A 57,671-nucleotide genomic window follows, 5' to 3' on the forward strand; every position below is an offset into this window, starting at 1 on the left:
ACTTTTCAAATATTTGTTAATGGGATTAACAATCGGTTCAACCCAAGCGGGCAGATGGTTGCTAAGGAGATGAATATCTGCTATTAAGCTCCATTCCACGATCTTCTCTAAAGCAGGCAATGGCTGCAGGCTCCGGTCAATGAACGAACGAGCTTGTTGGACTTGTATATTAGGAGCCTGAACCTTTATCCATGACCAGAACTGCTCCTCTGATAGGCTGCCTGTCCATAACTGCTCGCTAACCTGTCTTTTATAGGCTTCATACAAAGTGTCTTCGGATACAGCGGCTTCTCCCGCTATCAGCTGCCAGAAGAGCGGCGACAAATTAGTCGCAAGCACGCCCCCGATATCGAGCACAAGCTGGGGTCTTGTCATCCGCTCACCTCCCCGGTATGCTTTTCTCCAGTCCGTACATGAACAGCACGCTCTTGCCTTGCCCACGCCCATACGAGAAATGCTGCAGCAGCACCCAGCAATGAACCAAACAGGAAGCCGCTGTTCAAGCCCCAGCTTTCGTTCAACCAGCCCGCTAAGAAAGGTCCTGAGAACATCCCGATCGCATAAAGCGCTTGGTATAGCCCCATAGCCGTTGCTCGTCCAGGGAGGGCTACGTCACGAATCGCTAGCCCCAGCAGAAGGGGCATATGCAGCCCTTGCGCAAAGCCGTTTATCGCTTGCGTTGCAACAAGCATGCCGAACGATTGCGCAAATACCATCGCTAACGTACAAAGTGTGCTTAGAACAAAGCCGGCTCCGATTGTTCCCCAATAACCGAATCGAGGCGTGAACCATCTTGCTGTAAAGAGTGAAGCGAATGCATGAGGAAGCATAAAAGCAAAAACAAGCACCGTTAATCCGATTCCGCCGGCGCCCATCTCTTGCGCCTTAAGCGGTGTAAAGCCAAACATCGTAATAAAGAGCACGCCATGCGCGAGAATCGACAGCAGCGAAACTTGCAGCAGCGTTTTTGTTCGTACGACATTTTTTATCATGGCAAATGACATTCCTGGCTGATCGCGCTGTCCCATACGAGGCTCCTTAAGCAAGAAAGCCAGCAGCAAGCCGATACCCGCTATAATGGCGCCTATGCTGAACGGGGCATTTTGGTTAAACCCTTCGGTCAGCCACCCGCTAAGCAGCATGCCGATCATTTGTCCGGATACTGTCATTACGCTAATATTTCCCATGGCACGTCCAGTCTGACCGGCGCCGAAATAGCCTGCATAGAGCACCGTGAATGCGACCCATGTCGAGGCGCAAACGCCTGCCATCAACCTGCCTGCAAGCGGCCATATCCATAGTCCGGGTATAAGAAACAACAAGCAGCTAATGGCTGCAGTCAGCATGCCCAGCAAAATGAACGGCTTGCGCTTTCCCCATCTATCCGATAATATGCCAAGCGGAAAGCGCACAAACATTTGCACGAATCCGTAGCTACCAAGAACGATGCCGATAAATTGAAGAGACAGCCCCCGGCCACTTAAAAATGGAGATAAAGTAGGGACGTATACGTACATTGAAGTCCAGTATAAAATGGTAATAGTCGTAAAAAGGAGTCTTTGTGAAACAGATATTGAATTCATATAGGCAGCTACCCCTTTCACATTCACTTTATCGCATGGCTACTTCAATTGTCACTATTTAGTTTCCTTGGTAAATGGGAACTTTCCCCACCTAAAGCCGTATAAGCAATGGACTTTTAAATTGCTCAAATTCAAGGCAATCAATTTATTGTAGAGGTGATCATGGATGAAAACAGAAGCACGTCAGACAAACAGATGGGTTCGGGAAATTCGAGAATGGGTCGTATCACTTGCTGTTGCGGTCATCGTTGCGTTGCTCTTCCAGACGTATGTATATGCGCAATCCGAGGTTCAAAACGTTTCGATGCAAAATACACTTGTTGCTGGTCAACGGTTAATCGAGGATAAATGGTCGTATCTTTTTCATGAGCCGCGGCATGGCGATATTGTCATTATTAACGGCCCGGAGAGCGATGTCCGGCTCGTCAAACGAGTTATTGCTCTGCCTGGCGATGTCATCGATATAAATAATGGAGAAGTATTTTTGAATGGAGAACGATTAGAAGAGCCTTATGTTAAAGGACAGACGTTTGAGGGCGTAGTTGAAGTGCCTTTTACACTTGGCGCTGAACAGTTTTTCGTGATGGGAGACAACCGCGAGCATAGCTTAGACAGCCGTGCGCTCGGGCCGATTGCAAAACCGAGCATAGAGGGAAGAGCGGTATTTCGGATTTGGCCGATCCCTAAGTTCGGAACATTGAGCGAATAGAAGGAGCTGAAAGAGAAGCATGCCGTTTACTTTATCGCATCCTTTATATGCCGCCCCGCTGAAAAAAGCAATTCCTTCCTTAAGCGTGACTGGTCTTGTACTTGGTAGTATGGCGCCAGATATTGAATACTTTATTGCGATGCAGCCTCTCCGGACAATTGGTCATTCCTTAGAGGGCTTCTTTTTAATAACGTTACCTACCTGTATCGCTTTTGCTTATGCTTTTCATCGGGTAATTAAGCCTGTTCTACCTCATTTTCTTCCATCTATTGCAGAAATTGACCGGTTTGCCTATCATTCTATTCGCCCGTGGCGTTTAACGACAGGAGCGGAGTGGTTCCTTTTTTGTGTATCGTTATTAATTGGCTTTGCTTCGCATGTGTTTATGGATAATTGGACGCATAGCAGCGGCTGGTTCGTGCAAAGGATTCCGTTTCTTCATAAAATAATTGCTGGCGATTACGTCTATCATATCCTCCAGCTTTCATTATCTGTTCTTGGAGCTGCTGTTCCCGCTCTATATTTCATTTATCGATGGTATGACTGGTATAGGAATAGCAAAAATAACGCATCCGACTGGATGGTTCTTCGACCCTTCAAGCAGCAGTGGCTGCTTCTCATTTTCTTTTCATTGTTGTTTCTTTTCGGCAAATTGATTTTGTCGGGTTCTTTTTTTTCGTTAAGTATTTGGGTTGTCGCACCTATTACAGCTTCAATACTAGGCTTGTACATAGCAACAATGCTGGATTTCACTATGCATTCAAATCAATCAGCGAGAGGCGTATGGTTTACCCTTGCTTTGTTAGGCATTATCGCGATTTATAAGTTATTAACGTACAAGGCGGAATTTTCAGTATGGCTTTGGATTATATTCATTTGGGCATTGTCGATTGTTATACTGCTAAGCTCGATTTATTGCCATCCGAATAAGCAATCGAACTAAAATACACCTTATTAATAATTTATATAGTTAAATAACAGCGACATTAAATTATTTAAGTTATGACTCTCAAACGTAATAATTTTGTAAGAAATGGTTACAAATTCGTTTAGAAATGGTCGTTATGATAAACCATAGATTCAACAATAAAAAGCATCAGCGAGGCGTGAAAGGAATTGTCCATTAGAGTAAAGCTGTACATGTCGTACTTGGCGATGGTGTTCGTACCGATCATATTAATGATTGCGTTTATGCTATTCATTTTTTATGCGGGCGGGAATAAGGATGTGCGCCAATATTTCCACAAGGAAGACAACGAGTCTTACCTACAAGCGCTCGTATTCGGCGAATTGTCTTATGTGCTGCGCAACGATGCAGGGGAGCTGGAGAAAAAGGAATATGTGACAGGGATTCAAGACAAGCTTGGAGAGCTATGGGCTGGATTGGTAATCTCGCGTGATGGGAAGATCACTTCGGTTGCTCCGTTCTTGCGGGAGGTCTCGCCAAATGAGGATTGGCAGAGCCTGCTTGAACAACCGCCGTCAATGGTTACCTTCAATTCATTCCATTTTGAAACCAGCTCGATGGACTTCACGTATCCCGATGGCGGTGAAGGCAGAGCCGTCCTGCTGAGACGAAACGACAGGGTGCCTATTTATTGGCGGCCGGTCAGTACAGCAATCAGCTTGGCGTTTATAGGCTTAACAAGCCTGCTGCTTACTTATTTCGTTTCGCGAAGCATCATTCGTCCAATTCAAACGCTTAAGGCGGCCGCGCTTCAAATCAAGGATGGCGATTTGTCGCATAAGGTCGTAGCTACGACGAAGGGGGAAATCGGTCAGCTTAGCATCGCTTTCGAGGATATGAGGGTGAGGCTGAAGCAATCCATCGACCAAAGCTTACAGTACGAGGAAAACCGGAAAATGCTGCTCTCCCACATTTCACACGATTTGAAAACACCGATTTCAGCAATAAAAGGGTATGTGGAAGGCATTATGGATGGAATCGCCAATACGGAAGAGAAACGCAACCGTTATATGCAAACCATTTACCGCAAGGCGGCGGATATGGATCAGTTAATTGATGAGTTGTTCCTCTTCTCTAAGCTTGATCTGCAAAAGGTCGCTTTTGATTTTAAAACCATTGATATTACACGGTATATGGAGCATTTATTGGACGAGCAGCGGTTCGATTTGGAGAAATCAGGTGTTAGGCTGCATTATAAGCAACTTGACGGTCAGCCTGTTATGATTGCGGCCGATCCGGATAAGCTGAGCCGTGCATTAACGAACATTTTGAACAATTGCGTAAAGTACATGGGTCAGCACACAGACCTCAACGCAAAAGACATTGTCGTATGGATAAGGGAGCTGGAACAGTTTGCTTTAGTTAAGATCGAGGATACAGGACCAGGTATCGACGAGGAAGCGCTCCCGTATATTTTTGATGGTTTCTACCGCGCGGAACAATCCCGTAATTCGGAAACCGGCGGCAGTGGTCTAGGACTTGCTATTGTTAAACAAATCATTGAAGGGCACGGCGGTGACGTTTGGGCGGAGAATACGGAGCAGGGCGGTGCCCGGTTCTGTATCAAGCTTCCTAAAGCGGCATCGGTCAAAACGGTGGGTGATCATGAAGAACATACTAATCATTGAAGACGAGAAAGCCATTGCCGAGCTGGAGCGCGATTATTTGGAAAGTTACGGATTCTCCGTGCACATTGAGAGTCGAGGAGATGTCGGCCTGCAGAAAGCGCTGGAAGGCCAATTCGACCTTATTATTTTGGATGTGATGCTGCCTAAAATGGACGGCTTCGAAATATGTCGTCAGATTAGACAATCGATCAATATCCCCGTGCTAATGGTGACCGCAAAGAAGGAAGACATCGACAAAATCAGAGGGCTGGGCCTCGGAGCCGACGATTACATGACGAAACCATTTAGTCCGAGTGAGCTCGTGGCGCGGGTGAAAGCACATTTAGCCAGATACGAGCGGTTGACAGCGGATAAAGGAGAACGTGGCGACCATATCCGGATCCGCGGCTTGTTTATCGATAAGCCGTCCCGCCGAGTGATGATTCATGAAGAGGAAGCGATGCTTACGGCGAAGGAATATGAGCTTTTGCTGCTGCTCTCCTCACATCCGAATCGGGTTTTTGAGAAGGAAGAGCTGTTCGAGCGTATTTGGGGGCTTGATTCGAATGGCGATGCTGCTACAGTAACGGTACACATTCGGAGGCTGCGGGAGAAGATTGAGCATGACCCTTCTAATCCGCAGTATATCGAGACGATATGGGGCGTTGGTTACCGTTTTAAAGTATAGATAAAAGATGAGGAGTGGACCTATTTGAAAAGCATTATTCGTTTCTCGCTTAACAACAAATTTGCTTTGTGGATTTTGACGCTGTTAGTATTGTTTGCCGGTATGTATTCAGGTCTGAATATGAAAATGGAGACGATTCCGGATATAACCGTCCCGATCGTTAGTGTAACGACGGTATATCCAGGAGCTGCTCCGGAAGAGATTATGGACAAAATTACGAAGCCGATTGAGCAGCGGACCCGCAATTTGAACGGCGTTCAGGTCGTTAGTTCAACGTCTTATGAGAATGCTTCATCGGTCGTTATTGAATATTCGTATGAGACAGATATGGATAAAGCGGCAACGGAAGTGAAAAATGCTCTTTCGGAATTGTCATTTCCTGATGGCGTACAAGATCCGTCGGTATCCCGTATCAGTTTAAATGCGTTTCCGGTTTTGTCGCTAAGCCTGTCTAATGACAGCTTGAATTTAGAACAACTGACAAAGGAAGTACAGGACAATGTGCTGCCGCGTCTGCAAGGGTTGGATGGCGTAGCCAGCATTCAAATATCCGGTCAAAATGTGATGGAAGGCGAGCTCGCATTCAAGCAGGATAATCTGAAGCAGATCGGCCTGACCGAAGATATGGTGAAAGGGATAATCCAAGCATCGGCTTTATCCGTGCCGCTAGGCATTTATGAATTTGGCGATTCCGAGAAAGCCATCGTTGTTGACGGCAATATTGCGACCGAGGATGATTTGAAAAATCTCGTTATCATGCCTGGCGTAAAGCTTAGCGATGTGGCGGATTTAAGTATTGTCGGCAAAGCTGAATCGGTATCCCGCACGAACGGTAAAAACGCGATTGGCTTGAATGTAGTGAAGGCAGCAGATGCGAATACTGTAGATGTCGTTAATCTGGTCAAAGAAGAAACCAAAGAGCTTGAAACAAAGCATGAAGGCTTGACCTTCACCACTACATTCGATCAAGGGAAACCAATCGAAGAATCTGTAAATACGATGCTAAGCAAAGCGATTATTGGCGCCCTGTTCGCTGTCATCATTATTATGATATTCTTGCGCGATATTCGTTCTACTATCATTGCTGTTGTTTCGATTCCGCTGTCCATACTTATTGCGCTTCTTATTTTGAGCCGGATGGACATTACGCTGAACATTATGACGCTCGGTGCGATGACCGTTGCAATCGGGCGGGTTATCGATGATTCGATCGTTGTTATCGAGAATGTGTACCGCCGAATGGCGCTTACGACAGAAAAGCTGAAAGGAAAAGAATTAATTCTCGATGCTACCCGCGAGATGTTTGTTCCGATTTTGGCTTCGACAATCGTAACGATTGCTGTATTTGTACCGCTTGGACTCGTGACCGGCATGGTCGGTGAAATTTTCCTTCCGTTCGCGTTAACGATCGTGTTCGCTCTTCTGGCATCATTGGTCGTTGCCATTACCGTTGTCCCTATGCTGGCTCATATGATGTTCCGTAAGGACATGAAGCCTGGCAAGGCACACCACGATAAGCCAGGACGGATGGCTGAATGGTATAAAGGTGTGCTGCGATGGTCGTTGAACCATAAAATGATTACATTCGGTTTAGCCGTTATCCTGTTGGTCGGAAGCTTATTCCTCTATCCATTTATAGGTTCAAGCTTCCTGGCGAATGATGAAGAGAAAATGATGGTCGTCTCCTATAATCCGGCACCGGGTGAAACGCGTGAACAGGTTGAGCAGATGGCTCTTGAGGCAGAGAAGGCGCTGCTTGACCGTAATGGAATTACCGTCGTCCAATATGCGGTAGGCGGACAAAATATGTTTAGTCCCGGCGCATCCAAGCAGGCGTTGTTTAACCTCACCTATGAAGATGACTTTGAGGATTTCACGGCTGAAAAAGAAAAAATCGTCCCGCTGTTGCAAGAGCTTGGCGGCAAAGGGGAATGGAAAGAACAGAATTTCGGTGGCGGGGGGCTTGGCGGCTCAGGTATATCGATGCTCGTATACGGGACGGATATGAAGTCGCTTCAGCCAGTCGTTGATGAACTAATGACCAAGATGAAAGAAAACAAAGATCTGGACAACATTGATTCCAGCTTGTCTCAAACCTATGATCAATACCGCCTTGTTGCGAATCAAGAGAAACTAAGACAAAACGGACTGACTGCCGGTCAAATTGCGATGGCACTAAGCCCTGTACGCGAGCGGCCTGTACTTACGACGATCGAGAAGGACGGCGAGCAATTCAACGTTTATGTGAAGGTTGAAGAAAAAACGTTCAAAGAAAAAGCCGATCTCGAAAACGTGAAGCTGACTTCCCAGCTTGGCACTGAAGTAGCGCTCAAGGACGTCGTTACGATCGAAGAGGGAGAATCACCTAATACGATTACGAGACGGGATGACCGTATCTATGCAGAAGTGACGGCTGATGTAACGGCATCTGACGTTGGTAAAGTATCCACAAATCTGCAAAAATTGATTGACGAGACCGAGCTTCCAGCCGGCGTTGATGTCGACATGGGCGGAGTGACCGAGCAAATCACTGAGACATTCACGCAGCTCGCACTTGCCATGTTAGCAGCAATAGCAGTGGTGTATCTTGTGCTGGTTATTACATTCGGTGGCGCGCTCACGCCTTTCGCGATTTTATTCTCGCTGCCATTTACAATTATCGGAGCAATGGTAGGATTATTCGTCGCAGGGGAAACGCTTAGCGTAACCGCTATGATCGGTGCCCTTATGCTGATCGGGATCGTGGTCACGAATGCGATCGTGCTCATTGACCGCGTTATCCAGAAGGAGAAAGAAGGCTTATCGGTTCGCGAGTCGCTGCTTGAAGCGGCGGGCACACGACTTCGTCCGATTTTGATGACGGCTATTGCTACAGTTGGAGCTTTGCTCCCGCTTGCATTCGGATTCGAATCCGGCGGTCTCATCTCGAAAGGGATGGCGGTGACGGTAATCGGCGGCTTAACAAGCTCTACGCTGCTTACGCTCATTATCGTACCGATCGTCTACGAATTCCTAAACCGCAAGAAGAAAACTCAGGTTGTTGAATAAGTGATTCAATAGTTAAATAGTTGAAGAAGAAGCTGTCCAAAGGTTCAAATTGACCAGGACAGCTTCTTTTTTCGATTGATTGGTTTTGCACCTATTACTATTGTATATTTAGAGAAGAGTGTGCTCATAAGAATGACTGAACACTGATGTTCAATTGTCCGTTAGCATAGCAGGCAGGACAGGCTCCTGTTTAATACGTTAAACTCTCAAAATTAATAGTGAAACATGGTGATCGTATGGATGAACAATTGGAAAAAGCTAAACAGCTGTTTTTTTCTTATCAAGGCCATTTTTTTCAAATGAACCGTGGAGGCGACTCCGAAGAATACAAGTCCTATTGTGTTGCCAAAGAAGTAGAAGCCGAATGGTACAAAGAAATGATTGATCAGGTCGCGGGCGAATTATCAATTATGAACTGGAATGCGGTATCCCGGATGGAAGCCATAGTTAAATATTATAAGGACAGCATGATTCTTGAAAAGGTTATTTCGTTCGTGTCCCAGCATATTAAGGGGTCTGATAGTATTGTTAAACTTATGTATGCTGAAAAAATAATTGAAATCATCAGATCTCTTAAAAACGTCCTTTCGGACGAGGTGTTGCACAAAGCTTTAAAAGTTACGCTGGGGACACTTGAAGATATTATTTCAAAGCCTTTGGTCATAGACCCGGGACATGAATTAAAGTTATTCGACTTAAAGGACAAGAAATCATTAAATAACAGAGCCAGAAAAAATATAGACGTGCTTCACGAATTGCTTGGGTGACATATATTTTGGAGCATCATAAAATCCTAAGCGAATAGGACGATACTTATTGGGTGACCCTATTACCATCTCAAAAGAGTAGACAGGCGGTGGTAAAATGTTACGTCATATCGTTATGAAGGCTGTATTCGTTCTGCTCAGCCTGGCTCATTCAGAAGTGATCCAGGCAGAAGGTACCGTCCAGTACGCGGAACCCAACTATGCAAAGTGGGGCAAGCTGGCGATGGAGGAAACGTCAAAGGCTTATCGTAATGCTTCCATCGTAGATTACAAATATGAAGGCAGGACGGTTATTTCCGAAGGTGAGGCCGAGGAGCGGTTCGTGCTTTGGATCGTCAAGGATACAAGAGAATTCGGAGTTCGTGTAAGCATAAGGGTCAAGACAGGCACAGATGAGCTCATAAACGTTCGAATGAAAGAGCTTAATCCAAATAATTGAAACAATCTGTGCGTCTGCACCGTAATAGAAGTAAACGACGAAATTATACGCTTCATGATGAAGCGGGAGGAGCTTATCTATGCTAATTACAACAACGCCCACCATTGAAGGCCGTCCAATTCAAGAGTATGCAGGGGTAGTTACCGGTGAGGCTATTATGGGAGCTAACGTGGTTCGCGACTTTTTTGCATCGATTACCGATATCGTTGGCGGACGTTCAGGCGCATACGAGAGTAAGCTAAAGGAAGCGCGCGACATCGCTATTGAAGAGATGAAAAATCAGGCGGCCAGGCTCGGAGCAAATGCAGTGGTTGCTATCGATATCGATTATGAGGTTGTGCGTGAAGGTATGTTAATGGTTGCCGTAAGCGGCACTGCTGTCCGCATCTAGTTTATCCGATTTTTCCGGAAAAGTGAGGGTGCTTCGTTCGTCATGAGCAATGTTTCATGAGAACGAGGTTTGCCTCACTTTTTTGTGTCATTTTATAAGCGCGATGTGGACAAATGCTTTGTCTACGAGATACAATGCATTCAAACGACAAATAAGCGAACAAAGCTTGAAGGGATGGATAAGATGTATCCGGAAATATCTACAACCGAGCTGGAAAGCCAGCTTAAAAATGGGAAATCAATCAATCTTGTCGATGTGCGAGAACCAGACGAATGGCAAGCCGGCCATATTAAAGAGGCACGCAGTATTCCGTTGTCCGAGCTTCAAGAACGAATCGATGAGCTCAAACAGGGAGACCAAGAAATTGTACTGGTATGCCGCAGCGGCGGACGCAGCGGTAAAGCATGCGACTTCCTGTACGCTCAAGGCTATAAAGTTGTTAATGTAACCGGCGGCATGCTCCAATGGCCGGGCGAAGTCGTTTACGGCGATTAAATTCTCTTTTCATTAAAATAATAAGCCCCTGTTTGGGGCTTATTTTAATGTCGATAAACCATGCTCATGACCAATAGAATGGAGGGAAGCGATGATAGGCCTGAGAACAAGACTTAAGGGAAACGCGCGAGGCTGTCTTGCTTACGAGCCACTTTTTCTTATTCCATACAGTATGTACAGTACTTATGCGACGATCTATATGTTTGAACTGGGGATCAGTGAAACGGCGATCGGTTGGATTACGACACTCGGACTTCTCGTGCAGGTGTTCTCTTCTTTTATTAGCGGCTTTCTGACCGATCGGCTGGGACGAAAGCTGGCTCTGTTGTACTTTGATATATTAAGTTGGACAGTAGGAACGCTGCTTTGGGCGATTTCTAATAACATTTGGTTTTTTATTATTGCGGTTGTTGTAAACGGTTTCCAAAAAGTGCCCGCGACAGCGTTCTATTGTTTGCTTGTTGAGGACACAGCGCCAAAGGATCGAACATACGTATTTACGGTGCTCCAGCTTATCGGGATGCTAGGCGGCTTGTTTGCGCCTTTCGGCGGTTTGCTCGTCAGTCATTACGGATTAATTCCAGGTGTCCGAATTATGTATGTGATCGCATGCGTTTGTATGACGCTTCAGTTTGTTGGCCGCCATTTTGCCACCAGGGAGACGGATATAGGGCTTCGAAAAATGAGGGAAACCCGAAATGTCGGGTTTATGACCGGGATGCGCGAGTACAAGGGTGTCATCCGTGACATGGCCGCAAACCGGCGGCTTCTTTTGATTTTCGGTGTTTATATCCTGTTTCAATTTCAATTAACGTTGAAAGGTACATATCTCTCGCTCTTTTTCGTAGATTACATGCAGCTGGACAGCAGGCTAGTGTCCATTTTTCCTGCAGTCACCTCCGTGTTTATGCTGCTCGCCATGTGGCTTTTGATGCCCAGGTTCGGCGATAACCGTCTTCATTCCATCATGATTTGGGGATTCTTGATCTCGCTGGGTTCGAACCTGCTGTTAATTTTTCCGCTTCCAGGCACGATGTTTTGGCTTGTAGCCAGTACGATTCTGGCGGCTGTTGGGACGATTATGACCTATCCATATTTAGAGGCCGCGGTGGCCAATGCAATCGACGACGAGAACCGGGCTGGTGTATTTGCCATTTTGTCGGTCCTGGTTCTGCTAGTCATTTCGCCTTCGGGTATAATCGGGGGATGGGCTTATACATTAGATCCGACGCTGCCATTCCTGCTGATTATCTTATCGTTTGCCGCCAGCATGGCGCTGCTTGCCTTATATAAGAGGGAAGATGCAGCATATTAGGCTTCATTGAATAATTAAATAAGTCACTTGAACTGCTGCATAAACCGTCAACTCCCCGGGTTCGATTGGAGTAACTGCAGTATCGGCAAGGAAGGACGCTTTAAAGGGGATGGGCTCCACAGTACGAGGTAGTTCCTGGACTTTGCTAGGGACTGCGAATATGGAAACTCCTAGTGTATTCGCGATCGTTACGGCTTTTTGCTGAGCGTTCCGAATGGCAAGCGCTAATGCCTGATTTTCGTATCTTTCCCGTTGAAGGATCGAAAACCGAATGGAAGAGACAGTATTGGCACCATGAGAAACAGCGGTATCAACTACAATTCCTGTCTGATCCACTCTATCGATGGTAACTTGCAGAAGATGGGTCACTTGATAGCCCTTAAAGATTTGTTTTCCATCTATATAATCGTATAGGATTTCAATGCGAAAATCGTTCGTTTGTATATGTTCACGGGGGATATTTATTTGGAGCAGGGAATTGATGATGTTCGTTACGGTTTCCGCGTTTTCAGATTGAACCGATTGCAAGACAGACCCTTCGGTTACGGCACCAAGTACGACCAACGCTCTTTCCGGAGCAGCTGCCACTGTTCCTTCGCCTAGCACTTCGATAGTGGGCAAGCATTTATGTTGAATTGGAGAAACCATATTGTAAATGGGATTACCGTACATCGTCGGACTCCTTTCGTATAAAAGAGGTGTAATATACTGTATGGGAAGTTCGGCTTCAAAATTCTTGTTTCTATTACATAACCAAAGCGAAAATATGTCTGAATATTGAAAGTATCTGGTCTGTTTTCTGGTAGTTTGCCGTCTCGATAAGGACTACAATGAACGAGAAAGGGAGTGTGATGATGCCCTTTCTTACAACGTATCCAAGGAGGCAGCAGTTCAATGAGTGAGAAACAGGTAGAAACGATTTCGGAATCGGTTACATATATAAAAAATGAGGGTGGTCCTGCCTTAGGCTATTCGGAATCTTCAGGCGTTAGCATCATCAATGCTGACGGATTTGCTTTTAAGGACCTCAATAAAGACGGGAAGCTGGACAAATACGAGGACTGGCGTTTGTCTCCTGAAGAACGTGCAAAAGATCTGGCCTCTAAGATGTCCATTGAACAAATCGCCGGTCTGATGCTCTACAGCGGACATCAGGCTGTACCGGCTTCGGACGGATTTTTTTCCGCTTCGTATAACGGCAAGCCCTATTCGGAAAGCGGCGCGAAGCCGTACGATCTCTCGGATCAGCAGATCGAGTTTCTGACGAGAGATCATCTGCGGCATGTGCTGCTCACATCCGTCGAAAGTCCAGAGATAGCGGCTCATTGGAACAATAACGTCCAAGCTCTAGCGGAAGGAATCGGTCTTGGCATCCCGGCCAATAACAGCAGTGATCCGCGCCATAGCTCCGATGCTAGCAAAGAATACAATGCAGGTGCGGGAGGCGCAATCTCAATGTGGCCGGAAACACTTGGACTGGCCGCAGCATTTGATCCTGCGCTGGTACAAAAATTCGGCGAGATTGCCGCTAAAGAATACCGGGCGCTTGGCATAGCAACCGCGCTGTCTCCGCAGATCGATATTGCGACTGACCCGCGCTGGGCGCGCTTTGATGGCACATTCGGAGAAGATCCGAAGCTGTCGGCTGACTTAGCTCAAGCCTATATCGACGGGTTTCAGACTTCAACCAAAGAACGGGCGATCGTAGACGGTTGGGGATACGACAGCGTAAATGCGATGGTGAAGCACTGGCCTGGAGGCGGTTCCGGCGAAGGCGGCAGGGACGCCCATTTTGGGTACGGCAAATATGCGGTATATCCGGGTAACAACTTCGAGGAGCATCTGATTCCTTTTCTGGAGGGAGCCTTCCAATTAAAGGGCGGAACGGAGAAGGCTTCTGCCATTATGCCGTACTATACAATTTCTTATAATCAAGATCAGGTAAACGGCGAGAATGTCGGTAACTCCTACAATGCTCACATTATAGGTGACCTTCTTCGCCATAAATACGGTTACGACGGTGTCGTATGTACGGACTGGGCGATAACGGATGACGAGGGTCCTGATATTAGCCGTTTGTTTCCCGGGGGCCGCTCATGGGGAGTTGAGCAAGGCTATACCGTTGCGGAACGTCATTACAAGGCGCTTATGGCCGGAGTCGACCAATTCGGCGGAAATAACGATGCTGGACCGGTTCTTGAGGCGTATCGCATAGGCGTCGCCGAGCACGGCGAAGCCTACATGCGCGGGCGTTTCGAGCAATCGGCCGTACGACTCTTGAAGAACATGTTCCGTGTCGGGTTATTCGAAAACCCGTACTGCGAGGCAGAAGAAACCGCCCGTATTATCGGTCATGCCGATTATATGACTGCAGGCTACGAAGCGCAGCTTAAATCGGTCGTATTATTAAAAAACAAAGGTCAAGTTCTTCCTCTGCAGAAAATGAAAACGGTCTATATCCCGAAAAGACACAGACAGGCGGGAACGAGCTGGTTTGGCTTCCCGACCCCCGCGTATGATGGTTATCCCGTTAGCCTGGATGTGGTCCGGAAGTACTTCAACATCACGGATGACCCCGAAACCGCGGATTTCGCGCTGGTGTTCATAACAGGGGCCGATTCCGGAAGCGGATACAGCAAGGCGGATGCGGAAGCCGGCGGAAATGGCTACGTTCCGATCAGCCTGCAATATGGTCCATATACCGCAGAGCACGCCAGAGAGACGAGCATAGCCGGCGATGAACGAGATGTGTTGAACCGCACCTACAAAGGCAAAACGATATCGGCTGTGAATGTTTCGGACCTGGAGGCGGTGTTGAAGGCAAAAGAAGTCATGAAGGGCAAGCCGGTTATCGTATCCCTTCAACTATCGAAGCCTTCGATCGTGGCTGAGTTTGAAGCGGCGGCCGATGCGATCGTTGCTGCATTCGGCGTTCAGGATCAAGCGGTTTTGGATATTATAACCGGTGAAGCAGAGCCTTCAGCACTGCTGCCTATGCAGATGCCCGCGAATATGAAGACCGTTGAAGAGCAATTCGAAGACGTTCCGCACGATATGGAAGTACATGTCGATTCCGAGGGGAATGCCTACGATTTTGCCTATGGTTTAAACTGGAGCGGTGTTATAAGCGACGGGCGGACCGAACGCTACGGCAATAGAAAATAGACTGAAGCAGACAAGCCGGGGAGCACTCCCCGGCTAATTCGTGGTATAATGCTCTTTACTCATTTGATAGGCAAAAGGGGAGTTAATAGAATTTGAAATTATTCAATCGTTTTGTCTATAATTCGCTTCGTTTTAAGCTTGTCACAGGACTAATGCTCATTATGCTGCCGATGGTTTCCTTTCTGATCTACAACAACTTTTATTCAATGGATGTCGTCCGTAACCAAGTGGCTCAATCCAACAGCAACATGCTAAATCTTTACATGGGATTAATCGATACAACGTTAGTGGATATCGACAATTACCTGCTCAAATTCGCCGCGGAAGAAACCGGCTTATATATCCTCGACCGTCCTCCCGAGGTCGATGTCGACTTGTACAATCTGGAACGTATATGGCTTTTTACGGAGTTAAGAGATAATGCTACTTATTATAAAGCATTGGATTTTTTCTTCGTCTATTCGCCATTGAATAAGGATCTGGTGTTTGCGCCTAAGTCAACGGGCTCCGCTTATTCCGATAATGATTCCATCAAGGATTCAATTACCCATTTCCTGCAAGATGAACAAACGATGAAAAACTATCAGTACGACCGGTGGTCTGTACTTCATGTTAACGAGCAGGCTTATCTTCTCCATACGATTAAAGCAGGCAACTTGTATATTGGTGCAGGAGTTAATGCCGATGATGTCATGGGACCGCTCGATCTTCTCGATCTCGGTACCGAAGGCAGGTCGCTGCTTGTTGAAGGAAGCCATACGCCGCTTCAGGACGAGGCTTTTTTTAAAGAAAATGAAATTGATCTGACTTATACGCCTCATTCGTACCGGCTAACCGGCGTCGATGACAAATATCTGGTGATAGGAGAGAAATCAGGCAAGGGTGATTTCGGTTTAGTCGCGGTGGTTCCCGATCAGAACATATTGGAGAAGCTGCCTTATCTGCAAAGGATCATCCTGCTTCTGGCAACTGGATCCGTCTTGATATTGCTTGTTGCCGTCTATTTCCTGCGTAAGGTGGTACTGCTGCCGATCAACCGGATCGTCGTGGCCATGCGCAAAATCAAAGAGGGCTATTTGGAAGCAAGAATACCGGACAAACCGGCTTCCAACGAGTTCGAGCTGATGAACGGAACGTTTAACAGTATGATAAGCGACATCCAACAATTAAAAATCGACGTTTACGAGGAGCAGCTGATCAACCAGAAGGCGGAGCTTAAGCAGCTGCAGCTGCAGATCAACCCGCACTTTTTTCTGAATAGCTTGAACGTCGTCTATTACTTGGCGCAAGAGAAAAGGTACGAATTGATACAGGAACTGTCCTTCTCCTTGATTCGCTATTTCCGGTTCATGTTTCGCAGCCATACGGATTACGTGCTTCTGCAGGATGAGCTCAGTCATACCGAAAGCTATTTGAAAATCCAGAAGTTTCGATTTCCGGATAGCTTGACATATGCCGTTTCCGTTCAGGATGAACTGCTTGACTGTTACATTCCTCCATTAATGATCCAAAGCTTTACCGAAAATACGATCAAGCACGCGATCAACACGGACGAGGCTACCCATATCGATATTGCGATATGGCGAATCGACATGCTTCCTGAAGGAAGGCTGCATATTCAAATCCGCGACACAGGACATGGCTTTTCCGAAGAGGTGCTGCAGCAGCTTCAACAGGAGATCAACCTTACGAATGAAGTAGGGGAGCATATTGGTATTTGGAACGTACGGCGCAGGCTGCGTTTGTTGTATGGGGATAAGGCGAGCATTGCCTTTTCTAACGATAACGGTGCCGTTGTCGATATGATCATGCCTTTATCGAAAGAAATGAGGTAGAGAAGATGTACCGACTATTAATCGTTGATGATGAAGCGTTTATCGCGAATGGGATTAAATCGAGTGTGGATTGGCAAAAGCTTGGCATCGTGAGTGTAGCCATAGCTAATAACCTTCGGCAAGCGAAGGAGTTGTTTGACAATCAGCCGGTTGACATGATGATTTGCGATATCGAGATGCCGCAAGGAAGCGGATTGGAGCTCTATGAATGGGTGAAGGAGCAGCACCCTCAAACGGAGTGCATCTTCCTGACCTGCCACGCCGACTTTCATTATGCCAAGAAGGCGCTCCAGCTCGGCAGCTTCGAGTATTTGTTGAAACCGGTTCCGCATGATGAGTTAAAGCTCGTCATGACGAAGTTAATTGAGAAAATCAGGAAGGAGCGGGAATCCGCCACCATGGTAACCGAGCGATTCTGGCAGGATGTGCTCAGCCAGGCGATTCCATCTTTTCCGGACAAAATCATGGAGATTATCGAGAAGCAGAAAATTCCGTACACCAGGTCAATGGGATTTCTGCCAGTCGTCATTAGCGTACAGCATTGGGAGAAGTCATTGACCGCCCGTGAGGCGCAAATTATGGAGTATGCGCTGCGCAACGCGTTGGAAGAGGTAGTCATTCAGCGCGGCTCGAACGCACAAATCGTCCGGATCAAACCAGACTACTTACTGATCGTTTTCTCGGAAGACCAGCCATCCTCAGATAGCTGCAGCACCAATCGCAATGATATTAGAAACCGCTGCCGGACGTTTATTGAGGTATGCAATCAATATTTGTATTGCCATCTGTCTTGTTATATCGGCAAACCAGTAAAAGCACATGAAGTGAGGGATATGGTTGATTCGTTGATAGCCTTCAAAAAGAATCAAGTCAATATCGTCGATCGTGTCATCTTCATTGATGAGCAGATAAAGAAAGAATCTCAGATTCCACTGCCTCCAATGAATGTGTGGTCAGAGCTCATCAAGCAAGGGAATAAGAAAAAATTGCTTGATGAGTCGCAGCAATTTCTGGATTCATGGAAGCGAATCGAGTGCTTGGGCGCCAAAGGCCTGCAGCAATTTTATCAAAGCTTTCTGCAAATGGTCCTGCATACGCTTCACCAGCAAGGGCTGCGCGCGGATGAAATTTTCTCGGATCATTTGTCGCCGGAGCGTGTTCTGTCGGCTACACGCAGCGTGAAGGATCTTCAGGATTGGGTAAGAGACGTTCTCGAGAAAGCGCTCGTCCATATTCAAGGGCTGGATTCGAGCGAGACGGTCGTGGAGAAGATCAAGCGGTATATCGCGCTTCATATTGACCAGGAGCTGTCGAGGCAATATATCGCTGACTATATCGGATTAAGCCCGGATTATATCGTTAAATTGTTCAAGAAAGAAACGGGTCTCTCGATATCTGACTATATTTTAAAGGAACGGATCAATCTTGCAAAGGAACTGCTGTCCATGACGGATACTACGATCAGCAATGTCGCGTTGGCAGTAGGCTTCTCTAACTTTTCCTATTTTTCCACGCTGTTTAAAAAAGAAGTATCGGTGACGCCCCAGGATTATCGCAAAGGCTGCCCATCGAAATAAGCGGTGCCGTTAGAGGTGTAGGGATCACCTTTAACGGCATTTTTTACTCTTCTTCGCATGTCGGAAACTCAAAAGTCGTATGTCGGATTCTAAGTAGTTGGTGCATTTACGATGCGTTAGTATTAGACCAAGCAAGAAAATAAATGAAGCCAAAGGTGGTCGAGACCCGTGCAAGCCCATTCAGAGACGCGGATTCAAGAAATGAAGCAGGTCTCAATGAAGAAGAAGAAGATATCGACTTTTGCTGTTGAGCTCAAAAAGGTGAGGAAATACAGAGCGCTTGTGCTAATGGCGTTGCCCGGCTTGCTGTATTTGCTCATCAACAACTATTTGCCGATGTTCGGCATCGTCATCGCGTTTAAGGACATCAATTTTGCGAAGGGTATTTTCGGCAGTGATTGGGTCGGACTCAAAAACTTCGAGTATTTGTTTAAAACGACGGATGCTTACATCATTACAAGGAATACGCTGCTGTACAATATTACTTTCATTCTCTTAAATACGGGGATTGCCATTGCGCTGGCGATTATGCTGAACGAAATCCGCAAACGGTATTTATCGAGAATGTACCAGACATTGATCCTTCTTCCATTTCTGATATCCATGGTTATCGTGGGCTATCTGGTGCTCGGATTCCTGGATGTCGAGAACGGATTTATGAACAAGATCTTGCTTCCCATGTTAGGTCTGGATCCGATTTCCTGGTATAGTGAAACGAAGTATTGGCCTTGGATCTTAACGATCGTGAGCGTATGGAAGGGTGTCGGCAATTTATGCATCATCTACTTGGCTGCGATCATCGGCATCGATAACGAGTATTATGAGGCTGCCACGATTGATGGCGCCAACAGATGGCAGCAAATCCGGAAGATCATGATTCCGCTTATTGCTCCGGTTATTACGATTATGACTTTGCTCGCGATCGGACGGATATTCTACTCCGACTTCGGCTTATTCTATCAAGTGCCGCTTAACACAGGCGTACTTATGCCGGTAACGAACACAATCGATACGTATGTATACCGTGCATTAATTAACCTGGGCGACATCGGGATGTCCTCTGCAGCCGGCTTGTACCAAGCATTTGTCGGATTTATTCTGGTCATCATATCCAATGCCGTCGTGAGAAAATATAACAAAGACAACGCGCTGTTCTAGAAAGGGGGAAATTCTATGCAATCCGGCAAGTTCTATCAATGGATAATTAACATTATCATGCTGGTCTTCACATTTTTCTGCATCATGCCGTTCTGGCTGCTGTTCTCCGCTTCTCTTACCGACGATATGGAAATCGTCCGCAGCGGATATGCCTTTTTTCCTGATAAAATAACTTTCAGCGCGTACGAGCATTTGATGAACAGCTCCTCTGATATCTTCCGTGCTTACGGCATCACAATCTTCGCGACCGTGGTCGGCACGGCAGTAGGACTTGCGCTTACGGCGATGGTAGCTTATCCGCTGTCGCGAGTAGAAATGCCTTTCAAAAATACGCTGGCCTTCTACGTATTTTTTACAATGCTGTTCCACGGAGGGCTTGTACCGACGTACTTGCTGTATACGAATTATTTTGACTTGAAAAATACGATGCTGGCTTTGATTATTCCCGGCTTGCTAATGAACGGTTTTTTCATTATCCTGATGCGGACTTTTTTTGCAACCTCCATCCCGACAGCCATTATCGAATCGGCCTATATCGATGGAGCGAAGGAATGGAAGATTTTCTGCGGCATCGTATTGCCGTTGTCAACACCGGTGCTGGCTACGGTAGGCTTGTTCTACACGATCCTTTACTGGAATGACTGGTTCAACGGCTTGATCTATATTACCGACAGCCAGTACTATAGTCTTCAGAACCTGTTGAACCGAATTTTGCTGGACGTTCAGTTTTTGCAGTCTTCAACGCAAGCAGGCAGCCGGAGCGCTGAAATCGCCGCGAATATTCCGCTTGCATCCATGCGGATGGCGATGGCTGCCATCGGGGTCATTCCGCTGCTGATCGCGTATCCATTCTTCCAAAAGTATTTCGTGAAGGGCCTTACGATCGGAGCTGTTAAAGGGTAGGCTATTTCCGGAGCTTACATCCGGATTAGATAGATAATGATTTATAACTGAAGGGGTAGGATGAAATTGAAAAGAAAAACATTCAAGACGTTTGCACTGCTGTTATTTGCTGTAATGATGCTGATGACGGGCTGCGCATCGAAAGAGAACAATTCCGCGGGCACTTCGGAGGGAAGCGGAAGCGATTCCGGGTTAGATTCCTATGAATTAACGATGGTTTTCCCGGCGGGCGGAGAGCCGAAGGACTTGGTGGCCGTGCAGGACGAGATCAACAAAATTACGAAAGAGAAAATCAACACGACCGTAAAGCTAATTCCGATTGGCTGGGGGGCTTGGTCCCAGCAAACGACTCTGATGCTTTCGGGCAACGAGAAGGTCGACCTGATCGTCAGCGGCCTTGGCACGTACAGCCAGCAAGTATCCAAAGGCCAGCTACTTGAGCTCGACGGGTACCTGGCTGAGCAAGGACAAGGTATTAAGGAGGCGCTTGACATTCTTGATCCGGCTTTCCTGAATGCCACACGAATCGAAGGCAAAGTTTACGGCGTTCCGAGCATCAGGGATTTGGCGGCAGATTACGGCATTTCAATGCGTAAAGATTTGGTCGACAAATATAAAATCGATATTACAGCTATTAAATCGTTGGATGACTTGGATGCCGTTTTCCAAACGATCAAGGAAAATGAGCCAGGCATCATACCGACGGTGAAGTACGGGAATTCCATCATCGATACTTACTCAGGCAGCTACTTTGATAACTTGGGTGACGGCTTCGGCGTGCTTCCGGGTTATGACAACGGTCTTAAAGTCGTGAACATGTATGAGACGCCGGAGTATGCACAGCTGCTGAATACGGTGAGACGATGGTATCAAGCAGGCTATATTGCCAAGGATGCCGCTACAAGCACGGAGACCCAATACAATTTGGTGAAGGCCGGCAAAGCGTTTTCGTTTATCTCTCATATGAAGCCAGGCATTGAAAAACAAGAATCAAGACTGACAGGTACGGAGATGGTGTCGATTCATTTGAGGCCAGCCGCTACTACGACGTTTAATATCACTTCCTTCATGTGGAGTATCGCCAGAAACTCGGAAAACCCGGAAAGAGCAATGATGCTGCTCAATCTGATGTTTACCGATAAAGACATTATCAATTTATTTGACTATGGTGTTGAAAGCAAGCATTACGCGAAGGTGTCCGATAACATGATTGATTTCCCTGAAGGCGTGAATGCGGCGAACTCCGGCTATAACCTGCAGATGGGATGGTTGTTCGGCAACCAATTTCTGTCCCACATTTGGAACGGGGATGATCCGGAGCTTTGGAACAAGCTTGCTGCGTTTAACAAAAACTCCTTAAAGTCAAAAGCGCTCGGCTTTACCTTCAATGCTGATGCGGTCAAAACGGAGATCGCGGCGGTCACGAACGTGTCGAATCAATACAAAATCGCGTTGGAAACGGGAACCGTAGACCCAATGAAGCAATTGCCGGAATTTATTAAAGCATTGAAGGCAGCGGGAATTGACAAGATCATTGCCGAGAAGCAGAAGCAGCTTGACGCTTGGGCGGCATCAGGCAAGTAATTTAGAAATGTTGAAGGGGCGGTGCAGACATGCGGATGGACCGCCCTCTAAATACCTGATAAAAGGCGGGAGTGTTAATGGAAATCGTAACGAAAAAAATTCCTGATTCCAATGCTGTTGGTGAGCTGGATCCGAGGGTATATGAAATATTAAGTCAAAATAAACGCAATTTCGATGAAGGCGGCATGCTTTTCATGCCGGAGTCAGAATCTGCCCCAGTGAGCTTTCCTATTGAGCGGCTCAGGGCTCTCATGGGTTGGGCGAACACGGATGTCACCCGTACGGATATCCAAACTGTGTACAAGGAAATTATCGGAACAAATGGCAGCATTCACGTACGTATCTATTCACCGTCTTCAGAAGGAATACACCCTTGCATCTTGTTTTTCCACGGCGGCGGCTTCATAGGAGGAAGTCTGGAAACGGTCGAAAATCCGTGCAAAGCTTTGGCGGAAAAAGCGAATGCCGTTGTAGTCTCCGTCGACTATCGCTTAGCTCCGGAGCATGCCTTTCCCGCAGGGCTTACCGACTGCTTCGATGCCGTGGAATGGGTGTTCCTTCATGCCGCTGAGATCGGCATAAATCCTGGGCAAATTACCGTTTGCGGCGATAGCGCGGGAGGAAATCTGGCGACGGTATGCGCGATGATGGACAGGGACCGCGGTACCGGCATGATCAATTTTCAAGCGCTCATTTATCCGACGGTCAACATGGCGGGCATCCAAACCGAGGATTTTGAATGGAGTATCGATCAATACACCATTAATAACCATCGGGAGCTCATCATTCCTGCCGTTGAAGGGTTAAAGCAGGGAGGCAGTTTCTTTCACGACATGTATTTACAAAAGCAAACGGACCCGGGGCATCATTATGTTTCGCCTTTGCTTGCCGACGATTTAACGGGATTACCAGAGGCACTTGTCATCGTCGCAGAGTACGACTACCTACGCCTGGAAGGTGAAGCGTACGCACGCAAGCTGTCTCGGTCGGGCGTTCAAACCAAGCTCATCTGTTATAGCGGCATGGATCACGCATTCATCGATAAAATTGGATTGTATCCGCAAGCGGAGGATTGTATGGTAGAAATCGCAGAGGCAATCAAGAGGCGATTCTCTTAATCAGAAAATGAGGGGCGAGGTTGAACGATGATCGGAATTTGGCATAGCATAGTTACTTTGGGGCAACAGAAATCGAAATATATTTTTGTGATTGAAGAAAATGATGGATATTCCTTAACGGTATCAGCCGAGCCGATGCCTTTGCCAATTGAGATTACCGAGCTCTCGGTTGAGGATAAACGTTTGAAAGCGGCAGGATGTTCAATGTTCATGCCGGGTGAGACAATCTCCATTGATTTGACATTCGGGGAAAGCGTTTTCGCAGGTACGCTGAAGCTTCCGTACGCCGGTGAAATCACCTTGAATGGCGCAAGTGGAAGAGGACCTTCGCTATCGGAGGATTTAATCGAGGAAGTTGCTCCCTATCGGAAATCAAACGTACAGGGTCGCTCCGACGATGACATTAAGGGGGAAGTCGAGCAGCTGCTGGAGCGGATGTCACTGGTTGATAAAATCGGTCAGATGAGCCAATGTCTCGCGTCCGCTTTCTCGTTTGGAGGGGATGTGGACTCCGAACCGCCGGAGAAGCTGGTTGCCGATGGCAAAGTCGGGTCCATCCTGGGCGCGTTCGATATCAGGCGCGTATTCGAGCTGCAGAAAATCGCGGTAGAGCAATCTCCGCTGCGTATCCCGCTTCTTTTCAACGCGGACGTTATTCACGGCCATCAAACGATTTTTCCGGTCCCGTTGGCATGGTCCTGCAGCTGGGATATGGAGGAAATTAAACGGGCCTGCGCCATTGCTGCCAAGGAAGCTGCCGCTTCAGGCATTACTTATAATCATGCGCCGATGGTCGACATTACCCGGGATGCGAGATGGGGACGCGTTGTCGAGGGAGCAGGCGAAGATCCGTACCTCGGAAGCGAGATTGCGAAGGCGCAGGTCGAAGGGTTCCAAGGCGGAAGCCTCTTTGATCCGGAGACGATCATTGCTTGCTTGAAGCACTTTATTGCTTATGGAGCAGCGGAGGCGGGCCGGGACTATAACACGGTTGATATCTCCGAAGGGACCCTGCGCAATGTCTATCTGCCACCTTTCCGAGCGGGGCTTGAAGCAGGAGCGGGTTCCGTTATGAACGCTTTTAACATTTACCAAGGCGTTCCCGTGGCGGGCAATTCTTATTTGCTAAGGAACCTATTACGGGATGAGCTTGGATTTGAAGGCATGCTTATTTCCGATTACGGGGCTATCGATGAGATCGCCATACACGGCGCAGCCAAGGATGGAAAAGAGGCGGCAAAGCTTGCGCTCGACGCCACGATGGATATTGAAATGGTGACCCGGCAATTTTACGATCATCTCCCGTCACTCATCGAGGAAGGCGCCGTGCAGGAAGCGCAGCTTGATGCTGCGGTGCGACGGATTTTAACCTACAAATTCAAAATTGGACTTATGGATGATCCTTTCCGTTATGTAAGACCAGAGAAAGAGATTGAGTTTCATTTCAGCGCGGAGCATTTGGAGGCAAGCCGGGAGCTTGCCCGCAAGTCGATTGTGCTGCTGAAGAATGATGGCGTGCTTCCGATAAAGCAAGACCGGAAAATAGCGGTCATTGGTCCTTTTGCAAGCAGCAAGGATTTACTCGGCCCATGGCAGTTTTCCCGGTACGGCAATGAAACCGTCACTTTAGCGAACGGGCTGCGGGATAAAGGCGTCGAGCTGCTACTCGCGGAAGGCTGTAAAGTAACGGAGGAAATCGCAGGCGGATTTAAGAAAGCGATCGAACAGGCCAAGCAAGCCGATGTAGTCATACTGGCGTTGGGCGAAAATAGCGACATGTCCGGGGAAGCCGCCAGTCGGATGGATATTGGGCTGCCAGAGGTACAGCTTCGATTGGCGGAAATGGTCGTCGGGCTCGGTAAACCGACCGTGCTGGTGCTGACGGGCAGCAGGCCGCTCGTGCTGGATTGGTTCGATAAACATGTAGATGCCATCGTCGAAACCTGGTTCCTCGGTTCGCAAGCGGGGCATGCCATTGCAGATGTGCTCCTTGGCGATTATAATCCATCCGGGAAATTGACAATGAGTTTTCCATACAAGGTTGGGCAGGCGCCTGTCTATTATAATCATTTTATGACGGGCAGGCCGGTGACCGAGGAAAATCGCACTCAGAAGTTTATATCCAAATATTTAGACGGACCTAATGAGCCGCTGTATCCTTTCGGTTACGGTCTCAGTTATACGACATTTACCTATTCAGAAATACGGTTGGATAAGGTTCACTTATCAGGATCGGATGCGATCAACCTTACTCTTTCCATTACGAATACGGGAACCGTTCCGGGAGAAGAAATCGTTCAGCTTTATATCCAGGATCTGTATGGAAGCTCCGTCCGTCCCGTGAAAGAACTAAAAGGGTTTCGCAAGGTGCGGTTGAACGCCGAAGAGAGCAAGGAAGTCCGCTTTACGATTACGGAAGCCGATTTGAAATACTACTTGGCTGACGGGAGCTATAAGGCGGAGCCCGGAGAATTCAAAGTGTATGTCGGTCCGAATTCCAGGGATGTGCAGGAATCCAAATTTGAGCTGGTAAAATAAAGGAGGTTATTAATCAATGACTACGACGATGAATAGAGACATTTCACAATTACTCAATCAGAATCCGGTGGAGGATGCGATGGACGGAGATGCGGCCGAAATGGGGATGGCCATGTTCATGAGCATGCCGGCACGCGGGTTGGTTTGGATCAGTAAAGGGGAGATTACCGAGCAGAAACTGGATGAGATTCTTGCAGATCTGAACAAAGAAAAAAATAACGAATAAGACCTTCATGTCCGGTGAGATTACCGGAGGCCGTCAGTGAGCGGAATGCTCCGTGCTGACGGCCTTTTGCATAATGAGAGGAGAAAGTCACGTGGATATATCAAACGTACCTGACCATAAGGAATCGGCCTTCGGGAGCAATGGCAACCGATTAATCGTGTTCGTAATGGTGCTTGGGGTTTTTGTCGCGATTTTGAACGAAACACTGCTCAACGTGGCGCTGACGCCGATTATGAACGATCTCGGCATATCGCCGACTACCGCCCAGTGGTTGACTACCGGCTATTTGCTCGTCATTGCTGTGCTTATACCGGCTACCGCCTTATTAATACAACGTTTTACGACAAGGGGGTTGTTTCTATCTGCTATGGGAATGTTTGCAGCCGGCACTCTCGTGGCGGCGATTGCCCCCGGTTTTGCCGTTCTATTTGCCGGAAGGTTAATTCAAGCGGCGGGAACAGGGATTCTATTTCCATTGCTGACAAATGTCGTATTGGCTATTGTTCCTTTTCATAAAAGAGGAGCTGCCATGGGTACGATCGGGATCGTCATAACATTTGCGCCGGCGATCGGCCCAACGTTATCCGGACTGATTGTAGCAAACTACAGCTGGCGGGTGTTGTTTTACAGCGTGATGCCGATTGCTGCTTTCGTTATGGTCTTTGCGTACATACGGTTGAAAAATGTGACGGAATCGGGCAACCGCAAGGCCGATCCGCTGTCGATGCTCCTATCCACGCTTGGTTTTGGCGGGATCGTGTACGGCTTCAGCAGCGCAGGGGAAGGACACGGAGGATGGTCGGATCCAGGAGTGCTCTGGCCGATTGCAGTGGGAGGTTGTGCGCTCGTTTTCTTCTGCCGCCGGCAGCTGACGATGCGGCAGCCGATGCTGGATTTAAGAACATTTAAATTCGGCATGTTTAGCCTCTCTGTCATGATTATGATGGTTGTCATGATGGCGATGTTTTCGACAATGATGCTGGTTCCGATATTCCTTCAGAATGCGCTGGGCTACACACCGCTGCATGCAGGTTTAGTCATGCTTCCGGGCGGCATCGTAATGGGGATTATGTCGCCGATAACCGGCAGATTGTTTGACCGATACGGGGCCAGATGGCTGGCGGTTACCGGTCTTTCGCTTATGGCGGTCACATTGAGCGGGTTTGGCTTCATGAAGCCTACCATTTCCTATTTGACGATAACCTCCCTAAATACGCTGTTCATGCTAGGCATTTCCATGCTGATGATGCCGGTTATGACGAACGGCTTGAACGGGCTTCCGAGAAGGCTGTATCCGCACGGCACGGCCATTGCCGGTACGCTCCAGCAGGTTGGCGGAGCAATTGGGATGGCGCTGCTGGTAACGGTCATGACGACTGGTTCCAGCCGTTTTGCGGCGAATAATGCGAGCGTTATTTCGGACTCTGATTTGTTTGCGCTGGCGATGACAGCAGGCATGAGGCAGGCTTTTTTGCTGGCATTCGCCCTCGTAGTGCTTGCCTTGCTGACGGCCGTTTTATTTCTGAAGCGCTCGACTCCTCCGGCTGGAGAGGGAGAGAGCAGGACGGTTGCCGTTCATTAATTAGTAGATACGACGGAAAATCAAAATCGGTAGGTCGGAAATCTGAAAGTTAGATTGCGAGTTTTCATCTATTCTACTAAGTGTATACGCTTTCATTAAATTAAATAGGGAGGTCACAGCAATGACGAAGAACAGAAATGCGGCAAAATCGATTCTATTGTTAGCTTTGGCATTTACCATGTTGATCACAGCATGCAGCAATGGAGGCAGCAACGGCAAAAGCAGCACCAATTCCGGGAACGACGGAGCAGCTTCGGAGGGTCAAAGCAGTAACGGCAATGGTGAATTAAAGCCTGTCGAGCTCGTAATGGTATTCCCAGTTGCCGGCGAACCGAAGGATTTCAAGCTGGTTTCGGACGAAATTAATAAAATGACCAAGGAAAAAATCAATGCGACGGTAAAGCTGATTCCGATCGGCTTCGGCGCTTGGTCTCAGCAAAAAACGCTGATGATGTCGGGTAATGAGCAGGTAGACCTGATCTTGAGCGGACTCGGAACCTATAGCCAGGACGTGGCTAAAGGGCAGTTCCTTGAGCTTGACGGCTATTTGGCTGAGCAAGGGCAAGGGGTAACGGAAGCGCTTGATTCTCTTGATCCGGCGTTCTTGCATGCCACAAGAATTGATGGCAAAATATACGCCGTTCCGAGCATCAGGGATTTGGCCGCGGACTATGGAATTACGATGCGCAAGGATTTGGTTGATAAATATAACATCGATACGACCGCGATTAAATCGCTGGACGATCTGGATGCTGTTTTCAAAATCATTAAGGACAATGAGCCGGGCCTCATTCCGACGGTCAAGTACGGAACATCCATTATTGATATTTACGTAGGAAGCTTCTTTGATACCTTGGGTGATGGATTTGGCGTGCTTCCGGGCCATGATAACGGCCTAAAAGTTGTGAACATGTATGAGACACCTGAATATGCAGAGATGCTGAATACAGTCAGAAGATGGAATCAAGCGGGCTACATTGCAAAGGATGCTGCTACGAGCACAGAGACGCAGTACAATTTGGTCAAGTCCGGCAAGGCTTTCTCGTTTATATCCCATATGAAGCCGGGTATTGAGACACAAGAATCAAGAACGACAGGAAAGGAAATGGTGTCGATACATTTCAGACCAGCGGTTACAGCGACGTCCAACATTACATCAATTATGTGGAGTATCGCAAGAAGCTCGAAGGATCCGGAGAGAGCGATGATGCTGCTCAACATGATGTACACCGATAAAGACTTCATTAATCTGCTTGATTACGGGATTGAAAACAAGCATTACGTGAAAGTGTCTGATAATGTCATCGATTACCCGGAAGGCGTTGATGCAACGAATTCCGGCTACAACCTGCAAATGGGATGGATGTTCGGGAACCAGTCCCTATCCCACATTTGGAACGGGGATGACCCGGAGCTTTGGAATCAGCTGGCGGAGTTTAACAAAAACGCAATAAAATCGAAAGCGCTGGGCTTCACCTTTAACGCCGATGCGGTTAAAACGGAAATCGCGGCGGTAACGAACGTGCAGAACCAGTATAAAGTTGCTTTGGAAACGGGAACGGTTGATCCTGTGTCCAAGCTGCCTGAATTCATTAAACAGTTGAAAACAGCGGGGATCGATAAGATCATCTCCGAGAAACAAAAGCAGCTTGACGCGTGGGCGGCTGCGAGCAGTAAGTAAATGTAACACTGAATAACTTATAAACGGTTTCTTCCTTCGTATGATTGGAAGAAACCGTTTTTTATTTTACTGATGTGATTGACAACTTTTCGATCTTAAACGTGGATAGATGTAAATATATGGTGTAGACTAAACAATACTTAAATTAATTCAGAAAGGAAGTGTGTCTCATAACTGAATCATCAGGATTTTCGATGTTTGAGTTGTTACCTACTTTAATGTTCATTTTTAAAGGTGTCTTTATGCTGCTTGGAATTACATGTCTCTACCTGTTCATTAAACTAGCAATTCGAGGAATTCAAGCGCTGGATATTTATCTGGATGAAAAGAGAAATAGACGATTGTGATAATCTGATTAAGGTAGGTGATTTTTCGTGTATGAGCATGGTTATTTCAATCCTGAAAACTACACAGGAAATCATTTGCATGTAGACAATTGGAAAGATGAGTGTACTCCCTTTATTGAGGCAATTGCTTGGGTCAGAGAGGATGGAACAATGGATTTATTTTTTAATGATTTTGCAGATGACAAGGAATATCAATCATTGTTCGGTGATAAAGAGCATCATTATAACGAATTTATGGGAATATTCATTAGCAATGTTAAAACAAATGAAGAAGCGTATGAAAAGTTTTGTAATTGGATTGACGAAGTGTTATATCCATATAGGAAAAAATAGGAGGATTTATGAAGGGGGAAAGCATGCATAACGAATTTGAACTGATGAATATTCAAGCAGAGGTTCTATTTGCTCACGATTCTTTGGGGAGAATAACAAAAGTTAATGAGTTCGAAGGTCATCCAGCCCCCCGGCTTTTTTGGGGAAAAACAAAAAAAGGCAATGTTCTGAGGTTTCGCGGGGATGTTCCAAGTGACATTGCAAATAAAATGATAGAAATAATAAATAATAGCGATGATACAAACATAGTGTTGGCAAAGATTATTAATGAATTAGAACAACAGACAAAAATAAGTAGTATATGGATGGGCCCAGCTTATGTTTTTGAGGATTATAAGGTAGGAGCTAGTCAGGCTGTAAAGGTAACAAATGATAATAGAGAATATTTAGAGCCAGGATTCAAAAAATTATTGACCGAATTAAAGTATCGGGAACCGTGTTATATGGTAATTGAGGATAATAAAGCAGTCTCTGTGTGCTTTAGTGCGAGAAATACGGATAGAGCGGCAGAAGCGGGCATTGAAACATTGGAAGAATATCGCGGCAAAGGATATGCCATAGCAGTTGCATCAGCATGGTTGGCTGCAGTACACGTATCAGGGAAAGTAGCCCTTTACAGCACCTCCTGGGATAATTACGCTTCACAAGCAGTGGCAAAGCGTCTCCAACTTACCCTCTACGGTACAGATATATCTATATACTGAATAAATTCACTACAGAATTTTTAGATGGGTCTAAATTAAAGTAAAATGACAGTTTTTTGGGGGAGGGGATGAGCGATGTCGTCGGATGTACAAAATAATCTTCAACGTATAGTTCGAGAGCTGGGTGTAGATGACATAGTTGCATTACTTAGTGAACGAATATCAGGAGCCGATTTTAATACCCTGCTGCTTGAGGTATTTAGAGAGAAAACTAATAAGTCGTCACCAAGTGCGACCAACCTCTTAGCTTTGCATATCAGTGACTTGATAAAGTCGCAAAAAATAGCAACCGAGAAGATTTTATCCGCTTATCAACAACTCACAGACATGTCAGGGCTCAATATTTTGGAAACGAACCCGGGATGCTCCCCCACTTTCATTTGTTTTGTATGGTAACAGCTGGTATAGATCAAGGTTCTTATCAATTTGAAAAACAATCCTTTTGGGAGCATATTAAGGTATATCAGGATATTTTCCGTTCTTTGTTCAGTTCTGATATCAAGGTTGTGCTTAATGGCCGTCTTGGTTATAAGGACACTGATGGGCTATTACAAAAAATCATGCAGTATGGGGAAAAGCATTCGATTAAAGTAACCCTATCTATAAAGGAGCCTAATAAAGAAAATCGGTATTATAAGGGGCTTCAATTTTCTGTCATTATTTAATATTGTCACTTGTTGACGATTAAACAACGTATAGTTATGATAAACTTGATTGAACAATATGACACGGGAGAGAGCCTTACAGATGGAACTTGGAGATAAAATTAAAAAGCTGCGGAAAGAGCAAAATCGGAGTTTGACAGAGATAGCCGATATTTGCGGGTTTTCTAAAAGCTTATTGTCTAAAATAGAGAACGGTAAGACGATGCCGCCCATTTCAACCCTAATCAAAATCGCCGATGCCTTAGGGACTAAAGTTTCAATACTTTTAGATGATCAACAGCAATCAGGCACGATTTATACAACGGAGGTACAAAGCCAATCGAAATTAGTAAAAACGGAAAAAGGCTACTCCTTTTTTGCTTTTGCCGTCGAAAGAGAAGACAAACTGATGCAGCCGTTTCTTTTTGTTTCAAGGAAAGATGAACATGACAGCAGGCATGTTTTCAGCCACAACGGTGAAGAGTTTATATATATTCTAGAGGGCAAAATGAATTATAAAGTCGGAAACGTGGAATACACATTAAATCCAGGAGATTCACTATACTTCGATTCGATTGAAAAACACAGCTTGAGTCCAATTACGAATGAGGTAAAATATGTGGCTGTGTTTACTCAATCCAAGCCTGGTCCTCAACAGTAAATTGTCAGAGGAATCTAGAACGATCCCCAAGGGAACAAGAGTTGAATAAAAGCTGTCGGCAGTGTTCAGTCGGCAGCTTTGCTGCGTTTTCGGGAGATTAGATCAACTATAATAGTTCTTTACCTGTCGGAAGCCAGAATGTTTGATATCATATTTGATATCATTTGACAAGGGAGAGGATTTCGATGGTAGTTCGTCCATATAGTCCAGAGTTAGAGGAAAGTGTTATGAAGTTAAGTCCTAAGGCATATATGCTTTTTAAACATAACAAAGATTATGAACATCAGAAGATGAGTTGTGTGTTCAACGAAGAAGGAAATTTAATCGCTGTGGGCTACTTACGTCATAGAATTGCTGATGATCATGATGTAATGGAATTTGTGATGGAGGTAAGTGAAAATGCTCACGAGCATATTTTTGAAATAAGAATGGCTTTGTATCCTTCATTAGTTGACATCTGCCACGCTATTCGTAATCCTGAAGCGATAACCAAGTTGGTTGCATGGGATGATTTTGATGGCGACCGTGAATTTTACATACAACAAGGCTTTTCCTCTTATCAAACGTATTATTTCGCTAAGCGGTCGCTTGATAACTTCATTCCTGAAGTCAATACACCAATTAGTGTAGAGGTTTATCATAATCCGTTGGAAACAAAAGAAGAAAGAGTTGCATACACCAAAGTTGAGAACAATATTATCAAGGTGTTCTACATAGAAGCGTCAATATGCTGGAATGGATGATGGGGGGACCAGAACTTCATACCATTTCGGCTTTTGAAGGCAATGAGCTAGTTGGAAGTGTCATGTGTTGGCAAACAGGTGCAATTGAAAGGTTATTCGTAATTCCACGTTGGCGGAATAAAGGACTAGGTGAGATTCTCGTTGCTAAGGCTTTTGAATATCACCTTAAAAATGGAAGAATCAATGTAGAGACGTTGGTAAATGAACAAGATGAGGAAGGTAAGCTTTTATTGGAGTCTATGGGTTACAGCTTTCCTGTGAAGCTTGAACTTTTGGCATTGGACATTCAATCGTGAAAAGGATTAATCCACGTGAGGGCCAGAATTTCTTCCTTAGAGAAAGAATTCTGGCTGAAAGAATTCTGGCTTTTCATTTTAAACCTAGAACTAGCTGCTAGGATGATAAAGCTACCGTGGCTTGTATCGGCGTCTTTTTGAGCTTTTGGCCGAGACAGTACCGGAATCCGAAGCGTTCTCTTCATTCTGATCCGATTCGTCAGTGCTGGAGGAACCGCTTCCGTTGGTGGAAACCGAGGTTTCTTTGATGTTTATGGTTGCGACATTCCCAAATATTATCGTGCCTTCGTTGTTAACAATGATGACCCTTCCAGGCTGGCATCCCATATAAGCTCAGCATCCCTTTCATTCGTCACTATGGAAGCTGCAAAGATAGTATCTGCTGCTCACTCTCTATTCTATGAAGAGAGAGTATTAGAGGTATTGGCTTTTCGTAGTGTTACAAGAGCCTTTTTTGCCGGCGAATATGATCAACTCCGATAGTTACGTTCTGGAAGACACATTAGCCGTTTTATCTAACTACGACCCAGACCGAGGAGTATTTGGGGTCCACCAAAAATTCAATGAAATGCTCTTTGGCAACAAAAGCGCTTAATTTATAACTTACAGGTAATGATCGTTCATTAACGAAAGGGCTGCAGGGTGGCAGCCTTTTCTAACGGGTAGGAGAGCTTCTGTAATGATAGATACTCCAAAGGATGCATTAAGAGTAGTAATTGGTTCTGGGGAATATAACAATAATCCCGAGTGGATTCAAACTCAGGAATCAGAATTAGATTTATTAAAAAGAGATGAATGGGTAAATCGTTTTCTACCAAATACGATTTCGGCAATATTGGCAGAGCATGTCTGGGAACATTTAACCTATCATGAGGGTATTGAAGCCGCAAAGATTTGTTTTGAATTCCTAGAGCCAGGCGGTTATGTACGTTGTGCTGTTCCTGATGGTTTTTTTCAAGATGAAGATTATCAAAAAGGTGTACAAGTAGGTGGACCTGGTCCCGCAGATCACCCCGCAGCCAGCCACCAAATTGTCCTTAACTATAAAACAATAACTTCAATATTTGAATCGGCTGGATTTGAAGTTAATTTGTTGGAATATTGTGATGAATATGGAGCATTTCATTACAAAGAATGGGATGAAATAATGGGTTTTATATATCGTTCCAAACGTTTTGACCAGAGGAATCAGAATGGTAAACTAGGTTTTGTTTCTCTTATCATTGATGCTAAAAAACCACTTTAAATCGGACAAGAGAATATTACTTTATCCTCACCTGTCAGTATTCCTAACATAGTATGTAGGAAGGTGGTGATGATAAATGACCTTTACACTTACAGACTGGATGATCTACACGATGTGGGCCATATTTGGATTAATGATCATTGATTTTATTATTTCCTTTGCCAAATCATTTTGGGAAGGCACTTTCAATACAACTTTTTTGGATTATTTGAAGGATATCCTATTTTATGTCCTGCCCTTGAACGTTATTATATCCATGATTCCAATTGATCCTACGGGTTGGATTCTTGTGAGTGTATATTTCGTTGGCGGGATTTCTGTCATTCTAAAGTATGTATTGGATATCAAAAAAAGATTCCAATAAAAAAGCCTTCCTAGATGGAAGGTTTTTTTATCCCCCCTGAAAAATTGGGATTACATCGAATTATTATGAGGTGGAATGTTTGTTACAACAATCCAAAATCACGTGATATTAGGAGTGTACCATGCAGGGTGATATTGAATTAGCGACAGAAAAAATTGAGCAGCTTAATTTTCGCAATCAAAGAGCTATGATGGAATTGATAAAAAGAAGTTTGAAGTTAAATGATGATGAGTTTACTAAAGAATTGCTCTTAGCTTACGCTCATCAAAACCCTATACATATTTTGGAAGTAGCAGTTGCTCTGCAATACGAAGAAATCATTAAGGCGTTGCCTGATAAATTTACTTAGCCACTAAACACAGCGTGAACCAGTCCTTTTTAAGGGACTGGTTTTTTAATAAATTAAAATTACAATTATTTACATTATGGACGGTCTGTAATCTGGTGAGTGACAGTTTACTTAAGCTGACCAATTTCAAAGAGATTATATGTTATATACTATGATATAAGGAACCTTTAACGATGAAAGGAGAACCATGATGGAAATCCTGAATGATGTACTCGTTGCAAAGGCAGAAATGCTTATCAGAAAACCGGTTGAGGAGGTGTTTGAGGCTTTTATCGACCCTGCGATTACTTCAAAGTTCTGGTTCACAAAAAGCAGCGGAAGATTAGAAACGGGAAAACGTGTCCAGTGGGATTGGGAGATGTACGGTGCTTCTGCAGCCGTTGATGTAATAGAAATCGAGGAAAACAAGCGAATCCTCATCGATTTTGGCACTACGGTCGAGTGGATTTTTACTTCTCGGGCAGAGAACGAAACTTTTGTTGCGATTACTAACACAGGATTTAAAGGAGATGGGGCTGACATTGTAAAGCAAGCCCTAGATTCAACGGAAGGATTTACGATTGTTCTTTGCGGTCTAAAGGCGCTACTTGAGCACGACATTATCTTGAATCTCGTTTCGGATAAGGCTCCTGATGCCCATGTTGAACGTTAGATTGCCATTAATTAAAAATCAAAACGGCACCATTGGACTGCCGTTTTTTTGATTGCATTTCAGAAAGGAATTTCTTTCCTGTTAGCGAATGATTAAAGAAGACGGCAGCGCTTAAAACTCACATTAACGATACTCTTATTTCAAAACAAGGAGTGAATATCTCATATGGATGAAATGACGCAGATGATGAAGCAGCTGACGGAAACCGACGGAGTACCAGGGCACGAACGCGAAGTGCGTACGATCATGCAGGAATATTTGCAGCCTTTAAGCGACGAAATTGTCAAAGATCGGCTTGGAGGTGTGTTGGGTAAAAAAACGGGTCGGGCTGACGGTCCAAAAGTGCTTCTCGCCGGTCATCTGGATGAAATTGGATTTATGGTGACGCAAATTACATCCAAAGGATTTCTCCGCTTTCATCCACTTGGGGGATGGTGGCCTCATAACGTACTGTCCCAGCGTGTTAAAGTAAAAACCCGTAAAGGCGAATATACAGGCATTATCGGTTCGAAAGCTCCGCACGTGTTAAAAAAGGAAGAACGCGAAAAAGTAATGGAACTTAAGGATCTTTATATCGACATCGGTGCGAAGGATGAAGAAGATGCCAAAGAAATGGGCGTCCGTCTCGGCGATTGGATCGTTCCCGTATCCGATTTCACAACTATGCGTGGCGGCGAACTGTGGGTGGGCAAAGCGCTGGATAATCGGGCGGGCTGCGCGCTAGCGGTAGAAGTTCTTAAAAGGCTAAAAAACGCAGATCATCCCAACATCGTATACGCAGGAGCGACCGTCCAGGAAGAAGTGGGCTTGCGCGGTGCCGGGACGGTTGCGAATCTGGTGGAGCCGGATATTGCTTTCGCACTTGATGTAGGTATTGCGTACGATACTCCCGGAAACGAATCACAGCACATGACCTGCAACGTCGGAGACGGACCGTTGGTGCTGCTGTTTGATGCCACTATGGTACCTCACGCCGGATTACGTGATTTCGTGATGGATACCGCTGAAGAGATCGGCATCAAGGTGCAGGTGGACGCCTTGTCTGGGGGCGGTACGGATGCTGGCAAATTTCATACGAGCGGGGTCGGCTGTCCTTCCCTTGTAGTCGGTTTTGCCACCCGATATATTCATAGCCATAATGCTATTATGTCAAAAAGCGACTTCGATCAAGCCGCTGCACTGCTGACAGCTGTTATCAACAAGCTCGATCGGGACAAAGTAAATGAATTGATCGGATAATTACAGCAAATATCCGAATGCTGTCCTCTCAAATTCGATAAGCCGGAATCTCTGCTAAAGAAATTCCGGTTTTGATTTGATTGGAGCTGCGGTTATCGAATATTAACTTTATGTTTGGGGGTAATAAGAATGGCAATGCCAACACATATTGTAGCGGTAGGTGGAATCGTAGAAAATGAACAAGGAAATATTCTGTTAGTGAAGACACATGATGGCGGGTGGGTCTTCCCTGGTGGACAGGTGGAAGTCGGAGAAAATCTAATGGATGCATTAAGTAGAGAAATAAAAGAGGAAAGCGGAATAGACGCAGTTGTTTCCTACTTGATTGGTGTATATTCAAATACAGGAGTTTATAAATGGCATGACGGTGTTACTGATGTCCCTACTAAAGTAATGTTAGATTATGTGTGCAAGCCCGTCGGTGGAGAATTGTGTACTTCGGAAGAAACATCCGAAAGTCGCTGGGTAGCAAAGGATAAGGTGCTTAATATGGTTACAGCGCAAGCTATTCGTACCCGCTATCAAGCTTACTTGGATTTTGATGGAAATATAAATTATATGGCATATGAAACTAGTCCTAAGTTTGAACTAAAACTGAAAAGGACTGTATAGAAAGGGGAACCTTAAGACATATGATGTACGAAAAAATTTTTTTTCTTACCGGTAAACCTCGTATGGGTAAAACAACTTTGATTAAAAAGATTATAAATGAAATTGGTCCTGATAATTGCGGGGGCTTTTATACAGAGGAAATACGAGATGCCAGAGACCGAACCGGTTTTAAATGTGTAACCCTTGCAGGAGAAAGTCAAGTAATTGCTAACGTAGAGAGTAACAGTTCTCTTAAAATTGGTAGATATGGTATCGACATAAGTAACTTCGAAAACGTGGCTTTAAAGTCTATACAGGACTCTTTAAAGTCGAAAAAAGTAACAGTTATCGATGAAATCGGATTTATGCAAATGCTTTCCATTCCTTTTCAACAAATGATTTATAAAGTAGTTTCGGAAAATCATCACATTGTACTAGGTACAATTCCTTTAGATAGCCATCCAGAAATAGACAAAATTAAAAGGCTTCCTGGGGTGAAAATCATCAATGTCAACGAAGAAAACCGTGATTTTATAGCTGAGGTTGTAGTAAAAGATATTTTGAAGGCTGCCGACGGCAACGAATCGGCGACCTTCTTCTGAAAAGATAGCTTGATACAAAAAGATTGAAATTGCATTTTCAATCTTTTTTAGTAAACCATAACGGATCGTCGCAGTCGACATCACCATTGTAGTTTATAAGTATCTCATCCCCTGCTTTTATGTCTGTATAGGCATAGAAGTCAAATGTGTGATTGTCAAAGTTGATGTCATAGGTGGCATTAGGCTGATACGAATGGTTAAACAAACTGCCATATCCTAAGAGGATGGCTGTGTGATTAGCACCATACTCGAACACATAATCTGAAAGTATTGTTTTCTCTATATAATCATGGTCCTCATTAGGATAAGGAATGACAGGTGCTTCATGTATAAGTTCACCTTTTTGTATATCACGAGTCGCAAATACTCCTCTTTTGAACTCTCCTTTACTCAATTTGGAAATTTTTATCTCAATCATGCTAGTCACCTTCGCGTTCTTTAGTCTATGGAGTTTTTGATCAACTGTTAGTATTGGAAAGATTCATTTTAACTCACCATCGGTAAAACAGCAATATTTAGAAGAAATTGGAGGGTAAAATGTTAACTTTGTATATAACACGACATGGCGAAACGGAATGGAATATTCAAAAAAGGATGCAAGGTTGGTCAGATTCTGAACTAACCCAAAAGGGCATAGAAAATGCTATTTCTCTTGGAAACCGTTTAATGGATGTAAATTTTACAGCAATATATTCAAGTCCAAGCAGAAGAACTGCAAAAACATCTAAACTAATTCGGGGTGATAGAGAAATACCAATAACTTTTGACGATCAACTTAGAGAGATAAATATGGGTTATTGGGAAGGTAAGACACAAACATACATAAAGGATAATTACCCGAATGAATATCAAGCTTTTTGGGAAATGCCACACCTTTTTAAGCCTTGTGGCGGAGAAAGTTTTGATACTTTTATGGACAGGGTATTTAGCGTGTTTGATAAGATTATTTCGGAAAATAAAAAGGGCAGTGTCTTAGTTGTAACACATTCGGTGGTTATAAAGGCAGTATTATCTTCCTTTAAAAGGTTACCTCTCGAAAAGTTATGGGAACCTCCATTTATCAACGGTACTAGCCTGACTATTGTAGAGATAGCTGATACAGGTGAAAGCACAATCAAACTAGAAGGCTGCACTTTACATGCATAAAAAATTGGAGGAAGCATTGTGAAACTTATACTTGTTGAAGGGTTACCAGGTTCGGGAAAATCTACAACTGCAAGATATATTGCTTTACAATCTGAAAGGAACAGAAACAAGACAGAGCTTTTTCATGAATCTGCTTTTCAACATCCCATTTTTCTTCAAAATCCTATTAGTAATCACATGGAATGGATGGAATTGTATATTTCTAATTGGAATAAATTTTTAAATGATCAAAAAGATAATGAATCGACTATCGTAATGGAATCTGCTTTATTTCAAAGTCCTATTCTTCACTTGCTGCATATGGATATCGATAGAGAAATAATTGTGCAGTTAATTGAAAACATATATTCACGTTTAACGGATATAAATTGCAGTTTGGTATATCTATATCAGGATGATCCGATGGTAGGAATCAATAGAATGATGAAAACAAGAGGGGATAGGCTCTGGCTGAATAATAAGTATGAGCAATATAAAGATGAGCCTTACTATGTGAATAGAGGGCAGCGCAGTCCTGATTTGCATCTTGACTTTTTGTTCGAGTACGCAACGATTGCACGTTCTGCTTATTCTAGATGCAGTCTAAACTCTTTAGCAATCGAAAATACAAATTGGGATTGGTCAAAATATCACAGTAGTATACTGGATTATTTCGGGTGGATACATAAACCTGATCCGGTTGTTCCTCTTTCTGAACTACAAAAATTTATTGGCATATACCGTAATGAAGAAATGAATTTTGATATCAATATTGAAGTTAAAGATGGTCAATTGAGAATATTTGGCGATCACCATTTAAAATCAAAGGATACGAATAGATTTTATCTTGATAATATTAGTATTGTGGTAAACTTCGTGAGGAGTCATTCCGGTGATTTTAATGAATTAATAATTGAAGAGAAAGACTTAGTAGGTAACCAGAGGGATGAAGGGACAAGATTTGTAAGGGTTTTATAGAAATAAACACAGAAGGATAAAAGAAGGAACCGTCGCTAACTAAGCAACGGTTTCTTTGGCATTATAATGAGCAAGACAATAAAAAGAATTTCAGAAGAGCAGGAATTCTAACTCATCCTAACGAATAGCATTCGACAACATCGTCGACGAGTTCGGTTATCGTGGCAGAAAGAAGGGCATGAGCATGAAACGCACAAGTATTCGCTATAGGCTGATGATTCTGATGATTTGTCTGACTACGCTGCCTGTTTTGACGGTCACCTGGATTGCGACAAACAATACGCGAAATTCGGTAGAAAAAGAAATGATTGAAGCAAACCGTTCCCGTATGCTTTGGGCGGATCAGTATTTGGATGAGTTAATCCGGCAAATCGACGTGCTTTTTTATTCCTTACAGGTTAATCAGCAATTGATAGGAGGCCTTAACACGATAGATAGTCAGGATCTGGGCGGGCAATTTCGGACCCAACGGTATATTCAAGAGACGTTGACCACAGCTTTTTATGGAAATTCCAAGAAAATAGACGAGCTTGCGCTGTACACGCATCAAAACCAGAAGGTATATTCGGTCAACTATACAAACAGCGGCCTCATTTATTCGCTTGATATTCAAAAGGGCAACTGGACCCGTTTGCTGCAGAAACCCGTTAATATGTATTTTAAAGAGTCCGGCAACGGTATTTATGCGTTTCATAGCATTAACCGGTTTGCGGATCGCCATCTTCTCGGCGGACTGTCCGTTCGTATTAACAAGGATGTGTGGAAGGAAGTAAGCGATATTTTGAAATCGGAGGACGAGAGTTTGGTGTTTTTAGTCAACGATGAAGGGGAAAGGTTGTCAGGCTCGACGCCGGAACAAAACTTCGATGAAGTAATTGATCAAATGAATAAGGTTAAACCGCTGAACTTCGAACTGGAAATCCAGAAAACGGATAACTTTTTTCTATTCATGAAACGGGTAGACGACGGTGAGCTCACCTTAATTAAAGCTCTGCCCATCACAACGATAACCGAAAGCGCTAACAATACGGTTCGGGCGGGAATTGTAACCGGATTATTGTTCGCAGCTGCTTCTATCCTGCTTTCCATTACGGTATCGCTGCGTATAAGCAGACCGATCGTCAGCCTTGCAAGAACGATGAGAATGACCCCAATCCACCAGTTTGAGCTGACATCCGTCCAAAGCCAAGATGAAATCGGCCTGTTGGAGCGCGGTTATAATTCCATGATGCAGCGGATGAAAGAATTGATAGAAAACGAATATCAGAAAGAAATCGAAGTGAAAAATGCGCAGCTAATGGCGTTACAAGCGCAAATTAACCCGCACTTTTTGAACAATACGCTTAACCTGATCGGAGGAATGGCTCTTGTCAAAGGGGCCCCTGAAATCTACAAAATTACGAAGGTGATAGGAGATTTGCTTCGCTATTCGATTAGCTCCGGTCATGATTCGGCGACGCTGGAGGATGAGTTAAAGCATATCCGCAATTACCTGTTTATTCAGGAGCAGCGTTTCTTGGGCAGGTGCACCATTACAGTCATAAATGATGGTTCGGGGAATGTGCTTAGTCTTCCCAGATTTACTTTGCAGCCGCTTGTGGAGAATGCGTTCGAGCATGGCCTGCAGCCGAAAGAAGGGATCTGGCAGGTTGAGATCCGGGTGAAGACGATCCGTACCCATGTGGTCATTTTGATCAAAGACAACGGGATAGGTGTCGATTATAAGCGACTTCATATGCTTCGAGCCGAACTTAAGGAAGGGATGGCATTAAAGCCAGATCGAACAGACCAAGCCAAGGATAAGCCGAGAATCCGAAAGGGAATTGGCCTGCAAAATGTCGATTCGAGATTAAAGCTGCATTTTGGCGGAAAAGCATCCATTCGGTTATACAGTAAACTTGAAAAAGGAACATTGATCGTTCTTAAACTGCCTTTGCCTAACAAGGAGGAAAGCCATGAATAAAGTGCTGATTATTGATGACGAACCGTGGGCTCGAGAAGTTATAAAGTCGCTGGGAGAGTGGGATCGGCTGAGGCTTGCAATCGTCGGGGAAGCGGAGGATGGCAAGGAAGGGCTTCGATTAATTAAGGAGCTTGAACCGCAGATCGTACTGACAGATATGAGAATGCCCGGTTTCGACGGGGTGGAGCTGCTGCAGCAATTAAAAAGTCAGTTTCCGTCGCTGAAAATTGTTGTGATGAGCGGATATGACGATTTCATTTATTTAAAACAGGCGATCCACTCACGGGCAGTCGATTATTTACTGAAGCCTGTTGATCCAATCGAGCTGAATGATGCACTCCGGAAATGTATCCATGAGCTGGAGGTTCAAAAGCAAACGGTAAACACCTCATGGAAATTGCCGCTTGTATTTCCGAGCACGGCTCTAATGGACCGCTATATGGCGCTGCGGCAGCGCGTATTCGCCGCTTTATTTGAACTATGCAAACCGGCTGTCTTGCAAACTATGGACAAACTGGAGGAGTTTTTGGAGAGTGCCTTTCCGGAAGGTATGGAACCGGCGCTACAAGCAAAAATGGGAGACGATTTTCTTCAGATTCTCGATCAATTCATGTCTGAAAATGAAGTTGGCTTCGAGTCCCGAGCTGCGGAGACGGATGCTGCTGCGCAATGGAAAAATGTATCCGAAACGTTCCAAGCGATTGGACGCAAATATGGGGAAGCGATCGATAAAATCGAAGCCATTCGAAAAACAAAAACTCGTCTGGTCATCGTTGAAGTGCAGAGCTATATCGACCAGCATTATATGGACCCTATATCGCTCGAGACGGTCGCTCATCAGTTTTTTGTGAGCAAAGAACATTTAAGCCGCGTATTCAAAACGACCGTTGGCGAGAATCTCACCGAATATATTATCCGCATGCGTATGGAAAAGGCGAGAGAGCTTCTGATGCAGCCGCACATCTCGATAAAACAGGCAGCACAAATGGTCGGATACCCGGAGCAGGCTTATTTTCACCGCGTGTTCAAGAAGCAGTTCGGCATCACGCCGGGCGATATTCGCAGCGGTAAAGAAAAGTAATGACATATCAATATTGTGCAATAAAAGTTGCTAATCGGCGCTAATGTTTCATCCTGCACACCTCATCTATACTGAAGAAGCACTAAACCAATAAGGGGGATGTACACGATGAAGAAAGCGCTTTATCTAGGACTTGTAGGGTTATTGTTGTTGTTGTCGCTTGCTGCTTGCAGCTCTAACAACAACAAAGGTAACGGTGCAGAGCCGGCACCTACCAATGCAGAAGGAACCACTGCAGAAAAAACGGAGGAACCAACGGCGAAAGCACAAAAAGTGGAATTGAAAATACAGATCGGTTCTCCTAGGTTTAAGGATCAATTTGAGAAGTATTTTGAGCAGTTCAAGGCGAAGGAGCTCGCGGAGAAAAATATTGAGGTTACAATCGACCTTGAGATGCCGAATCCGGATCAGGCTAAGCAAGTACTGCAGGCCAGACTCGCTTCTGACGATGCGCCGGACATCTTCGATGTTCATGCAAACGATCTATCCACTTATTATAAAGCGGGTTATTTGGAGGATCTTACGACGCAGCCTGCGATTGCAACGTTATATGACAGTGTGAAGAGTACGGTGACGCTTGACGGTCAAGTCGTTGCGCTTCCGCTCGAGAGCTTGTCATGGGGTTATCTATACAATAAAAAAATATTCAGCGATTTAGGAATCACGCCTCCGCAGACGCTTGATGAAATGAAAGCGGTTGTAGAAAAGCTGAATGCGAATAACATAAAGCCGTTCCTGCTTGCTTTCCAAGAGTCATGGGTGCCGCAGCTTATGACAGCGCTCTCTCTCGGCGGAATCATTTCATCGGAGCATTCGGACTGGATCGAGAAAATGAATAAAGGCGAAGCCTCATACGCGGATCTACAGGATATTTTCAACATTATCGATCTTATTATGGCCAACGGCACAGATAAACCATTTGAAGTCGGAAACGAAGCAGGTTCAACTGATTTCGCTAACGGCAAAGCTGCTATGTGGATTCAAGGCCCATGGAATGCGGAAACCATTTTGAAGGTTAATCCTGAAATGGAATTCGGCGTTGCTCCGCTTCCGGTCAGCAACAATGCGGCAGGCACGATGATCAATCTGTCGACTTCGACTACCCTTGCCTTATCGAAGACCAGCAAAAACAAAGAAGTGGCGCTTGATCTTCTGAACTACTTCTATGATGAAAAGGATTCATCGGCGTTGTTCCAGGAGCTGAAATTTAATCCGGTGTCTACCGTGCATCAATACGAGGTATTCCCATGGGTGAATGAAGCATCTGAATACGTTGCTCAGGGTAAAGCCTATCAGGATTTGAAGCTCCCGAACGGCGTAACGGACGAACAGGCGAAATTGCTTCAAAGCTACTATGCCAAAGAGGTTACAAAGGAACAGTTTATCGCGAGCATGGATAAGGCTTGGGCGACTGCGATCAAAGCTGCGCAATAAGGAAGGCAACCGACTGACTGGGAGTGACGGAATATGAACGTAACGAGAAAAAACAAGCAAACAGTCATTCTTCTTGCCTTCGTGCTTCCAGCCTTATTGTTTTACGCTGTATTCACCATCGCCCCTACTTTCGGGGGCGTGTGGTACAGCCTGACGAATTGGAATGGCCTGAATCCCACCTATGAAATGGTGGGATTCTCCAATTATACCGAAGCGCTTGGGAATGATCCTTATTTCATCAAATCCATTTGGTTCACGATACAATATGTGATTTATATGGTCGTTTTGCAAAATGTAATCGCACTGCTATTGGCTGTATTCGTGGAGTCGAGAAGGCATAGTAAGGTGTTGTTCCGGACCATTTTCTTTACTCCGAATATGCTCAGCTTGATTATCGGCGGGTTCATGTGGGTTTTTATCTTTACTAAGGTACTGCCTTCTATCGCAGAAAAAACAGGCTTTCTCTTCTTGGACCAATCCTGGATTGGCGATCCATCCTGGTCGTTCTACTCTATTATCATTCTTTCCTTATGGGGCGGCGTAGGGTATCAAATGGTTATTTATATAGCGGCTTTGCAAGTGGTCCCGGAGCAATTAAGAGAAGCGGCTGCCATTGACGGCGCAAGCAGCGTGCAGATCTTCCGGCATGTCACGCTTCCAATGATCTATCCTGCCGTCACGATCGGTATTTTCCTGACGCTTAGTTCTTCGTTTAAAGTGTTTGATGCCGTATATGCGTTAACAGGCGGCGGTCCAGGCAGGTCAACGCAGGTGATTGCGCTCAATATCGTGGAAGAAGCGTTCCGCTTCAACCAGCGTTTTGGCTATGCCAGCGCCAAAGCCATTATCCTATTCGTAATTGTCTTGCTCATAACGATGCTTCAATTATGGATAATGAAGAAAAGAGAGGTGGAGGCATAATGGCGAAGCGGCATTCGGACCATTCAGCAATTAAGCACGGCGCCGGAAATGCTTTCATTGTTCTCTTTTTGATAATCGCCGCGATCATCACCCTATTTCCTATTTATATGGCATTGCTAAATTCCTTGAAATCGGACGGGGAAATGCTGAATCGGATTTTGGCGCTTCCTATCCGACTGGAGTTCGGTAATTACGCTGACGCATACCGGAAAATCGATTTTTTAAGAAGCTTCTGGAATACGATCGTCGTGACAATCACAGGTGTGACGGGAATTATTCTATTCGCATCAATGGCCGGATACAAAATGTCGCGGACTCCGGGAAAGCTAAGCAATTTTTTGTTCGCATTATTCGTTTTGTCATCCTTAATTCCGTTTCATTCCATCTTAATTACGCTTGTTAAAATCGCTAAAGAGATCAAAGTTCAGGGGACTACGGTTGGTCTCGGGTTGATCTACATCGGGCTTGGAGTCGCGCTGGCCATCTTTCTATACCATGGTTTCGTAAAGTCGATTCCAAGAGATTTGGACGAAGCGGCGCTTATGGATGGCTGCGGCGATTTTCGGTTGTTTTTTGTCATCATCTTTCCGCTGCTTCTTCCCATTACGGCAACGGTCGCTATTTTGAATGCGTTGTGGATGTGGAACGATTTCCTGCTGCCGCTGCTTATGCTTACGGATTCCGATTATTACACGCTGCTTATTTCGACCAATATGCTTTTCGGCGAGTACAATAACGACTGGTCGGCAATTCTGGCTTCTTTGGTGCTGACGATGCTTCCGATTATGGTCGTGTATCTGCTCCTGCAAAAGTATATTTTAAGCGGTATAGCTGAAGGTGCGATTAAAGGTTGATCGGGAAGGGACGAGGACTTGGAAATGGAGCATAAACGTGAAGTGCGGGGCTTTCTAAAAGCTTCCGGAAAAAAAGTAATAAACGGCGAGGGGCAAGAAATCGTGCTTCGAGGCGTCGGTTTCGGCAGCTGGCTGCTGCCGGAAGGTTATATGTGGCGTTTTCCCGATCAGGGCGACCGTCCAAGACGGATCGAACGATTGATTGCGGATTTGGTCGGAGAGACGAAGGCAGCCGAGTTTTGGGAGCTTTATTATGATCGATATACGGCTGAAGCGGATATTCAAAAAATCGCATCCGAGGGCTTCAATTCTGTACGCGTTCCTATTAGCGCCAGATTTCTTATTGAAGAGGGAGAACCCTTGCGTGTAAAAGAAGGTCGTTTGCAGCTCTTAGACCGGGTAATAGAGTGGTGCCGGAAATATTCTCTCTATGTCATTCTGGATTTGCATGGCGCTCCCGGCGGACAGACCGGTACCAATATCGACGATTCGGAAAACGACAAGCCTGAACTGTTTATGGATGAGCGAAATAAACGGTTGACGGTTGCTCTATGGAGGATGCTTGCCGACCGCTATCAGGATGAATGGATCGTGGCAGGGTATGATTTGCTGAACGAGCCGCTTCCTGACTGGTTCTCGGCCTATAACGACCAAGTCATGCCATTGTATAAAGAGATTGTAGAGGCGATTCGGGAAGTAGATAACCGTCATATGATCATTTTGGAAGGCGCGCACTGGGCTACCGACTGGTCGATATTCGATGAGAAGATCGACGACAATCTCATGCTTCAATTTCATAAATACTGGAACAATCCTGATACCGAGAGTATTCAGCTATTTTTGGACAAACGGGAGGAGTGGAATGTTCCGATCTTCATGGGTGAAGGCGGGGAAAACAACTGCGATTGGTTCGCGGGAGTATTCAGGCTATACGAGGACCATGATATTTCTTGGAACTTCTGGACATGGAAGAAGCTCGACTGCACCAACTCTCCTTGTTCCGTCATTATGCCTAACGGCTGGCGGCTGCTTGTAGACTATTTAGAAGGTGGCGCCAAGCCGGATGCGAAATTGGCTGAACGTATTTTGTGGGAGTACTTAGACAATCTATCGATTGAACGCTGTTTGTACCGGCCTGAGGTTGTCAACGCTTTATTCCGCAGACCACCTGTACGGATTCCGGCAATTTTCTATGGCTATAAAGGGGGAGGTACAAGCTTCAGCATAGGAAAGACTGCGGAAAAGAACATCGGCTTTCGCGTGAATGACGGTATGGATATCCGGTTTGTGGAGAGCGAAAGGGAGAAGCCGAATTTTCAACATATGAAGGGCGAGGAATGGCAGCCAGATGAGCTTATGTATATTCAGCTGGCACCGAATGATTGGGTTGCCTATGAATTTACGGTTACATCCATATCGTCTACTACTGATTATACGTTGGATATGCGGCTTCGAATGGAAAATTACGGCAGCGTCGCTGTTTGTTTGAACGGCGTCCTGCTTGGGACATCGGGAATGAAGGGAAACGACTGGCATACGGTTCGACTCCGCGGAAAATTCCAAGCTAAGGAGGGCATTAACCGATTGGTGCTAATGGCTGCCGATCTTCCTGCTTCTATTCAGTGGCTGCATATTTCTCCGGTCTAACCCGGAGTTCCGCGTATATGAATAAAACCGAATAACCACTCAAAAGCCACAACATGGGCATGATAGAAGATGTCCATGTTGTGGCTTTTTTAACTGCAGGAAACGAATAAGAGGAAAAATGGATTAAGTTACGAAACGGGTATAGTTATTGGTGTGACGGACTAATCTGCAGTGGGACATGTATCTTTTTGTGCTCTTTTTCTGTGTATGAGTGCCTGTATTTTTTCGTCTTACGCAAACATAATTTTTTTTCGATACGGAATAAATTTTAAATCCTCTTCTTCTGCATCTGCCGGTCCATCCGGAATCAGTACCTGACTTTTTGAATTCAGGAAACTGCACTCTTCTCCATAAAGACTTTCTAAATAAAAGCGTTCCTCCCTTAACGGACCTCACATGCTTACGTTCTCCACCGGGCCGAAATACCATGAGCGCTTTCTTAGCCTCAAAATAGAGATAGGATGTATGCTTGCCGATAATGGAACCTTTACCTTTCTTGAGCGCAGTTACAGACTCCCTTAAATATTTGGGTCCATAATAATCATCATCATCAAACTTGGTGATGATCCCTTCCTTCGCTCTGGCGATTGCGTAATTCAAACATTTTCCCAGATGATATTTTTGTGGAAGCTTATAAACCCTTACTTCGTTATTCGGATATTGGCTGGCTCTTTGTTTCCATAAATCAAGGTCCATATTGTCTTTGTTCAAGACGATAATCATCTCTTTGTCCTTCCAAACCTGCCGGTCATAATTGGCGAAGACATTATCCATATAAGCGGATCTCATGGTACATGCAATAATGGTTACCACTTACTCCAACTCCTTGTTTTGATTATTTATCAATTTCTTGTTCCATGTTGAATTTTTAATGATTTTATATTTTTCCCCTTTAATGATCTGTCTGTATAGTTTCAGAAAATTATCGGTCATGATGCTGTCGGAGAAATTGGTTCTCACGTAACGCCTGCATCTGCGGGCTGACGGGAAATTTCTTCGGTTCTGAACTTTAGAAATCATATCCTTCGTATTGTTGCATAGCAGTTTCGGCAATCCCTTTAAGACTTCCGGAACGGCGCCTTTCTTGAACCCGAGCACGGGAGTTCCGCTGGCCAACGCTTCAATAAGAACGAGGCCGAAAGGCTCATTCCAAGTGGATGTGAAAAGAACACAGCTTGCTTTGGCTAACAGGTTCATCTTTGTTTTGCCTCCAACTGGTCCCACATATCGAATGCGTTTATTTAAGTGAGGCTTGATTTTGGAATTAAAATACTTCTTATCATTAAGGGTACCTGCAATGATAAGCTTTTTCCCCGTTTTTTTTGCGACTTCAATCGCTAAGTGAACGCCTTTTTGCTCGATCAATCTGCCAAGAAACAGAAGATAATTGCTTTTCTTCTTTCGGAAGGAATAATCATTGACCCTAATACCGTTATGGACGTAGTAGCCTTTATTTTTACCGTATCTTTTTAGGATCGTTTTGCTTACGTATACCGGAATTTGAACCCCAGTTACCCCCTTTGAATGGGAGTTCCGTATGGTCGGAATGGGCGGGTTTGCATTCGCAACGATACCGTAATGATCATGAATGATATCTACATCGTCAGGGAGATTTTTCATGATGAAATCGAGTTGTTCATCAGGATCGTCCGTAGGATACTCAAAGGTTTCGGTAGCTTGAGCTTTGGAACCTTTCTTGGCAAATAATATGACTTCATGCCCGCGTCGAACTAACTCCTCGGTTAAATAATAAACGTCCCGCTGCGTCCCGCCATAAGCCTTAGGAGGAACTGGAATCGTATTGGTCGATATTTGAGCAATCTTCAAAGTTCACATCTCCCTTAGGTTAATATCTATGGGCACTTCTTGTTAAGATATGAACGGTTTTCAGTTGGTGACACGGCTACTACAATAGATGGGCATTGTTAATTCCGCTCTGTAAGAATCGAATTGAGGAGCTTGGCCCATACCAATATCAAATACTTTTCATAGATTAATAGAAATTGATCTTTACTAGGGGAGATGCGATTTGAAAGGACTTATCCTCTGTGCTGGAAAAGGGACGCGGCTGCATCCGATCACCCTCAAACATCCAAAAACGCTAATGCCTGTTGCCAACACCCCGCTATTGCAGACTTGCATAGAAAAATTAGTCGAGCAGGGGATAGTGGAGATCGGAATCGTCATACATCCAACGCAAGAGTTTGAAATTAGGGAGCAATTCGGAAACGGCGAATCTCGGGGGGTATCCATCACTTATATTTACCAAACCGAAGCAAAAGGCATTTCGGATGCGGTGAAGCAAGCACAATCTTATATCGGAGAGGATGCTTTTTTGCTGTTGCTTGGTGACAATTTGATTTCCGAACCGCTAACTGAACTGAAAATTGACGTCGAAGAGAGGGGGAGTCACGGTTCCTTGCTGCTGGCAGAGGTTGAAAATCCACAAGATTACGGAATTTCGGAAGTGTTGGACGGACATATCGTAAGGTTGGAAGAAAAGCCTCAAAACCCCAAGTCTAATCTTGCCGTCTTGGGAGCTTATGCCTTGACTCGTTCGATCTTCTTAGCCGTAAAGGACATCAAGCCTTCCGCTAGGGGGGAGTATGAAATTACGGATGCTATCCAATGGCTCGTTGACCATAACTACCCCGTTACTTATCACATCACGGAGAAGTTAAATATGGATGTTGGAACAGTAGACAGATGGTTGGAAGCCAATCGCAGAACGCTTGATGAGATGGATAATGATGGGACGATACATGAAACCGCCATATTGGAAAATTGTACGATTATTAAACCGGTATCCATCGATCAGGGATGCGTCCTGAAAGATAGTGTTATCGGTCCTTATGTATCCATAGGCGCGGGCTCTCATATTGAAGGTTGCCGGATTGAGAACAGCATCATTCTTAATGGGGTTCATTTGAAGCATTTATCTAATACGTTAAAGGACACGGTCATTGGATTTCAATCCGTCATGGCGGGCATACATCCAAGAGGAGATGGTAGTGACCAATGAATATTTTAGTAATTGGAACGGGTTATGTAGGGACAACTACCGCCTTGGTATTTGCCGAACTGGGATGGAACGTAACTGGACTCGATACGGATGCACAAAAAATTCAGCAGTTGGAGAAGGGCGTACTTTATTTTTACGAACCCGGATTAGAGGAATTGTTGAAAAAGCATCTAAGTTCCGGGCAAATACGTTTTACTACTAATAAGGAAAAAGCTATTCAAGATCATGAGATAATCTTTATCTGCGTAGGAACACCTTCCCGTCCCGATGGAAGTGCCGACATGCGGTACGTAAAGCAGGTTGCGGAAGATATCGGCCAAACCATGAACGGTTATAAACTAGTCATCACCAAGAGCACGGTTCCCGTTGGAACACAGGAACAGGTTACCTTATGGATTCAAGCAGCACAAAAAGGATCCTATCCATTCGACGTTGCTTCCAACCCGGAATTTTTACGCGAGGGAAAAGCATTGACAGACGCTTTGAATCCGGATCGGGTCATCATCGGGTCTAACAGCAAAAAAGCTGCGAATCTCCTTCAAACGCTGTACCAGTCTGCAAAATGTCCTGTCGTCGTAACCACGCCGAGAACCGCAGAGTTGATCAAGTATGCGTCAAATGCATTTCTGGCCACGAAAATATCCTATATGAACGAATTGGCGAGACTATGCGATCAACTGGGCGTCAATATAAAAGAAGTGGCAAACGGAATTGGGCTAGACCCAAGAATCGGCCCAAGCTTTCTACATGCGGGAATTGGTTACGGGGGTTCATGTTTTCCAAAAGACGTTTCTGCATTGATTCTCGCTGCGAAACAAAATAATATCGAGTTAAGCATCTTGGAAAAAGTCGTGTACGTTAATCAAACACAGCACTTATACTTGCTGGAAAAAGCCCGGGAACGTTTAAAATCCTTTGCAAATAAAAAAATAGCGGTTTTGGGTTTGGCTTTCAAACCGGATACGGATGACATTCGGGAAGCCCCAGCCCTTCGTATAATCGAAAGCTTGCTTAAGGAACAGGCTAATGTTTACGTGTATGATCCGGTAGCCAAACTTCCCGCTGATCTACATTACGGATCCGTTACAGCCAGCAATGAGTTGGAAGAAGCGGTGAAAGACGCAGATGCCGTCTTCTTATGTACGGAATGGCCGATTTTCCGAAATGTTGATTGGGCTAAAATGAAAAGTATCATGAATCAACCGAATATGTTTGACGGCAGAAATGTGCTGGATTCCCGTGAAATGAATTCCAATGGTTATTTCTATCATGGAATCGGGTATGAATAAGAGAAAGTCAGACAAATCTTGTGAAAACAAAAACCATAGCCAGTCTATGGTTTTTTTCTATTCAATAAAGGAAATGATTGGGTGTAACAAGAATAATACTATTCTACTTATTACTTATAGAAAAATAATGGAGGTGAAGTTAAATGCCTTATTCTCATTATGGAGAGATCGGGGATGTGTGGAAGCACCTTCCTTTATGCTTTTTCCTGACCGAAGAAAAACCGACTGTCAATATTGAATCCAATTCTGCCTATCCAATCTATAGGTTGAACCAAACTGACGAAAGAAACTATGGTGTTTTTCATTTATTTGAACAAGTGAGTAATAGTGATCGTTATGTAAATATTGAGAGCTCCCCCTACTTACAAATTTTAAAGAAAATACCCGGCAATCAGGAGACGCTTCAAACCTATCTCGGTTCTCCCGGCTTAGCCTTGGAAATATTAAAGGATAGGGGCCAGTTTATTTTTTGTGATATCGAAGCTGATCCCCTGCAAAACATCATGGATTACGTAAGACAAATTCATCTCGATAATAGAGTCAAGACTGTGCAAGGCGATTCAAAAGACCGCTTGTGGCATGAAATTGAAAATATGGGGAAAGAGACGTTTCTTCATATTGATCCATACCGAATTTTCGAAAAAAACGCTAATGATCGGTGTTATTTTGATTTATTTATAAGAGCCATTAATCGTGGAATTAAAACGATGTTATGGTACGGCTATGAAACGCTTAAGGAACAAAAGGAAATGCACGCAAAAATGCGTGAGGCCTTAGGAAATAGTGACATTGAACTCTTGGGCATTGATTTTTATATTGAAGGTATCTGTGATTCCGTTGTGGAAGTGAATCCTGGCGTTCCAGGATGCGGCATTATGATTGCCAATTTATCAGGTCCTTCCTTTGAGAAGTTCAAACAGTATGCAAATGAATTAGAAGCAATCTATCAGAATGCATGGTATCAAAACAAGCCGGCAAGATTGAAGTCGGTACAAGTAAACTTAAAAGGTTGACGAAAAATCAATGAACCATTACATGACAGCTGCCGTGAGGCAGCTTTTTTCTGTCTAGAAATTGTTGATAAAAACAGGATTTACTTTTATAGCAGCGAATTCAATTGAAGATATAAACTCGAATTCAAATTATTTACATGGAAAATGATAGATTTTTTTACGGAATGGCATCAATAGTCGGGAGGTATTCTTTTGGAGCAGAATAGGACCTACGTACAAACTACCACTCTCTTTCGGGAAGCGCTGCAAACGTTCATAGATAAAATCAAGCAGGACGATCAAGTGATTGCAGCCGTCCTGCTCGGGAGCCTATCGTATGATCAGGTTTGGGAAAAGTCGGACATCGATCTAAAGCTAATTGTCCACGATCAAAAGCTCAGAAACGGCTACATGTGCTTTGTCGAAAACGATGTACCGATCAACGCGAGCATTCAGACGAGAAATGAGTATAAACGTTGGATGGAGCGGTCGGTACAAAGCTCGTTTAATCATTCCATACTCATTCGCAGCAAGCTGCTGTTCACGAAGGATCCTTCGATCGCTGAATACTTCGAACAGATTCGTTATGTTGGTGAACGCGACCGGCAGCTGCAGCTGCTGCGGCTTGGGTGCCATACGCTTGGGCTGCTTGCGAAGGCGGAGAAATGGCTATACGTGAAGCGTGACGCTGGCTACAGCGCTTTTTGGATCATCAAAATGGTTGATTTGCTTGCACAAATTGAAGTGATCCTCCATGCAGACGTTCCCATGCGGGAATCGGTTTTGCAGGCGCTCGGGTATAACCCGAACTTTTTTCATACGGTATATACGGAGATGGTGTGCGGAGAAATGAATGAATCGAAGGTGACCGCTGCGCTGAAGAGCATTAATGGCTACTTGGACGAAAGGGCGGAGCAGATATTTCAGCTGATTCTAGCTTATTTGAAGGAAGAAGCGGATGTACGAACGGTAACAGACATCGTGCAAAAGTTCAGCGTGGTCATGGAGATCGATGCCGGTTCCGTCACGACGGCTTGTGACTGGCTGGCGGAGCAGGAGCTTCTTGCTAAGATGGAAGCAGAGACGAAGGCAACGCCGAAGAGCCGGATCATGTTAACGGAGCCTGCGTATATGTACGAAAATTTCGATGAACTAATAGGGGAGCTGTGAAGATCGGATGAGGCAGTATATCGAAGTGCGGGGAGCAAGACAAAACAATTTGCAAAATGTTGATGTCAACATCCCGAGGGACAAGCTGACGGTTATCACGGGAGTGAGCGGGTCCGGCAAATCGTCGCTTGCGTTTGATGTGATCTATGGGGAAGGACAGCGGCGGTTTCTGGAGTCGCTCTCGACATTCGCCAAAAGCCGGATGAATCAGCTGAAGAAGCCGGACGTCGATTTCGTGTTCGGGTTATCCCCGGTTATTGCAATCGAACAGAAGAAAGGCATCGTCAATCCGCGCTCAACCGTCGGTACTATGACCGATATTTATGATTTTTTGCGGCTGCTCTTTGCGTCCTCCGGGGAAGCAAGCTGTCCATTTTGCAGCCACCCTGTTCCGGTGCGAACAGCCGGCCAAATGATTGATCATATTCAGCAACTGCCGGAAGGGACAGAACTAGAAGTGCTCGCACCGGTGTACAAAATATTCGGCGAAAACTATGAAACGACATTTGATGAAATTCGCTCGAAGGGGTTTCGTACGATCAGCATCGACGGGGTTCGGCATAGCCTCGGCGATCCAATTGAGTTGGATGAAGAAACGGATTATCAAATGGAGGTTGTCGTGGACAAGGTAATCGTCCTGCCGAACGTGTTCAAGGTATTGACGAAAACGATCGAAAATAGCCTTAAGCTGGTCGGGGAAGGATTTATCCGCTTTGAAATTGTCGGAATTCCATTGGGTAGGCAAATCGATACCGACGAATTTTACCGCGGCTTTGCATGTCCGGAGCATCATCTCACCATGGGTCAGATGCAGCCTAACTATTTTTCCTTCAATGATCCTGATAGTGCGTGCCGGACTTGCGGCGGTATTGGAACATTCATGCGTGCGGAAGAGCGGTTCTTGATTAAGAATGCGGAAAAGAGCATCAACAAGGGAGCGATCGATCCAAAGCTGCTGGGCTCGAGCACCGCTACATGGCACTGGACGATGCTGTATAGTCTATCGCAGCATTATGGATTCAGTCTAGATACGCCGCTTAAGGAACTACCGGAATCGATCCGAAATATTTTAATTTACGGTTCAAAAGGAGAGAAATTCCCGTTTCTTCCCCGAGAAGAATCAACAAAGTCGCAAAACCGTCATGCCGGTAAGCTGATGAGCTTCGGCGGGCTGGTTCATACGGTCAATTGGTGGTATAAGCTTTACTTGAAACGCAAAGCCATGACCCCGGCTGAAGACGAGTTTTACAAGCGGGTTATGGTCGAGCATACTTGTCCGGACTGTGAGGGGAAAAAGCTGAAGCCTCAGCGCTTCTTCGTGAAGGTCGGCAATGCCGACATCTACGAGCTCTGTAATTTGTCTCTCAAAGAGTTTCATCAATTTCTGGAGAACGTATCTTTTCCGCAAGAGAAGTCGCTGGTCGGTCGGCAGATTACTGCCGAAATTCAGTCCCGGTTAATTTTGCTGCTCGATATCGGCCTGGAATATTTGAGCCTGGGCCGCCGTTCCGATACAATCTCCGGCGGCGAAGCACAGCGTATCCGGCTGTCGACGCAGATCAGCTCGGGACTTATGGGAATGCTGTACGTTTTGGACGAACCGAGCATCGGTTTGCACGCACGGGACAGTATGCGCATCATCGACACCTTAAAGAAGCTGCGTGATATTGGCAATACGATTATCGTCGTGGAGCATGATATCGATACGATCTGCAGCGCCGATCATATTATCGAGGTCGGGCCCGGACCGGGACTACATGGCGGACGCATTATTGCAGAGGGCGATGTGGAGCAGCTCCGCGCGCATCCGGAATCGATCACGGGCTCTTTCCTGACAGGCGTTCGGAAAATCGAAGTGCCTTCTATGCGTCGGCCTCCATCGGGTTTAAACCTATCGATCCGGGGAGCGAGAGCGAACAATTTGCAAAACGTTAACGTAGATATCCCGCTTGGCGTTATGGTGTGCATTACCGGTGTCTCCGGTTCCGGTAAGAGTACGCTCATCAATGAGGTGATGTGCAAGCAGCTGCACTCCCTGTTCCATGATGCAAGAATCGTTCCCGGTGAGCATGATGCGCTCGAGGGACACGAGCACTTGAGCGGGATTATTAATATTGACCAGTCTCCGATCGGACGAAGCTCGCGTTCTAATCCGGCGACCTACGTAGGATTTTTTGATAGGATCCGCGAGCTGTATGCGGAAGCGGCTGCTTTGGACGGCAAAGAGCTGAGCAAAAATGACTTTAGCTTCAACCAGAAGAACGGCGGACGCTGCGAGCATTGTCAAGGCGAAGGCGTCGTCACAACGCAGCTGCAGTTCATGCCGGATGTCGAATCCACTTGTCCGGTATGCAAAGGGGCCAGATTTAACGACGACGTGCTGGAGGTGCGCATTCGGGAGAAGAACATCGCAGAGGTGCTGGAGATGAGCATCGAGGATGCGGTCACTTTCTTCGAGGATCAGTCTTACATCCTCCGTAAGCTGAGTGTATTGAATCAGCTTGGTCTAGGTTATTTGCGAATCGGCCAATCGTCGGTTACGCTGTCCGGCGGAGAAGCTCAGCGTATAAAGCTGGCAACAGAGCTAAGCAAAATAAAACGGGGATCACACAATCTGTATATTCTCGACGAGCCGACAACGGGGCTGCATTTGCGCGACATTCAAAAGCTGATCGATTGTCTTCACCATCTTGTAGACGCCGGACACACAGTTGTTGTTATCGAACATCACTTGGATATGATTAAGGTCGCCGATCATATTATCGATATGGGCCCCGAAGGGGGCAATAAAGGCGGTACGGTAGTCGCGTTTGGCACGCCGGAAGAAGTAGCAAAGAAGGAAGGCTCGTTGACAGGCCGGTTTTTGCGAGAAATGCTGATCAAGGATAAGGTAATGTCAGGCTAGGTTTATATCAACTTTACGCAACAAATAAATAGCGGATAGGGGAGATGCGCGATATGGAAAATAAACATACCTTTAATGCGGTTGCTAATGAATACGAAAAGTTTAGACCATCTTATCCATCGGAATTGTTCCAAGGTATCATT

Annotated in this window: 54 protein-coding genes (2 of these 54 running past the window's edge); 48 read left to right on the forward strand and 6 right to left on the reverse strand. The window is 45.2% G+C overall.

All coding sequences use genetic code 11. From position 1 onward, the window contains the following. Together DFP97_RS05905 and DFP97_RS05910 are read right to left on the reverse strand one after the other, a co-directional pair. Positions 1-375 carry the 5' portion of an HAD family hydrolase gene (locus DFP97_RS05905; RefSeq protein WP_114379057.1) on the reverse strand. 258 nt of this gene lie to the left of the window's left edge, so 375 of the gene's 633 nt are visible here — the first part of the coding sequence; it begins with the start codon at positions 373-375; its stop codon lies off the left edge, out of view. Then, entirely contained in the window at positions 372-1,583 is a 1,212-nt protein-coding gene (locus DFP97_RS05910) for an MFS transporter (RefSeq protein WP_114379058.1), read from the reverse strand. Before DFP97_RS05910 ends, DFP97_RS05905 begins: the two co-directional genes overlap by 4 nt. Positions 1,584-1,749: 166 nt before the next feature. On the opposite strand from DFP97_RS05910, the gene lepB reads away from it, so the two are divergent. The 10 genes from lepB (at position 1,750) to DFP97_RS05960 (ending at position 12,009) form a co-directional block, all read left to right on the forward strand. Continuing rightward, positions 1,750-2,292, forward strand: a complete 543-nt coding sequence (gene lepB, locus DFP97_RS05915) for a signal peptidase I (protein ID WP_114379059.1) — start codon at positions 1,750-1,752, stop codon at positions 2,290-2,292. Between the two features lie 19 nt (positions 2,293-2,311). Further along, entirely contained in the window at positions 2,312-3,235 is a 924-nt protein-coding gene (locus tag DFP97_RS05920; protein WP_114379060.1) for a DUF4184 family protein, read from the forward strand. Between the two features lie 173 nt (positions 3,236-3,408). Continuing rightward, entirely contained in the window at positions 3,409-4,887 is a 1,479-nt protein-coding gene (locus DFP97_RS05925; RefSeq protein WP_147275020.1) for a sensor histidine kinase, read from the forward strand. Beyond that, positions 4,865-5,554: a response regulator transcription factor gene (locus DFP97_RS05930; protein ID WP_114379062.1), complete on the forward strand. Its 690-nt coding sequence runs from the start codon at positions 4,865-4,867 to the stop codon at positions 5,552-5,554. Before DFP97_RS05925 ends, DFP97_RS05930 begins: the two co-directional genes overlap by 23 nt. Before the next feature lie 24 nt (positions 5,555-5,578). Further along, complete coding sequence (locus DFP97_RS05935; protein WP_114379063.1) at positions 5,579-8,602, forward strand: efflux RND transporter permease subunit; 3,024 nt, start codon at positions 5,579-5,581, stop codon at positions 8,600-8,602. 236 nt (positions 8,603-8,838) lie between these two features. Further along, the gene (locus DFP97_RS05940) at positions 8,839-9,369 is read left to right on the forward strand and encodes a hypothetical protein (protein ID WP_114379064.1); all 531 of its coding nucleotides are present in this window, start codon (positions 8,839-8,841) and stop codon (positions 9,367-9,369) included. Positions 9,370-9,466: 97 nt separating this feature from the next. Continuing rightward, positions 9,467-9,808 (forward strand): DUF3889 domain-containing protein, encoded by a 342-nt coding sequence (locus tag DFP97_RS05945; RefSeq protein ID WP_114379065.1) that lies wholly within the window; start codon positions 9,467-9,469, stop codon positions 9,806-9,808. A 79-nt stretch (positions 9,809-9,887) separates the two neighbouring features. Beyond that, positions 9,888-10,199: a YbjQ family protein gene (locus tag DFP97_RS05950; protein WP_114379066.1), complete on the forward strand. Its 312-nt coding sequence runs from the start codon at positions 9,888-9,890 to the stop codon at positions 10,197-10,199. Positions 10,200-10,382: 183 nt separating this feature from the next. Further along, positions 10,383-10,694 carry a rhodanese-like domain-containing protein gene (locus DFP97_RS05955; protein ID WP_114379254.1) on the forward strand — a complete coding sequence of 104 codons (312 nt, stop codon included), beginning with the start codon at positions 10,383-10,385 and terminating at the stop codon, positions 10,692-10,694. A gap of 91 nt (positions 10,695-10,785) precedes the next feature. Further along, positions 10,786-12,009, forward strand: a complete 1,224-nt coding sequence (locus DFP97_RS05960; protein ID WP_114379067.1) for an MFS transporter — start codon at positions 10,786-10,788, stop codon at positions 12,007-12,009. Between the two features lie 3 nt (positions 12,010-12,012). Here DFP97_RS05960 and DFP97_RS05965 read toward each other — a convergent pair whose 3' ends face one another. Continuing rightward, entirely contained in the window at positions 12,013-12,681 is a 669-nt protein-coding gene (locus tag DFP97_RS05965; RefSeq protein WP_245975930.1) for an SIMPL domain-containing protein, read from the reverse strand. A gap of 222 nt (positions 12,682-12,903) precedes the next feature. On the opposite strand from DFP97_RS05965, the gene DFP97_RS05970 reads away from it, so the two are divergent. The 24 genes from DFP97_RS05970 (at position 12,904) to DFP97_RS06095 (ending at position 38,147) form a co-directional block, all read left to right on the forward strand. After that, entirely contained in the window at positions 12,904-15,174 is a 2,271-nt protein-coding gene (locus tag DFP97_RS05970) for a glycoside hydrolase family 3 protein (RefSeq protein ID WP_114379068.1), read from the forward strand. 92 nt (positions 15,175-15,266) lie between these two features. Continuing rightward, positions 15,267-17,009, forward strand: coding sequence for a sensor histidine kinase (locus DFP97_RS05975; protein WP_245975932.1), 1,743 nt, complete (start codon positions 15,267-15,269; stop codon positions 17,007-17,009). 5 nt (positions 17,010-17,014) lie between these two features. Next, positions 17,015-18,586 carry a response regulator gene (locus DFP97_RS05980; protein ID WP_114379069.1) on the forward strand — a complete coding sequence of 524 codons (1,572 nt, stop codon included), beginning with the start codon at positions 17,015-17,017 and terminating at the stop codon, positions 18,584-18,586. A gap of 216 nt (positions 18,587-18,802) precedes the next feature. After that, entirely contained in the window at positions 18,803-19,744 is a 942-nt protein-coding gene (locus tag DFP97_RS05985; protein ID WP_114379257.1) for an ABC transporter permease, read from the forward strand. Between the two features lie 15 nt (positions 19,745-19,759). Further along, positions 19,760-20,647: a carbohydrate ABC transporter permease gene (locus DFP97_RS05990; RefSeq protein WP_114379070.1), complete on the forward strand. Its 888-nt coding sequence runs from the start codon at positions 19,760-19,762 to the stop codon at positions 20,645-20,647. A 60-nt stretch (positions 20,648-20,707) separates the two neighbouring features. Next, complete coding sequence (locus DFP97_RS05995; protein ID WP_114379071.1) at positions 20,708-22,231, forward strand: ABC transporter substrate-binding protein; 1,524 nt, start codon at positions 20,708-20,710, stop codon at positions 22,229-22,231. Between the two features lie 77 nt (positions 22,232-22,308). Then, entirely contained in the window at positions 22,309-23,349 is a 1,041-nt protein-coding gene (locus DFP97_RS06000) for an alpha/beta hydrolase (protein WP_114379072.1), read from the forward strand. Positions 23,350-23,376: 27 nt separating this feature from the next. After that, positions 23,377-25,887, forward strand: coding sequence for a glycoside hydrolase family 3 N-terminal domain-containing protein (locus DFP97_RS06005; protein WP_114379073.1), 2,511 nt, complete (start codon positions 23,377-23,379; stop codon positions 25,885-25,887). A gap of 16 nt (positions 25,888-25,903) precedes the next feature. Next, on the forward strand, positions 25,904-26,113 hold the full coding sequence (locus tag DFP97_RS06010) for a hypothetical protein (RefSeq protein WP_114379074.1): 210 nt from the start codon (positions 25,904-25,906) through the stop codon (positions 26,111-26,113). Between the two features lie 91 nt (positions 26,114-26,204). After that, on the forward strand, positions 26,205-27,695 hold the full coding sequence (locus DFP97_RS06015) for an MDR family MFS transporter (RefSeq protein ID WP_342773250.1): 1,491 nt from the start codon (positions 26,205-26,207) through the stop codon (positions 27,693-27,695). A 121-nt stretch (positions 27,696-27,816) separates the two neighbouring features. Continuing rightward, positions 27,817-29,376, forward strand: coding sequence for an ABC transporter substrate-binding protein (locus DFP97_RS06020; protein WP_114379075.1), 1,560 nt, complete (start codon positions 27,817-27,819; stop codon positions 29,374-29,376). A gap of 374 nt (positions 29,377-29,750) precedes the next feature. Beyond that, positions 29,751-30,056 carry a hypothetical protein gene (locus tag DFP97_RS06025; RefSeq protein ID WP_114379076.1) on the forward strand — a complete coding sequence of 102 codons (306 nt, stop codon included), beginning with the start codon at positions 29,751-29,753 and terminating at the stop codon, positions 30,054-30,056. A gap of 23 nt (positions 30,057-30,079) precedes the next feature. Then, entirely contained in the window at positions 30,080-30,760 is a 681-nt protein-coding gene (locus DFP97_RS06030; protein ID WP_114379259.1) for a GNAT family N-acetyltransferase, read from the forward strand. A gap of 75 nt (positions 30,761-30,835) precedes the next feature. Next, positions 30,836-31,156 carry a hypothetical protein gene (locus tag DFP97_RS06035; protein WP_114379077.1) on the forward strand — a complete coding sequence of 107 codons (321 nt, stop codon included), beginning with the start codon at positions 30,836-30,838 and terminating at the stop codon, positions 31,154-31,156. Between the two features lie 351 nt (positions 31,157-31,507). Further along, positions 31,508-32,065, forward strand: coding sequence for a helix-turn-helix domain-containing protein (locus DFP97_RS06045; RefSeq protein WP_114379079.1), 558 nt, complete (start codon positions 31,508-31,510; stop codon positions 32,063-32,065). Between the two features lie 185 nt (positions 32,066-32,250). Then, positions 32,251-32,808 carry a hypothetical protein gene (locus DFP97_RS06050; protein WP_147275021.1) on the forward strand — a complete coding sequence of 186 codons (558 nt, stop codon included), beginning with the start codon at positions 32,251-32,253 and terminating at the stop codon, positions 32,806-32,808. Continuing rightward, entirely contained in the window at positions 32,793-33,104 is a 312-nt protein-coding gene (locus DFP97_RS06055) for a GNAT family N-acetyltransferase (protein WP_114379081.1), read from the forward strand. The genes DFP97_RS06050 and DFP97_RS06055 overlap by 16 nt, the downstream gene beginning before the upstream one ends. Positions 33,105-33,783: 679 nt before the next feature. Further along, positions 33,784-34,350 carry a class I SAM-dependent methyltransferase gene (locus DFP97_RS06065; RefSeq protein WP_114379083.1) on the forward strand — a complete coding sequence of 189 codons (567 nt, stop codon included), beginning with the start codon at positions 33,784-33,786 and terminating at the stop codon, positions 34,348-34,350. Between the two features lie 76 nt (positions 34,351-34,426). Further along, on the forward strand, positions 34,427-34,714 hold the full coding sequence (locus DFP97_RS06070; RefSeq protein WP_114379084.1) for a hypothetical protein: 288 nt from the start codon (positions 34,427-34,429) through the stop codon (positions 34,712-34,714). A 121-nt stretch (positions 34,715-34,835) separates the two neighbouring features. Next, entirely contained in the window at positions 34,836-35,063 is a 228-nt protein-coding gene (locus DFP97_RS06075; protein WP_114379085.1) for a hypothetical protein, read from the forward strand. Between the two features lie 190 nt (positions 35,064-35,253). Next, a complete protein-coding gene (locus DFP97_RS06080; protein ID WP_114379086.1) occupies positions 35,254-35,715 on the forward strand; it encodes an SRPBCC family protein in 462 nt (153 codons plus the stop codon). Positions 35,716-35,880: 165 nt separating this feature from the next. Next, a complete protein-coding gene (locus DFP97_RS06085; RefSeq protein ID WP_114379087.1) occupies positions 35,881-36,954 on the forward strand; it encodes a M42 family metallopeptidase in 1,074 nt (357 codons plus the stop codon). Positions 36,955-37,083: 129 nt separating this feature from the next. After that, positions 37,084-37,566 (forward strand): NUDIX hydrolase, encoded by a 483-nt coding sequence (locus tag DFP97_RS06090; protein WP_114379088.1) that lies wholly within the window; start codon positions 37,084-37,086, stop codon positions 37,564-37,566. Positions 37,567-37,586: 20 nt separating this feature from the next. Next, positions 37,587-38,147 (forward strand): nucleoside-triphosphatase, encoded by a 561-nt coding sequence (locus DFP97_RS06095; protein ID WP_181873369.1) that lies wholly within the window; start codon positions 37,587-37,589, stop codon positions 38,145-38,147. Between the two features lie 37 nt (positions 38,148-38,184). Here the strand turns inward: DFP97_RS06095 and DFP97_RS06100 are convergent, their stop codons facing one another. Beyond that, a complete protein-coding gene (locus DFP97_RS06100; RefSeq protein ID WP_114379089.1) occupies positions 38,185-38,565 on the reverse strand; it encodes an SET domain-containing protein in 381 nt (126 codons plus the stop codon). A 119-nt stretch (positions 38,566-38,684) separates the two neighbouring features. Here DFP97_RS06100 and DFP97_RS06105 point away from each other — a divergent pair, with 119 nt between their 5' ends. The 8 genes from DFP97_RS06105 to DFP97_RS06140 all read left to right on the forward strand — a co-directional run bounded on the left by DFP97_RS06105 (position 38,685) and on the right by DFP97_RS06140 (position 48,150). Continuing rightward, the gene (locus tag DFP97_RS06105; RefSeq protein ID WP_114379090.1) at positions 38,685-39,293 is read left to right on the forward strand and encodes a histidine phosphatase family protein; all 609 of its coding nucleotides are present in this window, start codon (positions 38,685-38,687) and stop codon (positions 39,291-39,293) included. An 18-nt stretch (positions 39,294-39,311) separates the two neighbouring features. Continuing rightward, positions 39,312-40,250, forward strand: coding sequence for a P-loop NTPase family protein (locus tag DFP97_RS06110; protein WP_114379091.1), 939 nt, complete (start codon positions 39,312-39,314; stop codon positions 40,248-40,250). Between the two features lie 184 nt (positions 40,251-40,434). After that, entirely contained in the window at positions 40,435-42,213 is a 1,779-nt protein-coding gene (locus DFP97_RS06115; RefSeq protein WP_181873370.1) for a sensor histidine kinase, read from the forward strand. Beyond that, complete coding sequence (locus DFP97_RS06120; protein WP_114379093.1) at positions 42,206-43,294, forward strand: response regulator transcription factor; 1,089 nt, start codon at positions 42,206-42,208, stop codon at positions 43,292-43,294. Before DFP97_RS06115 ends, DFP97_RS06120 begins: the two co-directional genes overlap by 8 nt. Before the next feature lie 99 nt (positions 43,295-43,393). Then, positions 43,394-44,728: an ABC transporter substrate-binding protein gene (locus tag DFP97_RS06125; protein ID WP_425453495.1), complete on the forward strand. Its 1,335-nt coding sequence runs from the start codon at positions 43,394-43,396 to the stop codon at positions 44,726-44,728. 33 nt (positions 44,729-44,761) lie between these two features. Then, entirely contained in the window at positions 44,762-45,649 is an 888-nt protein-coding gene (locus DFP97_RS06130; RefSeq protein ID WP_114379095.1) for a carbohydrate ABC transporter permease, read from the forward strand. Then, positions 45,649-46,503 carry a carbohydrate ABC transporter permease gene (locus DFP97_RS06135; RefSeq protein ID WP_114379096.1) on the forward strand — a complete coding sequence of 285 codons (855 nt, stop codon included), beginning with the start codon at positions 45,649-45,651 and terminating at the stop codon, positions 46,501-46,503. The genes DFP97_RS06130 and DFP97_RS06135 overlap by 1 nt, the downstream gene beginning before the upstream one ends. Before the next feature lie 24 nt (positions 46,504-46,527). Further along, positions 46,528-48,150, forward strand: a complete 1,623-nt coding sequence (locus DFP97_RS06140) for a glycoside hydrolase family 5 protein (RefSeq protein WP_114379097.1) — start codon at positions 46,528-46,530, stop codon at positions 48,148-48,150. A gap of 123 nt (positions 48,151-48,273) precedes the next feature. Here the strand turns inward: DFP97_RS06140 and DFP97_RS06145 are convergent, their stop codons facing one another. Next, positions 48,274-48,963 (reverse strand): glycosyltransferase family A protein, encoded by a 690-nt coding sequence (locus tag DFP97_RS06145; RefSeq protein WP_114379098.1) that lies wholly within the window; start codon positions 48,961-48,963, stop codon positions 48,274-48,276. After that, on the reverse strand, positions 48,964-49,977 hold the full coding sequence (locus tag DFP97_RS06150) for a glycosyltransferase family 4 protein (protein WP_114379099.1): 1,014 nt from the start codon (positions 49,975-49,977) through the stop codon (positions 48,964-48,966). It abuts the gene before it with no gap. 202 nt (positions 49,978-50,179) lie between these two features. On the opposite strand from DFP97_RS06150, the gene DFP97_RS06155 reads away from it, so the two are divergent. From DFP97_RS06155 to DFP97_RS06180, 6 genes are all read left to right on the forward strand, one after another. Next, a complete protein-coding gene (locus tag DFP97_RS06155; protein WP_114379100.1) occupies positions 50,180-51,172 on the forward strand; it encodes a sugar phosphate nucleotidyltransferase in 993 nt (330 codons plus the stop codon). Beyond that, the gene (locus DFP97_RS06160; RefSeq protein ID WP_114379101.1) at positions 51,169-52,461 is read left to right on the forward strand and encodes a UDP-glucose dehydrogenase family protein; all 1,293 of its coding nucleotides are present in this window, start codon (positions 51,169-51,171) and stop codon (positions 52,459-52,461) included. The genes DFP97_RS06155 and DFP97_RS06160 overlap by 4 nt, the downstream gene beginning before the upstream one ends. Before the next feature lie 143 nt (positions 52,462-52,604). Continuing rightward, positions 52,605-53,474 (forward strand): 23S rRNA (adenine(2030)-N(6))-methyltransferase RlmJ, encoded by an 870-nt coding sequence (gene rlmJ / locus DFP97_RS06165; protein WP_114379102.1) that lies wholly within the window; start codon positions 52,605-52,607, stop codon positions 53,472-53,474. 192 nt (positions 53,475-53,666) lie between these two features. After that, complete coding sequence (locus DFP97_RS06170; RefSeq protein WP_114379103.1) at positions 53,667-54,623, forward strand: nucleotidyltransferase domain-containing protein; 957 nt, start codon at positions 53,667-53,669, stop codon at positions 54,621-54,623. A 7-nt stretch (positions 54,624-54,630) separates the two neighbouring features. Further along, complete coding sequence (gene uvrA / locus DFP97_RS06175; RefSeq protein WP_114379104.1) at positions 54,631-57,528, forward strand: excinuclease ABC subunit UvrA; 2,898 nt, start codon at positions 54,631-54,633, stop codon at positions 57,526-57,528. A 53-nt stretch (positions 57,529-57,581) separates the two neighbouring features. Beyond that, positions 57,582-57,671 carry the 5' portion of a methyltransferase domain-containing protein gene (locus tag DFP97_RS06180; RefSeq protein WP_114379105.1) on the forward strand. The gene runs 684 nt beyond the window's last position, so the window shows 90 of its 774 coding nt (coding positions 1-90); it begins with the start codon at positions 57,582-57,584; its stop codon lies beyond the right edge, outside the window.

This window comes from Paenibacillus prosopidis, assembly GCF_003337375.1.
GTDB lineage: Bacteria > Bacillota > Bacilli > Paenibacillales > Paenibacillaceae > Pristimantibacillus > Pristimantibacillus prosopidis.

What these genes read in the sequence shown, in the direction of transcription:
- DFP97_RS05980 (WP_114379069.1), top strand. Translation starts at nt 17,015, where the DNA reads ATGTACCGACTATTAATCGTTGATGATGAAGCGTTTATCGCGAATGGG.
- DFP97_RS05995 (WP_114379071.1), top strand. Translation starts at nt 20,708, where the DNA reads ATGAAATTGAAAAGAAAAACATTCAAGACGTTTGCACTGCTGTTATTT.
- DFP97_RS05990 (WP_114379070.1), top strand. Translation starts at nt 19,760, where the DNA reads ATGCAATCCGGCAAGTTCTATCAATGGATAATTAACATTATCATGCTG.
- DFP97_RS06020 (WP_114379075.1), top strand. Translation starts at nt 27,817, where the DNA reads ATGACGAAGAACAGAAATGCGGCAAAATCGATTCTATTGTTAGCTTTG.
- DFP97_RS06070 (WP_114379084.1), top strand. Translation starts at nt 34,427, where the DNA reads ATGACCTTTACACTTACAGACTGGATGATCTACACGATGTGGGCCATA.
- DFP97_RS06055 (WP_114379081.1), top strand. Translation starts at nt 32,793, where the DNA reads ATGCTGGAATGGATGATGGGGGGACCAGAACTTCATACCATTTCGGCT.
- DFP97_RS06010 (WP_114379074.1), top strand. Translation starts at nt 25,904, where the DNA reads ATGACTACGACGATGAATAGAGACATTTCACAATTACTCAATCAGAAT.
- DFP97_RS06140 (WP_114379097.1), top strand. Translation starts at nt 46,528, where the DNA reads ATGGAGCATAAACGTGAAGTGCGGGGCTTTCTAAAAGCTTCCGGAAAA.
- DFP97_RS06105 (WP_114379090.1), top strand. Translation starts at nt 38,685, where the DNA reads ATGTTAACTTTGTATATAACACGACATGGCGAAACGGAATGGAATATT.
- DFP97_RS06135 (WP_114379096.1), top strand. Translation starts at nt 45,649, where the DNA reads ATGGCGAAGCGGCATTCGGACCATTCAGCAATTAAGCACGGCGCCGGA.
- DFP97_RS05910 (WP_114379058.1), bottom strand. Translation starts at nt 1,583, where the DNA reads ATGAATTCAATATCTGTTTCACAAAGACTCCTTTTTACGACTATTACC.
- DFP97_RS05955 (WP_114379254.1), top strand. Translation starts at nt 10,383, where the DNA reads ATGTATCCGGAAATATCTACAACCGAGCTGGAAAGCCAGCTTAAAAAT.
- DFP97_RS05945 (WP_114379065.1), top strand. Translation starts at nt 9,467, where the DNA reads ATGTTACGTCATATCGTTATGAAGGCTGTATTCGTTCTGCTCAGCCTG.
- DFP97_RS06050 (WP_147275021.1), top strand. Translation starts at nt 32,251, where the DNA reads ATGGTAGTTCGTCCATATAGTCCAGAGTTAGAGGAAAGTGTTATGAAG.
- DFP97_RS06035 (WP_114379077.1), top strand. Translation starts at nt 30,836, where the DNA reads ATGTCGTCGGATGTACAAAATAATCTTCAACGTATAGTTCGAGAGCTG.
- DFP97_RS06030 (WP_114379259.1), top strand. Translation starts at nt 30,080, where the DNA reads ATGCATAACGAATTTGAACTGATGAATATTCAAGCAGAGGTTCTATTT.
- DFP97_RS05950 (WP_114379066.1), top strand. Translation starts at nt 9,888, where the DNA reads ATGCTAATTACAACAACGCCCACCATTGAAGGCCGTCCAATTCAAGAG.
- DFP97_RS06130 (WP_114379095.1), top strand. Translation starts at nt 44,762, where the DNA reads ATGAACGTAACGAGAAAAAACAAGCAAACAGTCATTCTTCTTGCCTTC.
- DFP97_RS06090 (WP_114379088.1), top strand. Translation starts at nt 37,084, where the DNA reads ATGGCAATGCCAACACATATTGTAGCGGTAGGTGGAATCGTAGAAAAT.
- DFP97_RS05960 (WP_114379067.1), top strand. Translation starts at nt 10,786, where the DNA reads ATGATAGGCCTGAGAACAAGACTTAAGGGAAACGCGCGAGGCTGTCTT.
- DFP97_RS05970 (WP_114379068.1), top strand. Translation starts at nt 12,904, where the DNA reads ATGAGTGAGAAACAGGTAGAAACGATTTCGGAATCGGTTACATATATA.
- DFP97_RS06005 (WP_114379073.1), top strand. Translation starts at nt 23,377, where the DNA reads ATGATCGGAATTTGGCATAGCATAGTTACTTTGGGGCAACAGAAATCG.
- DFP97_RS05930 (WP_114379062.1), top strand. Translation starts at nt 4,865, where the DNA reads ATGAAGAACATACTAATCATTGAAGACGAGAAAGCCATTGCCGAGCTG.
- DFP97_RS05940 (WP_114379064.1), top strand. Translation starts at nt 8,839, where the DNA reads ATGGATGAACAATTGGAAAAAGCTAAACAGCTGTTTTTTTCTTATCAA.
- DFP97_RS06160 (WP_114379101.1), top strand. Translation starts at nt 51,169, where the DNA reads ATGAATATTTTAGTAATTGGAACGGGTTATGTAGGGACAACTACCGCC.
- DFP97_RS06115 (WP_181873370.1), top strand. Translation starts at nt 40,435, where the DNA reads ATGAAACGCACAAGTATTCGCTATAGGCTGATGATTCTGATGATTTGT.
- lepB (WP_114379059.1), top strand. Translation starts at nt 1,750, where the DNA reads ATGAAAACAGAAGCACGTCAGACAAACAGATGGGTTCGGGAAATTCGA.
- DFP97_RS06095 (WP_181873369.1), top strand. Translation starts at nt 37,587, where the DNA reads ATGATGTACGAAAAAATTTTTTTTCTTACCGGTAAACCTCGTATGGGT.
- uvrA (WP_114379104.1), top strand. Translation starts at nt 54,631, where the DNA reads ATGAGGCAGTATATCGAAGTGCGGGGAGCAAGACAAAACAATTTGCAA.
- rlmJ (WP_114379102.1), top strand. Translation starts at nt 52,605, where the DNA reads ATGCCTTATTCTCATTATGGAGAGATCGGGGATGTGTGGAAGCACCTT.
- DFP97_RS06065 (WP_114379083.1), top strand. Translation starts at nt 33,784, where the DNA reads ATGATAGATACTCCAAAGGATGCATTAAGAGTAGTAATTGGTTCTGGG.
- DFP97_RS06085 (WP_114379087.1), top strand. Translation starts at nt 35,881, where the DNA reads ATGGATGAAATGACGCAGATGATGAAGCAGCTGACGGAAACCGACGGA.
- DFP97_RS06125 (WP_425453495.1), top strand. Translation starts at nt 43,394, where the DNA reads ATGTACACGATGAAGAAAGCGCTTTATCTAGGACTTGTAGGGTTATTG.
- DFP97_RS06075 (WP_114379085.1), top strand. Translation starts at nt 34,836, where the DNA reads ATGCAGGGTGATATTGAATTAGCGACAGAAAAAATTGAGCAGCTTAAT.
- DFP97_RS06100 (WP_114379089.1), bottom strand. Translation starts at nt 38,565, where the DNA reads ATGATTGAGATAAAAATTTCCAAATTGAGTAAAGGAGAGTTCAAAAGA.
- DFP97_RS06120 (WP_114379093.1), top strand. Translation starts at nt 42,206, where the DNA reads ATGAATAAAGTGCTGATTATTGATGACGAACCGTGGGCTCGAGAAGTT.
- DFP97_RS06000 (WP_114379072.1), top strand. Translation starts at nt 22,309, where the DNA reads ATGGAAATCGTAACGAAAAAAATTCCTGATTCCAATGCTGTTGGTGAG.
- DFP97_RS06080 (WP_114379086.1), top strand. Translation starts at nt 35,254, where the DNA reads ATGGAAATCCTGAATGATGTACTCGTTGCAAAGGCAGAAATGCTTATC.
- DFP97_RS06045 (WP_114379079.1), top strand. Translation starts at nt 31,508, where the DNA reads ATGGAACTTGGAGATAAAATTAAAAAGCTGCGGAAAGAGCAAAATCGG.
- DFP97_RS05985 (WP_114379257.1), top strand. Translation starts at nt 18,803, where the DNA reads ATGAAGAAGAAGAAGATATCGACTTTTGCTGTTGAGCTCAAAAAGGTG.
- DFP97_RS05965 (WP_245975930.1), bottom strand. Translation starts at nt 12,681, where the DNA reads ATGTACGGTAATCCCATTTACAATATGGTTTCTCCAATTCAACATAAA.
- DFP97_RS05920 (WP_114379060.1), top strand. Translation starts at nt 2,312, where the DNA reads ATGCCGTTTACTTTATCGCATCCTTTATATGCCGCCCCGCTGAAAAAA.